The sequence below is a fragment of the Methylobacterium organophilum genome (genome assembly GCF_022179465.1).
Taxonomy (GTDB): Bacteria; Pseudomonadota; Alphaproteobacteria; order Rhizobiales; family Beijerinckiaceae; genus Methylobacterium; species Methylobacterium organophilum.
In genome coordinates this window covers 502,904-557,842 of record NZ_BPQV01000001.1, presented here as the reverse complement: position 1 = coordinate 557,842, position 54,939 = coordinate 502,904, and the positions used below count along the sequence as shown (strand labels likewise).

General features: G+C 69.7%; 54 protein-coding genes and 1 tRNA gene (2 of these 55 only partly in view). 30 read left to right on the top strand and 25 right to left on the bottom strand.

Annotation, left to right across the window (positions count from 1 at the left end; all coding sequences use genetic code 11):
* Together hisG and MFF21_RS02560 are read left to right on the top strand one after the other, a co-directional pair.
* Positions 1 to 303: the 3' portion of an ATP phosphoribosyltransferase gene (hisG, locus tag MFF21_RS02565; protein WP_238309659.1), read on the top strand. It extends 684 nt beyond the left edge of the window; 303 of the gene's 987 nt are visible here — the last part of the coding sequence; its start codon lies beyond the left edge, outside the window; its stop codon occupies positions 301 to 303.
* 179 nt (positions 304 to 482) lie between these two features.
* Complete coding sequence (locus MFF21_RS02560; RefSeq protein ID WP_238309603.1) at positions 483 to 1,229, top strand: sigma-70 family RNA polymerase sigma factor; 747 nt, start codon at positions 483 to 485, stop codon at positions 1,227 to 1,229.
* Positions 1,230 to 1,236: 7 nt separating this feature from the next.
* Here the strand turns inward: MFF21_RS02560 and MFF21_RS02555 are convergent, their stop codons facing one another.
* Complete coding sequence (locus tag MFF21_RS02555; protein ID WP_238309602.1) at positions 1,237 to 1,755, bottom strand: TspO/MBR family protein; 519 nt, start codon at positions 1,753 to 1,755, stop codon at positions 1,237 to 1,239.
* A 98-nt stretch (positions 1,756 to 1,853) separates the two neighbouring features.
* Here MFF21_RS02555 and MFF21_RS02550 point away from each other — a divergent pair, with 98 nt between their 5' ends.
* Both MFF21_RS02550 and MFF21_RS02545 read left to right on the top strand, forming a co-directional pair.
* Entirely contained in the window at positions 1,854 to 3,050 is a 1,197-nt protein-coding gene (locus MFF21_RS02550) for a trans-sulfuration enzyme family protein (RefSeq protein WP_238309600.1), read from the top strand.
* Positions 3,051 to 3,163: 113 nt separating this feature from the next.
* On the top strand, positions 3,164 to 3,655 hold the full coding sequence (locus MFF21_RS02545; protein WP_238309599.1) for a hypothetical protein: 492 nt from the start codon (positions 3,164 to 3,166) through the stop codon (positions 3,653 to 3,655).
* Between the two features lie 100 nt (positions 3,656 to 3,755).
* Here MFF21_RS02545 and mdoH read toward each other — a convergent pair whose 3' ends face one another.
* Positions 3,756 to 5,690: a glucans biosynthesis glucosyltransferase MdoH gene (mdoH, locus tag MFF21_RS02540; RefSeq protein WP_373324889.1), complete on the bottom strand. Its 1,935-nt coding sequence runs from the start codon at positions 5,688 to 5,690 to the stop codon at positions 3,756 to 3,758.
* A 185-nt stretch (positions 5,691 to 5,875) separates the two neighbouring features.
* Here mdoH and MFF21_RS02535 point away from each other — a divergent pair, with 185 nt between their 5' ends.
* The 6 genes from MFF21_RS02535 (at position 5,876) to MFF21_RS02510 (ending at position 11,602) form a co-directional block, all read left to right on the top strand.
* Positions 5,876 to 7,420 carry an OpgD/OpgG family glucan biosynthesis protein gene (locus MFF21_RS02535; protein ID WP_373324888.1) on the top strand — a complete coding sequence of 515 codons (1,545 nt, stop codon included), beginning with the start codon at positions 5,876 to 5,878 and terminating at the stop codon, positions 7,418 to 7,420.
* A 44-nt stretch (positions 7,421 to 7,464) separates the two neighbouring features.
* Entirely contained in the window at positions 7,465 to 7,884 is a 420-nt protein-coding gene (locus tag MFF21_RS02530) for a DUF4864 domain-containing protein (RefSeq protein ID WP_238309596.1), read from the top strand.
* An 82-nt stretch (positions 7,885 to 7,966) separates the two neighbouring features.
* Positions 7,967 to 9,385 carry a threonine synthase gene (gene thrC / locus MFF21_RS02525; RefSeq protein ID WP_238309595.1) on the top strand — a complete coding sequence of 473 codons (1,419 nt, stop codon included), beginning with the start codon at positions 7,967 to 7,969 and terminating at the stop codon, positions 9,383 to 9,385.
* Positions 9,382 to 10,677 carry a M16 family metallopeptidase gene (locus MFF21_RS02520; RefSeq protein ID WP_238309594.1) on the top strand — a complete coding sequence of 432 codons (1,296 nt, stop codon included), beginning with the start codon at positions 9,382 to 9,384 and terminating at the stop codon, positions 10,675 to 10,677. Before thrC ends, MFF21_RS02520 begins: the two co-directional genes overlap by 4 nt.
* A complete protein-coding gene (locus MFF21_RS02515; protein ID WP_238309593.1) occupies positions 10,674 to 11,438 on the top strand; it encodes a 4'-phosphopantetheinyl transferase family protein in 765 nt (254 codons plus the stop codon). The genes MFF21_RS02520 and MFF21_RS02515 overlap by 4 nt, the downstream gene beginning before the upstream one ends.
* Positions 11,439 to 11,525: 87 nt before the next feature.
* Positions 11,526 to 11,602: transfer RNA gene (locus MFF21_RS02510), tRNA-Pro, on the top strand.
* A 419-nt stretch (positions 11,603 to 12,021) separates the two neighbouring features.
* Here MFF21_RS02510 and MFF21_RS02495 read toward each other — a convergent pair.
* Complete coding sequence (locus tag MFF21_RS02495; RefSeq protein ID WP_238309592.1) at positions 12,022 to 12,228, bottom strand: hypothetical protein; 207 nt, start codon at positions 12,226 to 12,228, stop codon at positions 12,022 to 12,024.
* Between the two features lie 237 nt (positions 12,229 to 12,465).
* On the opposite strand from MFF21_RS02495, the gene MFF21_RS02490 reads away from it, so the two are divergent.
* The 3 genes from MFF21_RS02490 (at position 12,466) to hemJ (ending at position 15,483) form a co-directional block, all read left to right on the top strand.
* Complete coding sequence (locus MFF21_RS02490; protein ID WP_238309591.1) at positions 12,466 to 13,254, top strand: FkbM family methyltransferase; 789 nt, start codon at positions 12,466 to 12,468, stop codon at positions 13,252 to 13,254.
* 711 nt (positions 13,255 to 13,965) lie between these two features.
* On the top strand, positions 13,966 to 15,039 hold the full coding sequence (gene hemE / locus MFF21_RS02485) for a uroporphyrinogen decarboxylase (protein WP_238309590.1): 1,074 nt from the start codon (positions 13,966 to 13,968) through the stop codon (positions 15,037 to 15,039).
* Between the two features lie 3 nt (positions 15,040 to 15,042).
* A complete protein-coding gene (gene hemJ, locus MFF21_RS02480; protein WP_238309589.1) occupies positions 15,043 to 15,483 on the top strand; it encodes a protoporphyrinogen oxidase HemJ in 441 nt (146 codons plus the stop codon).
* Positions 15,484 to 15,511: 28 nt separating this feature from the next.
* On the opposite strand, the gene MFF21_RS02475 is transcribed toward hemJ, so the two are convergent.
* The 3 genes from MFF21_RS02475 to MFF21_RS02465 form a co-directional block, all read right to left on the bottom strand.
* Positions 15,512 to 18,757 carry an efflux RND transporter permease subunit gene (locus MFF21_RS02475; protein ID WP_238309588.1) on the bottom strand — a complete coding sequence of 1,082 codons (3,246 nt, stop codon included), beginning with the start codon at positions 18,755 to 18,757 and terminating at the stop codon, positions 15,512 to 15,514.
* Between the two features lie 11 nt (positions 18,758 to 18,768).
* Complete coding sequence (locus MFF21_RS02470; RefSeq protein WP_238309587.1) at positions 18,769 to 20,088, bottom strand: efflux RND transporter periplasmic adaptor subunit; 1,320 nt, start codon at positions 20,086 to 20,088, stop codon at positions 18,769 to 18,771.
* 130 nt (positions 20,089 to 20,218) lie between these two features.
* Entirely contained in the window at positions 20,219 to 20,554 is a 336-nt protein-coding gene (locus tag MFF21_RS02465) for a hypothetical protein (protein WP_238309586.1), read from the bottom strand.
* Positions 20,555 to 20,730: 176 nt separating this feature from the next.
* On the opposite strand from MFF21_RS02465, the gene MFF21_RS02460 reads away from it, so the two are divergent.
* Together MFF21_RS02460 and MFF21_RS02455 are read left to right on the top strand one after the other, a co-directional pair.
* Entirely contained in the window at positions 20,731 to 20,973 is a 243-nt protein-coding gene (locus MFF21_RS02460; protein ID WP_238309585.1) for a hypothetical protein, read from the top strand.
* 119 nt (positions 20,974 to 21,092) lie between these two features.
* Positions 21,093 to 21,437: a hypothetical protein gene (locus MFF21_RS02455; RefSeq protein WP_238309584.1), complete on the top strand. Its 345-nt coding sequence runs from the start codon at positions 21,093 to 21,095 to the stop codon at positions 21,435 to 21,437.
* Between the two features lie 71 nt (positions 21,438 to 21,508).
* Here MFF21_RS02455 and MFF21_RS02450 read toward each other — a convergent pair whose 3' ends face one another.
* The 3 genes from MFF21_RS02450 to MFF21_RS02440 form a co-directional block, all read right to left on the bottom strand.
* Complete coding sequence (locus MFF21_RS02450; RefSeq protein ID WP_238309583.1) at positions 21,509 to 22,171, bottom strand: L,D-transpeptidase; 663 nt, start codon at positions 22,169 to 22,171, stop codon at positions 21,509 to 21,511.
* Between the two features lie 176 nt (positions 22,172 to 22,347).
* Positions 22,348 to 22,857 (bottom strand): response regulator, encoded by a 510-nt coding sequence (locus MFF21_RS02445; protein ID WP_238309657.1) that lies wholly within the window; start codon positions 22,855 to 22,857, stop codon positions 22,348 to 22,350.
* A 205-nt stretch (positions 22,858 to 23,062) separates the two neighbouring features.
* The gene (locus MFF21_RS02440) at positions 23,063 to 24,220 is read right to left on the bottom strand and encodes a transglycosylase SLT domain-containing protein (RefSeq protein WP_238309582.1); all 1,158 of its coding nucleotides are present in this window, start codon (positions 24,218 to 24,220) and stop codon (positions 23,063 to 23,065) included.
* 308 nt (positions 24,221 to 24,528) lie between these two features.
* Here MFF21_RS02440 and MFF21_RS02435 point away from each other — a divergent pair, with 308 nt between their 5' ends.
* The gene (locus MFF21_RS02435) at positions 24,529 to 25,098 is read left to right on the top strand and encodes a hypothetical protein (protein ID WP_238309581.1); all 570 of its coding nucleotides are present in this window, start codon (positions 24,529 to 24,531) and stop codon (positions 25,096 to 25,098) included.
* Between the two features lie 43 nt (positions 25,099 to 25,141).
* Here the strand turns inward: MFF21_RS02435 and coaA are convergent, their stop codons facing one another.
* The 7 genes from coaA to hisB form a co-directional block, all read right to left on the bottom strand.
* The gene (gene coaA / locus MFF21_RS02430) at positions 25,142 to 26,155 is read right to left on the bottom strand and encodes a type I pantothenate kinase (protein ID WP_238309580.1); all 1,014 of its coding nucleotides are present in this window, start codon (positions 26,153 to 26,155) and stop codon (positions 25,142 to 25,144) included.
* Positions 26,152 to 26,475, bottom strand: coding sequence for a phosphoribosyl-ATP diphosphatase (locus tag MFF21_RS02425; RefSeq protein WP_238309579.1), 324 nt, complete (start codon positions 26,473 to 26,475; stop codon positions 26,152 to 26,154). Before MFF21_RS02425 ends, coaA begins: the two co-directional genes overlap by 4 nt.
* A gap of 137 nt (positions 26,476 to 26,612) precedes the next feature.
* The gene (hisF, locus tag MFF21_RS02420) at positions 26,613 to 27,389 is read right to left on the bottom strand and encodes an imidazole glycerol phosphate synthase subunit HisF (protein WP_238309578.1); all 777 of its coding nucleotides are present in this window, start codon (positions 27,387 to 27,389) and stop codon (positions 26,613 to 26,615) included.
* A 24-nt stretch (positions 27,390 to 27,413) separates the two neighbouring features.
* Complete coding sequence (gene hisA / locus MFF21_RS02415) at positions 27,414 to 28,160, bottom strand: 1-(5-phosphoribosyl)-5-[(5-phosphoribosylamino)methylideneamino]imidazole-4-carboxamide isomerase (protein WP_238309577.1); 747 nt, start codon at positions 28,158 to 28,160, stop codon at positions 27,414 to 27,416.
* Positions 28,161 to 28,217: 57 nt separating this feature from the next.
* Positions 28,218 to 28,880 carry an imidazole glycerol phosphate synthase subunit HisH gene (hisH, locus tag MFF21_RS02410; RefSeq protein ID WP_238309576.1) on the bottom strand — a complete coding sequence of 221 codons (663 nt, stop codon included), beginning with the start codon at positions 28,878 to 28,880 and terminating at the stop codon, positions 28,218 to 28,220.
* A complete protein-coding gene (locus MFF21_RS02405; RefSeq protein ID WP_238309656.1) occupies positions 28,877 to 29,356 on the bottom strand; it encodes a DUF2628 domain-containing protein in 480 nt (159 codons plus the stop codon). The genes hisH and MFF21_RS02405 overlap by 4 nt, the downstream gene beginning before the upstream one ends.
* 11 nt (positions 29,357 to 29,367) lie before the next feature.
* Complete coding sequence (gene hisB, locus MFF21_RS02400) at positions 29,368 to 29,955, bottom strand: imidazoleglycerol-phosphate dehydratase HisB (RefSeq protein WP_238309575.1); 588 nt, start codon at positions 29,953 to 29,955, stop codon at positions 29,368 to 29,370.
* 180 nt (positions 29,956 to 30,135) lie between these two features.
* On the opposite strand from hisB, the gene MFF21_RS02395 reads away from it, so the two are divergent.
* Positions 30,136 to 31,053, top strand: a complete 918-nt coding sequence (locus MFF21_RS02395) for a metallophosphoesterase (RefSeq protein ID WP_238309574.1) — start codon at positions 30,136 to 30,138, stop codon at positions 31,051 to 31,053.
* A 16-nt stretch (positions 31,054 to 31,069) separates the two neighbouring features.
* Here MFF21_RS02395 and MFF21_RS02390 read toward each other — a convergent pair whose 3' ends face one another.
* The 6 genes from MFF21_RS02390 to MFF21_RS02365 form a co-directional block, all read right to left on the bottom strand.
* Positions 31,070 to 31,945: an S-methyl-5'-thioadenosine phosphorylase gene (locus MFF21_RS02390; protein ID WP_238309573.1), complete on the bottom strand. Its 876-nt coding sequence runs from the start codon at positions 31,943 to 31,945 to the stop codon at positions 31,070 to 31,072.
* Between the two features lie 214 nt (positions 31,946 to 32,159).
* On the bottom strand, positions 32,160 to 33,065 hold the full coding sequence (locus MFF21_RS02385; protein ID WP_238309655.1) for a cytochrome c1: 906 nt from the start codon (positions 33,063 to 33,065) through the stop codon (positions 32,160 to 32,162).
* 11 nt (positions 33,066 to 33,076) lie between these two features.
* Positions 33,077 to 34,369, bottom strand: coding sequence for a cytochrome b (locus MFF21_RS02380; RefSeq protein WP_238309572.1), 1,293 nt, complete (start codon positions 34,367 to 34,369; stop codon positions 33,077 to 33,079).
* 54 nt (positions 34,370 to 34,423) lie between these two features.
* On the bottom strand, positions 34,424 to 34,993 hold the full coding sequence (gene petA / locus MFF21_RS02375; protein ID WP_238309571.1) for a ubiquinol-cytochrome c reductase iron-sulfur subunit: 570 nt from the start codon (positions 34,991 to 34,993) through the stop codon (positions 34,424 to 34,426).
* A gap of 265 nt (positions 34,994 to 35,258) precedes the next feature.
* The gene (locus MFF21_RS02370; RefSeq protein ID WP_238309570.1) at positions 35,259 to 36,665 is read right to left on the bottom strand and encodes an MATE family efflux transporter; all 1,407 of its coding nucleotides are present in this window, start codon (positions 36,663 to 36,665) and stop codon (positions 35,259 to 35,261) included.
* Between the two features lie 32 nt (positions 36,666 to 36,697).
* A complete protein-coding gene (locus MFF21_RS02365; protein WP_238309654.1) occupies positions 36,698 to 38,581 on the bottom strand; it encodes an ABC transporter ATP-binding protein in 1,884 nt (627 codons plus the stop codon).
* Between the two features lie 391 nt (positions 38,582 to 38,972).
* Between MFF21_RS02365 and MFF21_RS02360 the strand changes: the two genes are divergently transcribed.
* Complete coding sequence (locus MFF21_RS02360; RefSeq protein WP_238309569.1) at positions 38,973 to 39,425, top strand: tRNA (cytidine(34)-2'-O)-methyltransferase; 453 nt, start codon at positions 38,973 to 38,975, stop codon at positions 39,423 to 39,425.
* Between the two features lie 29 nt (positions 39,426 to 39,454).
* Here MFF21_RS02360 and MFF21_RS02355 read toward each other — a convergent pair whose 3' ends face one another.
* Complete coding sequence (locus tag MFF21_RS02355; protein WP_238309568.1) at positions 39,455 to 40,489, bottom strand: ParA family protein; 1,035 nt, start codon at positions 40,487 to 40,489, stop codon at positions 39,455 to 39,457.
* A 220-nt stretch (positions 40,490 to 40,709) separates the two neighbouring features.
* Here MFF21_RS02355 and hemF point away from each other — a divergent pair, with 220 nt between their 5' ends.
* The 3 genes from hemF (at position 40,710) to MFF21_RS02340 (ending at position 43,108) form a co-directional block, all read left to right on the top strand.
* The gene (hemF, locus tag MFF21_RS02350; RefSeq protein ID WP_238309567.1) at positions 40,710 to 41,663 is read left to right on the top strand and encodes an oxygen-dependent coproporphyrinogen oxidase; all 954 of its coding nucleotides are present in this window, start codon (positions 40,710 to 40,712) and stop codon (positions 41,661 to 41,663) included.
* Positions 41,663 to 42,766 carry an ATP-dependent DNA helicase gene (locus tag MFF21_RS02345; protein ID WP_238309566.1) on the top strand — a complete coding sequence of 368 codons (1,104 nt, stop codon included), beginning with the start codon at positions 41,663 to 41,665 and terminating at the stop codon, positions 42,764 to 42,766. The genes hemF and MFF21_RS02345 overlap by 1 nt, the downstream gene beginning before the upstream one ends.
* Positions 42,767 to 42,868: 102 nt before the next feature.
* Positions 42,869 to 43,108 carry a hypothetical protein gene (locus MFF21_RS02340; protein ID WP_238309565.1) on the top strand — a complete coding sequence of 80 codons (240 nt, stop codon included), beginning with the start codon at positions 42,869 to 42,871 and terminating at the stop codon, positions 43,106 to 43,108.
* Between the two features lie 29 nt (positions 43,109 to 43,137).
* Here MFF21_RS02340 and MFF21_RS02335 read toward each other — a convergent pair whose 3' ends face one another.
* On the bottom strand, positions 43,138 to 44,415 hold the full coding sequence (locus tag MFF21_RS02335) for an aspartate aminotransferase type Ic (protein WP_238309564.1): 1,278 nt from the start codon (positions 44,413 to 44,415) through the stop codon (positions 43,138 to 43,140).
* Between the two features lie 293 nt (positions 44,416 to 44,708).
* On the opposite strand from MFF21_RS02335, the gene hslV reads away from it, so the two are divergent.
* From hslV to MFF21_RS02320, 3 genes are all read left to right on the top strand, one after another.
* Positions 44,709 to 45,236, top strand: a complete 528-nt coding sequence (hslV, locus tag MFF21_RS02330) for an ATP-dependent protease subunit HslV (RefSeq protein WP_238309653.1) — start codon at positions 44,709 to 44,711, stop codon at positions 45,234 to 45,236.
* Between the two features lie 182 nt (positions 45,237 to 45,418).
* Positions 45,419 to 47,611: a hybrid sensor histidine kinase/response regulator family protein gene (locus MFF21_RS24090; RefSeq protein ID WP_238309563.1), complete on the top strand. Its 2,193-nt coding sequence runs from the start codon at positions 45,419 to 45,421 to the stop codon at positions 47,609 to 47,611.
* A 242-nt stretch (positions 47,612 to 47,853) separates the two neighbouring features.
* Positions 47,854 to 48,198, top strand: a complete 345-nt coding sequence (locus MFF21_RS02320; RefSeq protein ID WP_238309562.1) for a winged helix-turn-helix domain-containing protein — start codon at positions 47,854 to 47,856, stop codon at positions 48,196 to 48,198.
* An 85-nt stretch (positions 48,199 to 48,283) separates the two neighbouring features.
* Here the strand turns inward: MFF21_RS02320 and MFF21_RS02315 are convergent, their stop codons facing one another.
* Positions 48,284 to 48,514: a hypothetical protein gene (locus tag MFF21_RS02315; RefSeq protein ID WP_238309561.1), complete on the bottom strand. Its 231-nt coding sequence runs from the start codon at positions 48,512 to 48,514 to the stop codon at positions 48,284 to 48,286.
* Positions 48,515 to 48,777: 263 nt separating this feature from the next.
* On the opposite strand from MFF21_RS02315, the gene MFF21_RS02310 reads away from it, so the two are divergent.
* The 6 genes from MFF21_RS02310 to cobM all read left to right on the top strand — a co-directional run.
* Positions 48,778 to 50,376, top strand: coding sequence for a gamma-glutamyltransferase family protein (locus MFF21_RS02310; protein WP_238309560.1), 1,599 nt, complete (start codon positions 48,778 to 48,780; stop codon positions 50,374 to 50,376).
* On the top strand, positions 50,354 to 51,256 hold the full coding sequence (locus MFF21_RS02305; protein WP_238309559.1) for a class I SAM-dependent methyltransferase: 903 nt from the start codon (positions 50,354 to 50,356) through the stop codon (positions 51,254 to 51,256). The genes MFF21_RS02310 and MFF21_RS02305 overlap by 23 nt, the downstream gene beginning before the upstream one ends.
* A gap of 68 nt (positions 51,257 to 51,324) precedes the next feature.
* Positions 51,325 to 52,611: an oxalate/formate MFS antiporter gene (gene oxlT / locus MFF21_RS02300; RefSeq protein ID WP_238309558.1), complete on the top strand. Its 1,287-nt coding sequence runs from the start codon at positions 51,325 to 51,327 to the stop codon at positions 52,609 to 52,611.
* Positions 52,612 to 52,702: 91 nt separating this feature from the next.
* Entirely contained in the window at positions 52,703 to 53,953 is a 1,251-nt protein-coding gene (cbiE, locus tag MFF21_RS02295; RefSeq protein WP_238309557.1) for a precorrin-6y C5,15-methyltransferase (decarboxylating) subunit CbiE, read from the top strand.
* Positions 53,932 to 54,354: a cobalamin biosynthesis protein gene (locus MFF21_RS02290; protein ID WP_238309556.1), complete on the top strand. Its 423-nt coding sequence runs from the start codon at positions 53,932 to 53,934 to the stop codon at positions 54,352 to 54,354. The genes cbiE and MFF21_RS02290 overlap by 22 nt, the downstream gene beginning before the upstream one ends.
* 9 nt (positions 54,355 to 54,363) lie before the next feature.
* Positions 54,364 to 54,939, top strand: the 5' portion of a protein-coding gene (cobM, locus tag MFF21_RS02285; protein ID WP_238309555.1) for a precorrin-4 C(11)-methyltransferase. It continues 213 nt past the right edge of the window; the window shows 576 of its 789 coding nt (coding positions 1-576); its start codon is at positions 54,364 to 54,366; the stop codon falls past the right edge of the window.

The window sequence follows — 54,939 nt, the reverse complement described above, 5'->3', positions numbered from 1 at the left end:
GTCCTCGGCCGCATCGCCGCCGAGGAACGGGCCCGCACCACCCGGGAGATCCGGGCGGGGCTGCCCGAGGGGGAGGCCATCGATCTCTCCGGAATCGCCGCCCGGCACGGGGCCGCGCCGCCCTACGGGGCGCCGGAGGCCGGGGCCCGGGAGCTGATCCTGCACTGCCAGGCCGATGCCGCCTTCGCCCTCTCCGAAGAGCTGGCCCGGGCGGGCGCGCATTCCGTGACCGTGCGCAAGGTCGATTACGTCTTCACCCAGGGCAACGAGCTGGCCGAGGGCCTCCTGGCCAAGCTCGGCTGAGCCGCCCCGCCGGGGCGCGTCCGATCGACGCCCCGGGGCATGGGATTACCCCGGAAATCCCGCAGGCGCCCTGCGGGATTCCGGGTCCCTCTAATCCATGTTGGAGCATCTCCGGTGCCGGGGGTTCACACTTCCCCGTGACTGACGGCCTCTCCGGCCGTCGACACGTTACGGGATACATGTCCGGCAACGCTTCCCTCGTCGAACCCGTCGCCGACGACGACGCGGCTCCCGTCCTTCCCCACGGCGTCCGTCTGCATCTCGGCCAGCTCCTGGCGGAGACCTACCGGCGCGACGCCTCCGCGGAGACCGGCGAGCGTTTCGCCGAGCTGATGGAGCGGCTCGCGAAGGCGCTCGACGCGCAGGGCGCGCATGACGAGGCGGCCTTCCGCGCCGAGTTCCTGGAGATGGTGCCGCGGCTGCACAACTTCGCCATGTCCCTGGCCAAGAACCCGACGCTGGCCGACGACCTCGTCCAGGACACGCTGCTGCGCGCTTGGCGCTCGCGGACGCGCTTCGCGACGGGGACCAATCTCGGCGCCTGGCTGTTCACGATCATGCGGAACGCGTTCTACTCGCATCACCGCAAGGACAACCGGGAGCTCTCCGACAGCGACGGCGACCTCGCCGAGCGCATCGCCACGGTGCCGGAGCAATCCGGCTACGTCGATCTCAAGGATGCCCGGCTCGCCCTGGAGCGCCTGTCGCCCTCGATGCAGCAGGCGCTGATCCTCGTCGCCATCGAGAACCTCAGCTACGAGGAGGCGGCGGAGGTGATGCAGTGCCGGGTCGGCACGGTGAAGAGCCGCGTCTGGCGCGCCCGCGAGCAGCTCGCCCTGATCCTCGGCTACGACGCCGCTGAGATCGGCGCGGACAGCATGACCCTCTCCGCCCTGGGCGGCTCCGACCGGGTGATGGAATCCTGAAGGCGCCTCAGTTCATCCGCCAGATGACGCCGTTCAGCAAGCTCGCGAAGGCGACCCAGGCGGCGTAGGGCACGAGCAGCCCGGCCGCCAGTCGGTCGAAGCGCCAGGACAGGCGGATCGTCCAGAGCGCCATCACCAGCATGGCGAGGGCGACCACCAGCCCCGTCCCGAGGGCGTGGGCGGCGAAGAAGACCGGCGTCCAGGCGGCATTGAGGGCGAGCTGGGCCAGGAAGGCCGCCAGCGCCAGCTGCCAGCCCCGCCGCGCCGGTCCCGTCGCCGGCCGCGCCCCGAGCAGCCGCCAGAGCGCCACGGCGATCATCGCGTAGAGGATCGTCCAGGCCACGGGGAACACCCCGTTCGGCGGGGTGAAGGCGGGCTTGTTCAGGGTGGCGTACCAGCCCTCGATGTTCGAGCCCGTGGCGAGGCTGCCCAGCAGCGCCGTCAGCGCCACGGGCAGGATCGCCGCGAGGAGCCGCGGCCATGGCGGCAGGGCCGGTTTCTCGGGAATCGCCGTCGCGTCGCTCATGCCGCTCGTCATGCACCCTGCCGGGACCAGCTCCGCCTTGCGCGCGCCCGGCGCTTCCCGCAAGGGGCAAGCCGCCCTCAGGCCAGGACGGGACCGCCATGACCTCCAACTCGCCGCCCACCGATCGGGATGCATCGCCGACCCCGCCGGCCTTCTCCGCGCGCTCGCAGGCGGTGCAGGCCCTCGGGCGGATCGATCCGACGACCCGGGGCGTGGTGCCGCCGCTCCACCTCGCCACGACCTTCCTGCGCGACCCCGACAACGCCTATTCCTCCGGCTACACCTATGCCCGGCCCGACAACGCCACGGTGCGCGAGGCGGAGGCCGTGATCGCGATGCTGGAGGGCGCCCGCGCCGGGGCGATGCTGTTCGGCTCCGGCATGGCCGCGGCGACGGCAGTGTTCTCCGCCCTGGAGCCGGGCGACCACGTGATCGCGCCGAAGGTGATGTATTGGGGCCTGCGGCGCTGGCTGCTGCGGGAGGCCCCGCGCCTGACCTTCGACCTCGACCTCGTCGACGCCACCGATCCGGAGGCGATCCGCGCGGCGATCCGGCCGGGCCGGACCAAGCTCGTCTGGATCGAGACACCAGGCAACCCGCTCTGGACGGTGACCGACATCGCCGCGGCCGCGGCGATCGCGCATGCGGCCGGCGCCCGCCTCGCGGTCGATTCGACGGCGGCCTCGCCGGTCCATACCCGGCCCCTGGAGCACGGGGCCGACCTCGTGATGCATTCGGCCACCAAGATCCTGAACGGGCATTCCGACGTGGTGGCCGGCGTGCTCGCCGCCGCCAAGCCCGATGCCTTCTGGGAGCGGCTCGCCAATATCCGCTCGCAATGGGGCGCGATCCTCGGACCGTTCGAGGCCTATCTGCTCACGCGCTCGCTCCGCACCCTGCACCTGCGGGCGCAGGCCCAGGCGCGCAACGCCGCCGATCTTGCCGAACGTTTCAGCCGGCACCCCCATGTCGCCGCCGTGCTCTATCCCGGGCTGCCCGGCCATCCCGGCCATGCGGTCGCCGCGCGCCAGATGGAGGGCGGCTTCGGCTTCATGCTCTCGATCCGCGTCGCGGGGGGCGAGGCGGCGGCCATCGCCACGGCGGCGGGGGTGCGGCTGTGGAAGCGGGCGACCTCGCTGGGCGGCGTCGAGAGCCTGATCGAGCACCGGGCCTCGGTGGAGGGAGCGGGCACGCCCTGCCCGCCGGACCTGCTGCGCCTCTCGGCCGGCATCGAGTCGGTGGACGACCTCCATGCCGATCTGGATGCGGCCCTGCGCCAGGCCCACGGTTCCTGAGACGCCGCGGGGAGCCTCACGGGAAATTTCGGGGCCTCCGGCTCCGGTCGGGCCGTTCCGGCGTTGTCGGGAAGACAGGCCGGGTTTCGATCGCCCGGAGACGGAGCCCGCCGATGACGCCGACCGCCCGACCCCTCGCCCGCCTCACCCTCGCGCTCCCCCTCGCCCTCGGGCTGATCGGGGGCGCCCTGCCGGCCCTCGCCGAGGACGGGCCGCCGAAGCTCGACATCGAGGCGACCTGCAAATCGGCCAGCAAGGCGGAGGTCAGCCTCAGCGACAATGCCAGCGTCGATGGCTGCCTGCGCTCGGAGCGGGCGGCCCATGACGAGCTGAAGAGGCGCTGGAACGACTATACCCCCGCGGCCAAGCTGCAATGCTCGAAGCAGTCCCAGGCCGGCGGCTTCCCCTCCTATGTCGAGACGGTGACCTGCCTGGAGCTCGCCAGCGGCACCGTGCCCACGCAGCCGGCCGGGGATTCCCCCGCCACCGCGGGCGACGCCGCCCGGAAGGGCGCGGCGACCGGCCGGAGCAGCGACAGCAAGCTCACCGCCGAGCCCTCCCCGCGCCAGCGCACCGACCCGCTCAAGGTGCTCGATCAGAAATAGGCCGTCTCCCTCGCGCTGCCTGCGCGGGAGGGTCGCCGCGGCCCGCTCGGGCTGACCGAACCGGCCCTGGACGGGCGGCCGGTTCGAAGGCGCCGCCTCGTCAGCTCGAGCGGCTGCCGGCCTCGATGCCGCCCGGCCTCCAGCCCGCCTGGACCGGGCCCGGGGCGGGCAGCCGGCTGCGGTGGAGGGCGGCGAGCTCGGGGGCCTGGGCCGTGTCGTCCTCGGTGAGGAAGAGCCGCCAGGCCTTGGACAGGCGCCCGAGCTGCGGGCTGCTGGTGAGCACGCTCTGGGCCGGGCTGGTGATCAGCGCGAAGACGATGGGCGCCATCCAGAGGGCGAGGAGGCTGTCCCGCGCGAAGGCGAGGACGAGCGCCAGCACGATGCCGGCGGCGACCGCGTCCGATTGCAGGCGGAAGGCTTCAGCCCAGGGCACCCGGCGGTCGTCCCGGGTCTGGGCATCCCAGCGCACCACCCGGCCGAGGAAGGTCGAGACCACCGCGCCGGCGGCGAACAGCGTCATCACCGGCCAGAGGATCACCCAGGCCGCCTGCTCCAGGGCCGCGCTCGCCAGGAGCGAGCCCGTGCCGCCGAAGGCCTGCCGGCGTTCGGGCGAAGCGAGCACCCAGCCGAGGCTGAGGAGCTTCGGCAGGGCCATCACCGCGATCACCAGGGCGGCAAGCGCGAGCGAGGCCGGCGTGACCCCGGTGAGGCCGTAGCCGAGCAGGCCGAGATCGCCGCTGCGCGCCGCCTGCAGGGTGCCGAGCGCCAGGAAGGCGGCCCAGAGCGGATAGATCAGGTAGCCCAGGATGCCGACGCCGAGATGCCAGCGGCTCGCCGCCCTCAGCCCGCGCAAGGAGAGGACGCGCAGGTGCTGCAGGTTGCCCTGGCACCAGCGCCGCTCGCGCCCGAGCAGGTCGACGAGGTTCGTGGGCATCTCCTCCCAGGTGCCGCCCATCTCCGGCAGCAGGCGCACCTCCCAGCCGGCCCGGCGCAGCAGGGCGCCTTCCACGATGTCGTGGCAGAGGATCTCGCCGCCGAGCGGCGCCTTGCCCGGCAGCACCGGCAATTCGGCGTTCTGCGCGAAGGCGGCGATGCGCAGGATCGCGTTGTGGCCCCAATAGGAGCCGTCCGGCCCCTGCCAGGTCTCCAGGCAGCGCAGCGAGAGCGGCGCGTAGAGCCGCACGGCGAATTGCTGGATGCGGGCGAACAGGGTGTCGCGGCCGGCCGCGTAGGACACGGTCTGGATCAGGCCGACCTTCGGGTTCTCCTCCATCAGCCGGGCGAGGCGGCGCATGGCGGCTCCGGTCATCAGGCTGTCGGCGTCGAGCACGATCATGAAATCGTAGTCGTGCCCGTAGGTCGCGCAGAATTCGGCGACGTTGCCCGCCTTGCGGCCGGTGTTCTGGGCGCGGCGGCGATAGCGGATGCGCGGCAGGCCGTAGCCCTCGCGCTCCGCCCAGGCTTTGGCCCGGGCATATTCGTGCTCCTCGACGGCGCTGATGGCCCCCTCGCGGGTGTCGGACAGGACGAAGAGGTCGATGTCGGAGCCGTCGCCGCCGGCATGCCGCAGGGAGCGGGCCATCACCCGGATCGCGGCGAAGACGGCAACCGGATCCTCGGCATGGATCGCCACCACGGCCGCGGTGCGGCTGTGTCCGCTCGCGGTGGCGGGGACGGTGCGGGCGCGGATCTCCAGGGGGGAGAGCAGGCGCTCGCCCATCAGGGCGGCGATGAGCCCGTAGAGATACTGCCAGGCGGTGAAGGATTGCCACGCCATCAGCAGGGCGAAGAGGCCGAGCACGCTTCGCCCGAGCCAGGTCTCCGGCAGGCCGTAGGCGGCGAGGGCGAGAGCCAGGATGGCGGCGGCCGTCGCCAGGGTCGGCAGGGCCAAAGCGAGCCGGCGCAGGGACAGGCGCGGTGGCGTTCCGGGGGAGGGCATGGGAGAGGCGACGAGGCCGGCCGTGCCCCGAAGGGGGGCCTCGACGGAGGGGGTCTCGTGCGACACTTTCGAAAGAGGCATGTCTGGCAGGGACATGGGGCGGGGCACTCGAACGGGGCCAATCGGGGTCGCCCGGCCCCGCGGCAGGGGGACGGATGGGCAGGCGCGACGAGGGGTTCGAATCGACCGCGCTGACGCGGCGGTCGGTGATGCGGGCAGCGTTCGGCACGTCGGCCGGTGTTATTGTTCCTATTAGCCTAGATCTGAATGCGACCAGAACAATGGCGCAGGCCACCGAATCGGCACCGGATCCGGCCAGGCTGTCACCGCAGGGCCCGGATCAGGCCGTCCTCGACTACCCGGCCCTCGTCGAGCGGGCGAAGGCGCTGGCGGCGCAACCCTACCGGCCGGCGGCCGACGACCTGCCCGCCGAGCTGGGTGCGCTCACCTACGACCAGTATCAGGCGATCGGCTTCCGGCCGGAGAAGACGCTCCTGCTCGGCCGCTTCGGATTGCAGCCGTTCCATCGCGGCTTCCTCCAGAGGAAGCGCGTCGCGCTTCTCCTGCAGAAGCGGGAGGGCGGGGTGCAGGCGCTCGACTACGCGTCCGAGCTGTTCGATCTCGGCCCCTCGCTGAAGGGGCGCTCCTACCCGGCCGCCCTCGGCTATGCCGGCTTCCGCCTGAGCTTCGGCTTCGACGCCGGGGCGCCGCAGGTGCGGGAGGAATTCCTGGTCTTCCTCGGCGCCTCGTATTTCCGCCTGCGCGGCAGGAGGCAGGTCTACGGTCTGTCCTGCCGCGGGGTCGCCGTGAACACGGGCGGGCCGGGCGAGGAGGAGTTTCCGGACTTCACCGAATTCCGCATCCTCGAGCCTGCGGCGGAGGAGACGCGGCTCACGATCCTGGCCCTCCTCGACGGCCCGAGCCTGACCGGCGCCTATCGCTTCACGGTGAGCCCGGGCGAGGAGACGCAGATCACCGTCACTGCCTCGCTTCACCCGCGCCGCAGCATTCCCCGGCTCGGCCTCGCCCCGCTGACCAGCATGTTCCTGCACGGGCAGAATGGTGCGGGCGCCCGGGGCGCCCAGGGTTTCGACGATTTCCGGCCCCAGGTGCACGATTCCGACGGGCTCTGCGTCGCGAGTCCGGGCGATCGCCTCTGGCGGCCCCTCGTCAACGGCCGAGCCGCCCCGCAGATCTCCGCCTTCCGGGCCGCACCCTGCCAGGGCTTCGGCCTGATGCAGCGGGAGCGGCACTTCGCCGCCTATCTCGACGTGCAGGCCCGGCACGAGGACCGGCCGGGAATCTGGATCGCCCCGGAGAAAGAGAGCCTCGGCGCCGGCTCGGTGCAGCTCTACGAGATCCCTTCGCGGGACGAGGCGATCGACAACATCGTGGCCGCCTTCGTCCCCGAGGCGCCGGTGACGGCGGGCCGCCCGATCGACCTCGCCTACACGCTCGCCACCGTCGGCGAGGGGCCGGATGCGGACCTGCCGCGCTCCCTCGCCCGGGTGGTCTCGACGCGGGTCGGCTCCGCCGAGCGCCTGCGCCCGACCAACCCGCCGAGCCCGGAGCGCCGGCTCTACGCGATCGATTTCGAGGGGCCCGATCTGCCGCAGGATCCGATGAGCCCGATCGCGGTTTCGCTCTGGGCGAGCGCCGGCGCCTTCCTCGAGCCCTTCTGCGAGCGGGTGCCCCAGACGGGGGGCTGGCGGCTCTATGCCGAGTACCGTCCGCCCCATCCGTTGCCGCCGGGGGACGTGGTGCTGCGGGCGCGGCTGTCGCACGCGGGAAAGCCGATCACCGAAACGTGGGATGCGGTGGCGTGAGATTTGCCGCGATATCGTCGGCCTTCGGCAGGAGACGGCGGACCATGCGCATCGTCCTCTCGGGCGTCCTCCTGACGCTCCTGATGCCCGCCGCGGGCCTCGCGGCCGACGAGGCCGACCGGCAGGCGGCACGGGGCACCATCACGCGGCAGATCGAGGCCTTCCGCCGGAACGACCCGGCCACCGCCTATGATCAGGCCGCGCCCCAGATCCGCACCCTGTTCCCCTCTCCCGAAACCTTCCTCGCCATGGTCGAGAAGGGCTATCCCGCGGTGCTGCGCCCGCGCAGCTACAGCTTTGCCGGCAGCGAGGACACGGGCGAGGACGAAATCACGCAGGGCCTGAGCCTGCAGGACGAGAACGGCATCGACTGGCTCGCCGTCTATTCCCTGCAGAAGCAGACGGACGGGCAATGGCGCATCACCGGATGCCAGCTGCGCAAGGCGCCCGGCAGCAACACCTGATCTTCGCGCGAACGACATCTTCGGCTCCGCTTCGACACGCGTTTCGTCATCGTGTAGAGGGAGCGCCTTCCCGGAGGCATCCTTGCTGCACGTCTCGACCCGCGGCGCCGCCGCGCCCTTGAGCTTTTCCGACGCCCTTCTCGCCGGCCTCGCCCGTGACGGCGGTCTCTACGTGCCCGAGAGCTGGCCGGTGATGTCGAAAGCGGAGATCGCCGATCTCGCCGGCATCCGCTACGCCGACGCCGCCAAGCGTGTCCTGCGCCCGCTGATCGACGGCGAGATCGCGGATGCGGATCTCGACGGGATGATCGAGGCCGCCTACGGCACCTTCCGGCACCCGGCGATCTGCCCGCTGACGCAGCTCGACGACAATCTCTTCCTGCTCGAGCTCTTCCACGGCCCGACGCTCGCCTTCAAGGACGTGGCGATGCAGCTGCTCGGGCGGCTGATGGACCATGTCCTGCGCCAGCGCGGCGCCCGCGCCACCATCGTCGGCGCCACCTCGGGCGATACCGGCAGCGCCGCGGTGGAGGCCTTCAAGGGCCTCGATCAGGTCGACGTGTTCATCCTGTTCCCGCATGGCCGCGTCTCGGACGTGCAGCGCAAGCAGATGACCACCATCGTCTCGCCGAACGTGCACGCCATCGCCATCGACGGCAATTTCGACGATTGCCAGAACCTCGTGAAGGCGATGTTCCAGCACGCGGATTTCGCCGATTCGGTCCGGCTCTCCGGCGTCAACTCGATCAACTGGGCCCGGGTCGCGGCGCAGGCGGTCTATTACTTCACGAGCGCCGTCAGCCTCGGCGCGCCCCATCGCCCGGTCTCCTTCGCGGTGCCGACGGGCAATTTCGGCGACATCCTCGCCGGCTGGGTCGCCAAGCGCATGGGCCTGCCGGTCGAGCGGCTGATGATCGGCACCAACGCCAACGACATCCTGGCCCGGACGCTGGAGCACGGCGCCTACGAGATCCGCGGCGTGCAGGCGACGACCTCGCCCTCGATGGACATCCAGATCTCCTCGAATTTCGAGCGGCTGCTGTTCGAGGCCCTCGGCCGCGACGCCGCCGCGCTCGGCCGGCTGATGGCGGGCCTGAAGCAGTCGGGCGGCTTCCACCTCGACGCGGCGGTCCTGCGCAGCGTGCGCAGCGAGTTCGACGCCGCCGCCGTGCACGAGCCCGACGTGGTCGACGAGATCGCCGGCACCTACCGGAAGACGGGGGTGGTGCTCGATCCCCACAGCGCCATCGGCGTGCGGGCCGGGCGCAAGCTCCTGCAGAAGGACCCGAAGACCCCCGTGGTGGCTCTGGCCACCGCGCATCCGGCCAAGTTCCCGGACGCGGTCTCGCAGGCCACCGGCGGCGGCCGTCCCGTCCTGCCGCCGCATCTCGCCGACCTGATGGACCGGCCGGAGACGGTCGCGAACCTCGCCAACGACCAGTCGGCGGTGGAGCGGTTCATCCGCGAGCGCGCACGGATCACGCGGGGCAGCCCGGTATGAACCAGCATTTCTCGACCTTCGGCGCCTCGCCGGGCCTGCGCGTCAGCCGCCTCGCCAACGGGCTCACCGTCGCCACCGAGGCGATCCCGGGGGTGGCCACCGCCACCCTCGGCGTCTGGGTCGGCGTCGGTTCGCGCAACGAGCGGCCCGAGGAGCATGGCCTGAGCCATCTCATCGAGCACATGGCCTTCAAGGGCACGCAGACCCGCTCCGCCCGGCGGATCGCGGAGGACATCGAGAATGTGGGCGGCGAGATCAACGCCGCCACGAGCACCGAGAGCACGAGCTACACCGCCCGGGTGCTCGGCGAGGATGTCGAGGTCGCCCTCGACGTGATCGGCGACATCCTGACCCGCTCGACCTTCGATGCCGGCGAGCTCGCCCGCGAGAAGAGCGTGATCCTGCAGGAATACGCCGCGATCGAGGACACCCCCGACGACGTGGTCTACGAGGCCTTCACGGAAGCCGCCTTCCCCGGCCAGGCCGTGGGTCGGCCGATCCTCGGCACGCCGGAGACGATCTCGGGTTTCGACCGGGCCGCGATCGAGGGCTACCTCGCCCGCGAATACGTGCCGGGCCGGATGGTGCTCGCCGCCGCCGGCGCCGTGGAGCACGAGGCCATCGTCGCCGCGGCGGAAAAGTCCTTCGGCCATCTCGCCCCCGCTGCGGCGCCGGAGATGGAGGCCGGCCTCTATCGCGGCGGCGAGCGGCGTCTGCTCCGCAAGCTGGAACAGGCCAACCTCGTCATCGGCCTGCCGGGCCTCTCCTTCCGGGACGAGGGCTATTACGCCCTGCACCTGTTCAGCCAGGTGCTCGGCGGTGGCCTGACCTCGCGGCTCTGGCACGAGGTGCGCGAGACCCGCGGCCTCGCCTACGAGATCCAGGCCTTCCACTGGCCCTTCTCCGATTGCGGCCTGTTCGGCATCGGAGCAGGCACCTCGGCCGAGGACCTGCCGGAGCTCGTCGAGGTCACGATCGCGGCGACCCGTGCGGCGACGGAGCAGCTCGACGCGGAAGAGCTCGCCCGGGCCAAGGCCCAGCTCAAGGTCTCCCTGCTCTCCGCCCTGGAGACGCCGGGCGGCCGGATCGAGCGCAATGCCCGCCATCTCCTCGCCTGGGGCCGCATCATCCCCGCGCAGGAGATCATCGCCAAGGTCGATGCCGCCGGTGTCGAGGCGGTGCGGGAGGCCGGCCGCCAGATGCTGGCGGGCCTGCCGACCCTGTCGGCGATCGGCCCGATCCGCAAGCTGCCGTCCCTCGAGCAAATCACGCACGCCTTCCGCGCAGCGTGATCGCGCCCTCGCCCTGGATCGAGGCGCGTCCCGGCCCCGTTGCCGGACCGGTGGTCTGGCGCGTCCCGATCGATCTCGACGCCGCGGGTCGCGCCGCCTGCCGCGACCTCCTGGACGAGGCGGAGCGCGGGCAGGCGGACCGCTTCCATCGGCGGGAGGACCATGATCGCTCCGTCGGCAGCCGGGCGGCCCTGCGCCTGATCCTCGGCGCCGCCTTGGACTGTCCGCCCCACGTCCTCGCCTTTCCGCGGGACGCGAATGGTAAGCCGGATCTCGCGCCGCCCTGGCAGGGCCGGTTGCAGTTCAACCTCACCCATTCCGGATCCCATGCGCTGATCGCCGTGAGCCCGAGCCATCGGATCGGCGTCGATGTCGAAGGCATCCGCCCGATTCCGGATCTGGCCGAGTTCGCCTGCCGTATCCTGTCGGTAAGCGAACGGGAGATCTTTCGAAGGCTTCCCGAATCCGCGAAGGAAGATGCCTTCTACGGGGCCTGGACGCGCAAGGAAGCCGTGCTGAAGGCCCTCGGAATCGGGATCGGCTTCGGGCTCGAGCGGATCAGCGTGAGCCTCCCGCCCGCCGTGCCGCGTCTCCTGGCCCTGGCGAGCCCGGGAACGGACGCCACCGCCTGGAGCCTGCACGACGCCCATGCGGATGCGCGGCATCCCGGTGCGGTCGCGATCGAGGCCTCCGGTGCCTCCCTGCAGCACCGCACTCTGCCGGCCGGCTGGTTCCGCGCTCTGCCGGAATGCCGTTCCTGAGCAGGCGAAAAGGAATCGCCGGTTTCACTTGCAGCCGGAAGGCCCCCTCGCTATAAGCCGACCCGCTGGCCCCCTGGGGCCCAGCTTCGGAGTGTAGCGCAGTCTGGTAGCGCACCACGTTCGGGACGTGGGGGTCGCAGGTTCAAATCCTGCCACTCCGACCAAGATTCCCGAGATCTTCTCGATACTTGCCGTTTAAGCCAAGCGCCCTTGCTCTAAGCGTGGACCGGGCTTCATCCGATCTTCCGCACGATGTTCGCCGCGGCCTGCTTCTGGTGGTCCGGGTGGTGATGGCCGTAGACATGCTCGAGCGTCTCGTGGTCGTGCCGAGATAACCGGCGGCTCCCCACAGGTCGGTCCCGTTGAGCATGAGCCATGTCGCTGCGGTGTGCCCGCAGGGTGTGCGGGGTGATGGCGGCGCTGGACGTCTGCAACGCACGCTGGGGCCGTGGCACTGTCGTGCCGGCCCGGGCCGAGCTGGAATGCGCCTGCAGGTAGTCGACGAAGTTCGAGATGCGCTCACCCCGCGACACGATGGAGGTCGCCGAGGTGCCGACCGCTTGGGCATAAATCGTTACGGCAGCTACCCGACCGGCTGGTCAATGGTGTGCGCGATCACGCCGAGCATCACGATCGGGATACCGGCGAGCGACAGCCAGTCCCGGGTCGTGAACCGGCACCTGGTGAGGCGGGTGCGGCCCGGATTGCGATAGCGCTCCGGCAATCCGATGTGTGCTTTGGGCGTCTCGTAAGCGGGATGCAATCTTAAATTGATGTCTTGATACGACAACTACCTCTGATTTATTGGTGCCTCGACGCAAGAGCGGGGCATGGGATGCATCTCGATGGGACGCGAGCCGGGTGGCTCAATTCGCTGAACGATGCCTCGTTGGCTGCGAGACCATGGCGGCAGCCGGGCTATCAATATCGACCAGCAAGCCAGCACGATGTCGATGGTCATAGGTTCAGAGCAGAGCGCCCATACTTTGGTTGGGTAGCCTGCTCTGTCGATCACATCGATTTTACGATGCTATCGACCAATGATGATGGCGTGGCCATGGTCTACCATGCCTACGGCCCCGACAGCTATGAGGCCGCGAGCGTGGCGGCTTGGCTCAAGATCGCGCGCACCGCGAAAGCCGTGGCGGATGTCGGCGCCTTCACCGGCCTCTACGGGATCCTAGCCCAGCTCGCCGCTCCGAAAGCCACCGTTCTGGCGGTAGAGCCTAACCCGGCGACGCGGGCGCGGCTGTTCACCAACCTCGTCGCCAATGGCTGTTATCCGAAACTCAAGGTATGCCCTTTCGCAGTGTCGAACGCAGTGGGTACGTTAACGCTGCGGGTCGCCTGGGGACCGGACGTGCTTGATACCGGCGCCTCTCTCGCAGGGTACAGCGAGAACGCCGCCGATGTCGCGGTCAGGACGGAAGTGGTGACGGCGGCCCCTCTCGACGTGATCCTGACACAGCAAGGAATCCTTGATCCGGATTTGCTGAAGATCGACGTGGAGGGCTTGGAGGACATCGTGCTCGCCGGAGCAAGAAATACGCTCCGGGGGCTTCCGACGCTCTTCCTCGAAATCCAAGGTGCCGAAAAATTCGCTGCCTGCCATGCAATCCTTGATGAGTACGGCTACAAGATCTACGCGATCGACGATGAGAGCATCTCGCTGAAGCCGTACGACAGATCTTCGACGCAGGACTGGCTCGCTCAGAACGTCGGAGCGCGCGTTCTCAACTACCTTTGTACGGCAAGAGAAGAACATCTAAATCTGGCGGAGGCAGGCCTTCAAAGAATTAGGTCGAAAATTTCCTAGCCGTTTTTAAGATATCGACGATAAAATTCAGAAGGCCGCTCGACTGAGTGGTCTTTTTCATTTCTGGGCCTTGCCCTTCCCATCGCTTACTCATCTCGCCTACGGCCTGACGACAATGCATTCGGTCAAATGTCGCGGAGATCGGAAGATCACTTGATCGTTCATCACGATCCAACCACCATCGACGGTGACAGCGTATCCGTTTTTTCGCCGATTTTGACATTTGCAACAATCGGCTGCGAGGGATTCATGGCCGCTTTGAAAGGCGGAGACCCGACCGGAATCACGGTCTCGGAAGCATCGGCAGCTTGGGGATGGATTCGGACAGCGGATGCAGACCAGGCTCGGGGCTGTGAATCGGAAACCGATTCGTCCACAACGGCGTCCCGACGGCTTCGTGAGAACGAGCCACTTTGCAAAACGCAGCACGAGACTGCGCCACGGTGGTGTTTGGCCCGCTAAGGACCTGTCACCCCGTCATGAATCGAAAAGTTAGACGGGACCCGTTAAAGCCCGGTTAATCGCGACGCAGTGGGGGCATCCTGTGGACAACGTTGGATCCGCAGGACTCAGCCTCTAGAAAAAGAAAAAAACCTCGATTCTCTCATTTTCTATGTAAGATAGGGGTGTGTTCGAATCCGGTTGGCGAGCACCTTCAAGTTGAACTGAAGAAAACCAAGTAAAGACAGGAAGAAGGGTTTTATTTTCAAGATGACGAGCAACCCTTCATCCGAGAAAGTCGTCTTGGATGTCCTCTCCGGAAAGAGCTTCGTGGCACCTCCGGTCTGGCTCATGCGTCAGGCTGGTCGCTACCTGCCAGAATATCGGCAGACACGTGCCCAGGCCGGGTCGTTTCTCGATCTCTGCTACACTCCGAAGCTTGCCACCGAAGTGACGCTGCAGCCGATCCGCCGTTTCGGCTTCGATGCGTCGATCCTGTTCTCCGACATTCTCGTCGTTCCTCATGCCCTTGGCCAGGCGGTGACCTTCGTCGAAGGGGAAGGACCGAAGCTCGAGCCGATCCGGGACGGTGAAGCCTTCGCACAATTGCGCGATGCGGGGGATCCCGGCGTGCTGGGACATCTCGCACCCGTCTTCGAAGCGGTGAGCCTGATCCGAGCTGCTCTGCCGCGGCAGACCACCCTGTTCGGCTTCTGCGGCGCGCCCTGGACCGTGGCGAGCTACATGATCAATGGCGGCGGCAGCGCCGACCAGCTGCCGGCGCGAACCCTGGCGGCAACGCAACCGGCGCTCGTCAAGGATCTGATCGATCGGCTGGTCACGGTTCAGACCCGCTATCTGCTTCAACAGTTCGAGGCCGGTGCCGACATCGTCCAGATCTTCGAATCCCATGCCGGCATGCTGCCCGACGCCACCGGCATGGCGGGCGATGCCCTGAGCGAATGGTCCTTCACGCCGATCCGGCGGATGATCGAGGGTATCCGGGCCGAACGGCCCGAGGCCAAGATCGTGGTCTTTGCCCGCGGCAGCGGCCTCGACGGCCATGCCCGCGTCCTGGCCGAGACCGGCGCGGATGTCGTCGGCGTCGACTGGTCGATCGCCCTCGACCAGCTTCGCCGGACCCTGCCGGCCGGTGCCGTGACCCAGGGCAACCTCCATCCCGACATCCTCATCGCCGGCGGCGAGGCCCTCGACCGGGCGGTGGACGAAATCCTGGAGGCGGTCGCGGGCAAGCCGCACATCTTCAATCTCGGCCACGGCATCCTGCCGCAGACTCCGGTGGCCCATGTCGAGCGAATGCTCGCCCGGATCCGGCGCGGCTGAGCGATGCCCGATCTCTATCCCTGGATCAAAGCCCTCCACGTCATCGCCGTGATTTCGTGGATGGCCGGCATGCTCTATCTGCCGCGCCTCTTCGTCTATCACGCAGGTCTGAGCGCAACGGACGCCAAACAGTCCGAACTGTTCAAGACGATGGAATATCGTCTCCTGCGCTTCATCATGACGCCGGCCATGATCGTCACGTGGCTGTCGGGACTGACCATCGCGTTCTGGAGCGGATATTATCAGACGGGCTGGCTCCAGGGGAAATTCGCTCTGGTCTTGGTGCTCAGCGGCGTGCATGGCTGGCTTGCCCGGCTGCGCAAGAACTTCGCCCGGGATGCGAACCGGCATGACGGCCGCTTCTTCCGGATCGTCAACGAGGTCCCGACCCTGCTGATGATCCTGATCGTGATCCTCGTGGTGGTGAAGCCCGAATTCCGCTGAGCCGGTCGCAGACCGGGCTTCGTTCGGCCTATTCGGCAGGTTCGAGGGAGCTTGGCATCCGCTCCGCGGAGCCCTCGGTCGGCACCGTCTCCGCCCGGCCGAACCGGACATAGAGGGCGGGCAGCACCACCAAGGTCAGCAGGGTGGCGCTGATCAAGCCGCCGATCACCACGGTGGCGAGCGGCCGCTGAATCTCGGCGCCGGTCTCCGTGGCGAGCGCCATGGGCACGAAGCCGAGGGAGGCGACCAGCGCGGTCATCGCCACCGGTCGCAGCCGGGTCATGGCTCCTTCCACAATCGCCTCCCGCTTCAGTCGGCCCTCCGCGATCAGCTGCTTGATGAAGGTCAGCATCACCAGGCCGTTCAGAACGGCCACGCCCGAGAGCGCGATGAAGCCGACGGCGGCCGGCACCGAGACCGGCATGCCGCGCAGCCACAGGGCGAGGATGCCCCCCGTCAGTGCCAAGGGCACGGCACTGAACACGAGGAGGGCATCCCGGGCCGATCCCAGCGCCGAGATGAGCAGCAGGAAGATCAGGAAGAAGCAGACCGGCACCACGATCATGAGGCGCTGCTTGGCCGAGGCAAGATTCTCGAACTGCCCGCCCCAGGTCACGTAGGAACCGGGGGGCAGTGCGATCTCATTGGCCACCTTGGCTTGCGCCTCCGCCACCAGGGAGCCGATGTCGCGTCCGCGCACATTGGCGGTGACGACCACCCGGCGTTTCCCGTTCTCGCGGCTGATCTGGTTCGGGCCCTCCGTCACCGAGAAGCTTGCCACCTGCTTCAGCAGCACGGAAGCCGCATGCCCGTTCGGCCCGGGGGGAAGCGGGACGGGGATGTTCTCGAGCGCCTCCCGGTCCTCGCGGACCTCGTCGGTCAGTCGCACGACGATAGGGAAACGCCGGTCGCCTTCGAAGACAACACCGGCATTCCGGCCACCGATCGCCGCGCCGATCACCTCCTGGACGGCGCCAATGCTGAGCCCGTAGCGGGCCGCTTCCGCCCGGCCGATCCCGATCTCCAGGAAGGGCAGGCCGGCGATCTGCTCGACCTTCACGTCCTCGGCACCGGGGAGGCCCTTGAGCAGGGCCGCGATCCGGTTGGCCGTCTTCAGCATCGGCGCGAATTCCTCGCCGAACACCTTCACGGCGAGATCACCCCGGGTGCCGGCGAGCAGCTCGTTGAAGCGCAGCTGGATCGGCTGGGAGAACTCGTAAGTGTTGCCCGCGAGCCTCTCGACCGCCGCCTCGATCTGCTCCTGCAACTTGGCCTTGGACAGTCTCGGGTCCGGCCATTCACTCTGCGGCTTCAGGATGACGAAGGTGTCGGAGGAATTGGGCGGCATCGGGTCGGTCGCGACCTCGGCAGTACCGGTCTTCGAGAAGACATAGGCCACCTGCGGGAAGGTCGAGACCACCTTCTCCACCTTGAGCTGCATCGCCTGCGACTGGGTCAGGGAGGTCGAGGGAATCCGGGTTGCGTTGAGGGCGATGCTCTTCTCGTCGAGCTGGGGGATGAACTCCGTACCGAGCCGCGTGAAGAGCAGGTCGGCGCCGAGGAGCAGGAACAGCGCCCCGCCGATGAAGGCGAAGGGCCTCCGCAGGGCCGCTTCCAGCACCGGCCGATAGGCAGCTTTCAGCCCCCGGACGATCGGGTTGTCGGTCTCGGTGACCCGCCCGGTGATGGCGATCGCGATCAAGGCCGGCACGAAGGTCAGGGACAGCACGAAGGCGGCGGCCAGCGCGATGATGACGGTGAGCGCCATCGGCTGGAACATCTTGCCCTCGACCCCGGTGAAGGTGAGGAGCGGCACGTAGACCAGGATGATGATCGCCTGCCCGTAGAGGGAGGGCTTGATCATCTCCTCGGCGGAAGCCCGCACCGTCGCGAGGCGTTCCTCGGTCGCGAGCCTGCGCCCGTATTCCTGTTGCTTCTCCGCGAGATGGCGCAGGGCGTTCTCGGTGATGATGACGGCGCCGTCGACGATGAGCCCGAAATCGAGGGCGCCGAGCGACATCAGGTTGGCTGAGATCCTCGCCTCGACCATGCCGGTCAGCGTCATCAGCATGGCCACGGGGATGACCAGAGCGGTGATGAGAGCCGCGCGGACATTGCCGAGCAGCAGGAACAGGATGACGATGACGAGGGCTGCGCCCTCGGACAGGTTCTTCACCACCGTGCGGATGGTCGCCTCGACGAGGCGGGTCCGGTCGAGCACGGTCTGGACCTCGATGCCGGGCGGCAGGCTTTTGCGGATCTGCTCCATGCGCGCATCGACCGCGGCGGCGACAATGCGGCTGTTCTCGCCGATCAGCATCAGGGCCGTGCCGATCACGACCTCCTGGCCGTCCTCGCTGCCCGAGCCCGTGCGCAGGTCGCGCCCGATCCGGACCTCGGCGATGTCGCGGATGCGCACCGGCACGCCGCCGCGAGTCGCCACGACCACGTCGGCGATCGCCGCCATGCTCTCCAGGCGGCCGGCGGCGCGCACGACATAGCCCTCGCCGTTATCCTCCAGGTAGCGCGCGCCCTGGTTGGCGTTGTTGGCTTCGAGCGCCCGGGCGACGTCGCTGAAGGACAGGTCGAGGGAAGCGAGCTTATTGGGGTCGGGCTGGACGTGGTACTGCTTCTCGAAGCCGCCGATGCCGTCGACCCCGGCCACGCCGGGCACGGTCCTGATCTGCGGCCGGATGATCCAGTCCTGCACCGTGCGCAGATAGGCGGTCTGTTCCAGCGCCGTCCTCAAGCGCTGTCCCTCCGGCGTCAGGTAGCTGCCGTTGGCCTGCCAGCCGGGCTGGCCCTCGGACGAGACCCGGCGCTCGGCGGGCTTCGCATAGTGGATCGACCACATGTAGATCTCGCCGAGGCCCGTCGAGATCGGGCCCATGCTGGGCTCGGCGCCGGGGGGCAGATCCTGCTTCACCTGGGCGAGGCGCTCGGCGACCTGCTGGCGGGCGAAATAGATGTCGAGCTTCTCCGCGAAGACGGCGGTGACCTGCGAGAAGCCGTTGCGCGAGAGCGAGCGGGTGTATTCGAGCCCCTTGATGCCGGCCAAAGCGGTTTCGACCGGGTAGGTCACCTGCTTCTCGATATCGACCGGCGAGAGCGAGGGCGCGACCGTGTTGATCTGCACCTGGTTGTTGGTGATGTCCGGCACCGCGTCGATGGGGAGCTTCGTCACCGCGTAGCCGCCAAAGGCCGCGGCGAGCAGGGAGAGCAGCAGCACCAGCCAGCGCTGGTGGACCGAGACGTCGAGGATGCGGCCGATCATGGCGCCTCTCCTCAATGGGCGTGGCCGGCTTCGCTCTTTCCGAGCTCGGCCTTGAGGAGGAAGGTGTTGGCCACGGCGATGTCCTCGCCCGGCTTCAATCCGGCGGCGACCTCGAAAGCGTCGTCGTCCGAGCGTCCGAGTTCGATCGTGCGCATCTCGAAGCCCTCCTGCGTGCGCACGAAGACGACCCGCTTCCCCTCGATGCTCTGCAGGGCGGATTTCGGCACCCGCACCGGTACCCTGTCCTGCGCGATCTCGACCTCGGCGGTGACGTAGGTGCCGGGGCGCCAGGCCATGTCGCCGTTGGGCAGGGCGACCACGACCCGGGCGGCCCGGGTCTCGGCGTTAAGCAGGGGGCTCACGAAGATCACCTTTCCCTGCTCGTGGCGGCCCGATCCCTCCTGGCGCGGGGTCACGGTGACGTTCGCCCCCTCCTTCACGTGGACGAGGTCGGCGGTCGGCACCGAGAGCTCGATCCAGACGGTGGAGAGATCGGCCACGGTGTAGAGATCGGCCGGGTCGCCCTCCTTGCCGACCGCGGTGCCGACATCGACCTTGCGCTCGACGATCCGGCCGGTGAGCGGCGCGCGCAGCTCGTACTGGCGCAGGGTCGAGCTGTTCGGCGTGGTCTCGTCCTGTTTGGCGAGCTTGGCCACCTCCGCCGCATTCAGGCCGAGGGCGGAGAGCTTCTGCCGGGCGAGGTCCTGGCGCAGGGTCGCTTCCGAAAAGACGGCCTTGGCGTTGAGGAAGACGGATTCGGCCGAGATGCGCTTGTCCCAGAGCGCCTGCTGCCGCTCGAAATTCGTCTTCTCCAGCTCGGCCTTCACGGAGGCGGTCAGGTATTCGCTCTTGGCATCGGCCACCTCGCGGCTGTCGAGGACGGCGACGACCTCGTTCTTGGTCACGGCGTCGCCCAGGCGCTTGCGCATCTCGGCGACGGTGCCCACGACCCGGGCCGGCACCCGGGCGATCCGGTCGGCATCCGGCGTGATCGTGCCGGGCACGAGGATGTGCCGGGCGAGCACCCCGCCCTCGGCCCTCGCCACCCGGATATCCTGGGCCTCGACCTGCTCGGGCGTCATCCTGACATGCCCCTCCTCGCCCTCGGTTTCGGAGTGGGCGTGCCCGGCCTGGCTGTGGCCGTCCGCGGAAACCTCGTGCCGCGCGGCATCTGGGTTCGGGCCGGACGCGGCGGGCATCGGCGGCGTCCTGCCTGTCTCGAAGCCGAGGCTGGCGCGGACGCGTTCGGACACGGCCGGGACCGTGCTCCCGAGGGCAAGGCCGGCGGCGAGGAGGGACAAGGAGAGGATCAGGGTGTTGACGATGCGCATGAGCCGCACTCGCGACGGGGCCGGCCGCGGCGGAACGGAGGATGCCGGGCGGCCCCTGGGATCGGGAGGGATGGGCGGATCCGCCGCCGGGACGGCCTGCGGACCGGATGCGCGCCGAAGCGCGCCGGCGTCAGGCGCGGGGTGGCCGGGCGGGCAAGACCGGATCGGCCGAGGCCGGCTCCAGGGCCGCCGCGGTCGCGTAGCGGCGGGTGGCCGCGGGCATCGGGACCGTGCCGCCGGAATCGAGGGTCGCGACGAGATGGCAGCCGCAATGGGCGTGGGAGGCGATGCCGGGATCGACGGAAGGACTCTCGGCCGGGCCGGCTTCCGTCGTCACCAGGCCCTGCCCGTGGGCATGGCCCTCATGAAAGGCGAGGTCCTGGTGAAAGGCGATGTCTTGGGCGAGCCCCGTCATCGGCGCGGCGATGGCCAGGGCGAGGACGAGCGCGAGGGCACGGAGGGCCATGGCCCTCCATCCCGTTCCGGCTCCGAAGGCCCGCTGGCGTCGCGCCCTGCTCATCGCGCCTCTTATGGGCACTCGGGCGGTGCCTCACAAGCCGCGGGATCGCTGAACGGCGCCTTCAGGGCGGGTTCACGGCCGCCGACCCAGCCTTCCCCGATCCGATCCCGGGGAGAATCCGCATGAAAAGGTCTCTCGTCGCCCTCGCCGCCGCGGCCTGCCTGCTGAGCCCGCTGGCGGCCGCGGCCCAGGACTTCGAATTCGGCCCGCGCCGTCACCATCACGAGGAGATCCGGCGCGATCACCACGGCGACCACGACCACGTGATGGTCCGCCGTCACCACCATCACGACGACGACCGCCCGGCCTACTTCGAGCGGCGGCACCGTCACCACCACCCTCACCACGACGATTTCGACGACTGATGATCCGGTGCCGCCGGCACCGATCCGGCGTCGCGCACGGGATCGGGATCGACCCGGCCTAGCCGTTCACCCCTGTCCGCGCTACGAGGCGCGGCTCGACACGAAGGAGATGGATCCCGATGCGATCAGCCTCTCGCTTCGGCCTGGCGATCGCGGCCCTGTCCGCCGTCTTCGCTTCCCAGGCCGCGCAAGCCCAGTACTACGACGACCCGCCGCCCCCGCGCGGCTATTACCGCGAGTATCGCGATCCCTACGACGCGCCGCCGCCCCGCCGCTACGCGCCCCCGCCGCGCTACCGCGCGACCGGGCTCAATTGCGACGCGGTGCAGAACGGCCTGACCGGGCTGCAGCCCTTCTCCTGCCCCCTCCCCGGCCCGCGCCCCCTCGGTGCCCGCTGCTATTGCGAGACGCCGGTCGCGCCGCTGAGCGGCCCGCAGACCGCGGTCGGGCGCGTGGTGCCCTGAGCCGGCCCGTGACAGAGCCGCGCCGGGCAATACGCCCGGCGCGGCTCTTTTTCTAAAGGAATCTCAGGGCCTCAGTTCAGCACGACGACCTTGGCGCCGATCCTCACGCGCTCGTAGAGATCGGTCACGTCGTCGTTGGTCATGCGGATGCAGCCCGAGGAGACGGCCTGGCCGATCGTGTCCGGCTCGTTGGAGCCGTGGATCCGGTATTCGGAATTGCCGATATACATGGCGCGGGCGCCGAGCGGGTTCTCGATGCCCCCGGCCATGTAGCGCGGCAGGTCGGGGCGGCGGGCGAGCATGGCCTTGGGCGGCGTCCAGGACGGCCATTCCTTCTTGGCGGTGATCTTGTTCACCCCCGACCAGGTGAAGCCCGGCCGGCCGACGCCGACGCCGTAGCGCATCGCCCGACCGCCCGGCATCACGAAATACAGGCGCCGCTCGGCGGTGGAGACCACGATGGTGCCCGGGGCGTAGTTGCCGTCGAAGGCGACGACCTCCCGCGGGATCGGCGCGACCTGGGCCTGGGGCGAGGCCTGCTGGCCCTGCCCGTAATAGCCGGACTGGCCGCCATAGGGGCCCTGGACGGGCCAGCCGCCCTGGCCGCCATCCTCTGCGTAGTAATCGTCGGCGTCGTTGCCGGCGAAGGGGTCGTAGGGGACGGCCTGAGCCGCAGTGGTCGCAAGAAGACACGCGCCGATCGCGCCGGCGAGAACAGAGGCCAGGGACTTCATGGTCTGCCTACCTGTGCAATAATCTTTGCTATACAAGCGTGACCGTCGGCACGCGGTTCCACGCCTATCGCCTGTTTCGTCACCGCGTCGTCGTGTGAGGCCGCACGGAGCCGTGACGATGCCCGCCGCGAACGCTCGCAGCGAGTCTGATCGCGGCGGGAATACGATCGTCCGCGTCAGGCGATGAGGGGCGCGGGCTTCCGGGCGGCGCGCTGGGCCTCGCCGAGGAGGTCGGCCGCCCGCCAGGGCTTCGGGATGAACACGGCCTGGTCCGGGATCTCGTCGCGGCGCTCGGGGGCCGCGCCCGAGGTGACCACCAGACGCGCCTGCGGCCACAGGGTCGCCACCGCCCGGGCGAGCTGGATCCCGTCCATGGCGCCGGCGAGGCGGATATCGGCGAAGACGAGGGCGACATGGGCGCCGCGCTCCTGCAGCACGGCCAGGGCCTTCTCGGCGGTGTCGCAGCCGATCACCCCGAGCTCGGTCTCCGCCAGCAGGCCCTCGGCCAGCGCACGGACCTCCGGCTCATCCTCCACGACGATGGCGAGCCGCGTCTCCTGCCCCGGCACCCGCGCGCCCGCCTGCTTGACCTGACGCACCAGCACCGCGAGGTGCTCGGGCACGCCCTCGGCGACGAGATCGTCGTAGAAGGAGGCCAGCGCCTGGCCGATCTGGTCGAGGCGCAGGCCCGGCAGCAGCGGGTCGCCGCCGGCGGCCTGGACGGGGTGATCGGGTGGCGTGCCGTTGGCTTTCAGCACCGGGTTCCTCCGACATGCGAGGCTCCGCAGGACGCGGGATGCCTCTTAAAAAGTCGGCAGGGCGCCGTCAGTTGCGGGACGGCGGCCGTTTCACGGCTTGTTCACCGGCCAAGTCGGGCGTTCGAGGCCCGGCTCACTCCGCCCGCACGGCGGCGGCATCGGCATAGGCGAGCACGTCCTTCGGGGTGATGCCGGCCACCGTGGTGACGTCGCGGTAGCGGTCGCCGCGGGCGCTCATCATCGCCTCGAATTTCTCGTGGACCTGGGCGACGGAGAGGCTGACCGGCTTGCGGTGGCGGCCGCGGCCGACGGCGGCCCCGAAGAAGATCGAGCGGTTGGCCTTGGCCGGCCCCGGCAGCAGGGCCGCGGCGGCGGATTTCGGCTTGTCGACCACGGTGGCGAGGAACTGCTCGGCATCGTCCGGGCCGAGGAAGTGGGCGAGGTAGATCTCGCCGAGCGTCAGCTCGCGGCCGATGGTGAGCGCGATGCGGGCGGCGTCGCGCTTGAGCATCTCGCCGGCCATCACGGCGGAGAGATAGGGATCGCGGCGCAGCTCCAGCACCCGGGCGCGCTCCGCCGGATCCGCGATCACCGGCTTGTCGTTGGCGTCGCTGGTGACGAGGGCGGCCTCGGCGGCGAGCCCGTGCTGGGCGCCGAAATCCCGCACCACGCTCAGCCAGGTCCGCTCGATGAACTGGTAGAGGCCCGTGGCCGAGGAGGTCTTGGCCTGGACCGCGGTGATGAAGCTCGATTCCTTGTCGGCCACCGCCATCAGCAGCACCGGATCGGTCTGCACCGCCTGCGCCGCCCGAACGATCTTCTGGACGAGGTGGCGGCGGATCTTCATCGGCCCGAATTCGAGGATGTCGTTCGGATCGCCGGTGGAGGTCTGCGACAGGAGGAAGTCGTAGGAGACCCGGTCGACGGTGCCCGCGCCGAGCTCGGTGTCGAGGTCGTGCACGGCGGCGAAGCTCGCCGAGGCCTTCAGGACCACGGGCTTGGGCGCCTCCGGCGCGAGCGCCTGGAGGCGGGGCCTGGGCATCGAGATCTCGGCCAGATGGGTCGTCGAGGCCTCGGCCCGGCCGAGATCGGTGCCCGCATTGAGAAGGACCGCGCTCAGGCCGCCGGCCAGGAGCGTCATCGACAGGATCGAGCGCAGGAGCGCGGCGCGGTTGCCGTGGAGCCTGCCGATGCCGCTACCCAGCGCGATCACGTCGCGCCGCGCCTGCGGCCTGGTGCGTCCGCTCATGGCGGAGGCGGTCTGCGTCGATCCGATCGCGCGGCCCTGCATCGTCTCCCGACTCACCCTGTTGTGACCGTTGCCCCCGGTCTTCACAGGGCGAAAGCTCGTTGACAGATGTGGCGCAAACACGGCTGCGCTTGTGGCATCCCCAGGGCAGGCCGCGGCGATTTGCGGGCAAGCCGAGCCGTTCGAGAGAAACGTCTGCTATGGCGCGGCCGGCGTGCCCGCGGCGGCAGAAGATGGTTTCGGTCGGAGGGCGCGCGCCTGACACAGCAATCTGCGCAGGGGCATGAAACACTGGCTGCAGGAGGGGATGCCCCCGTAAGGATCCCGCTCCCCTCCCATCGAGAGTCGTGATGGCGCTGATCGACACCTACCTGCCCCATCCGCAATTTCGCGAACGGCACAGTCTCGAGATCGAAGCCCCTCCCCGGACCATCCTTCTGGCCGCGCGCTCCTATCGCACTGAGACCGATCCGTTCTTCAAAGCCATGATGAGCCTGCGAGAATTGCCCCTGCGGATCGGTCGGCGTGTCTCGCCGCGGCCCCTGGCGGATCGACGCGCCTTCGGGCTCGACACCTTTACCCTGCTGGACAGCAACGACGAGGAGATCGTCTACGGACTGGCCGGGCGTTTCTGGCGGTCCGATTTCGACCTCACGCCCATCGCAAGTGGAAGCGCGTTCCGGGCGCTCGATCAGCCGGGGATTGCCAAGCTCGTGCTCAATTTCGCCGTGGAGCCGAAAGGGCAAGGCCTCTGCCGGCTCTCGACCGAGACACGGGTCGTCTGTGTCGATGCCGGTGCCCGGGCTCGTTTCACGCCCTACTGGTATCTCATCCGTCCGGTCAGCGGCCTGATCCGGCGACGAACCCTGACATCCATTCGCCGATCCAGCGAGAAGGCCGTGCCGATGGAAACCCCGTAGGGCGATGCGACGGTCGCGATGACGATGGCCTGGCGGCCCCTCCTTACAACCGCCGCAGGGCCACGCTCTCGATGCGGTGGCTCGCGCCCTTGGCGAGGATCAGGCTGGCCCGCTGGCGGGTCGGCAGGATGTTGTCGCGCAGGTTGGGCAGGTTGATCGTGGTCCAGAGGTGGTCGGCGGTGTCCAGGGCCTCCTCCTCGCCGATCTCCGCGTATTTGCGGAAATAGGAGAGCGGGTCGCGGAAGGCGGTCTGGCGCAGCTTCAGGAAGCGCGTGACGTACCAGCGGTGCAGGTCGTCCTCGTGCCCATCGAGATAGATCGAGAAATCGAAGAAGTCGGAGACGAAGGGGATCGCCGTGCCGTCCCGGGGCAGGCGGGCGGGCTGCAGCACGTTCAGCCCCTCGACGATCAGGATGTCGGGCGATTCGATCACCTGCTCCTCGCCCGGCACCACGTCGTAGACGAGGTGGGAATAGACCGGCGCCGAGACCCGGCGATGGCCGGCCTTGATATCGGAGAGGAAGCGCAGGAGCGCCGTGCTGTCGTAGCTCTCGGGGAAGCCCTTGCGCTCCATCGCGCCCATGCGCTGGAGCTCGGCATTGGGGTAGAGGAAACCGTCGGTGGTGATGAGGTCGACCTTCGGCGTGTTCGGCCAGCGGGCGAGCAGGGCCTTGAGCACGCGGGCGGTGGTCGATTTGCCCACCGCGACCGAGCCGGCCAGACCGATGATGTAGGGGACCTTGGCCTCGCGCTCGGCCAGGAGGAAGCGCTGGGTCGCCTTGAACAGGCCCTGCGTCGCCGCGACGTAGAGGGAGAGCAGGCGCGAGAGCGGCAGGTAGATCGCCACGACCTCCTCGATGGAGATCGGGTCGTTGATCGATTGCAGCCGGGTGATGTCGTCGACGGTGAGGGTCAGGGGCGTGTCGGCGCGCAGCTGCGCCCATTCCTCCCGGGCGAAGATGCGGTAGGGCGAGAGGCCGCTCGGGCCTTCCCCCGTCACCGGATTCTGGGCATCGCCCGGCGCGACGCCCGTCTCCGGGATCGGGGCCCCGATCATGTGCCCCTCCGCGCGGCTTTCTCGGCGAGACCGCTCTGGGCCGTGCGCCGCTCCAGCTCCGCCATCACCTCATCGAGGGTGACGCCGCCCGCCTTGAGCACCACGAGGAGGTGGTAGAGCACGTCCGCCGCCTCCAGAACGAGGTTCTTGCGGTCGCCCTGCACCGCGGCGATGGCAGCCTCCACCGCCTCCTCGCCGAGCTTCTTGGCGGGCTTAACCGGGGCGGCGGCGAGGAGCTTGGCCGTATAGGATTCGTCCGCCGGTGACTGGGCCCGGCGATCGATCAGGGCGGCGAGGTCGTTCAGGGTGTAGCGAGTCATGCCATCCGCGCAGATGGGCACGCGGAGGCGTGCTGCCGGCTCAGGACCCTGATGAGGCCCGTGGCCCGGGTCAAGGGGCCGAATTGACGACGACGGTCCATCCTATCGCCTCGGGCCTGAGCGTTGCGGTCCGTGGGTTACGGGTCGAGCCGCATGGCCAGCCCGGCCGCGGCCATGTGGGCCTTGGCCTCGCCGATGCTGTGCTGCCCGAAATGGAAGATCGAGGCGGCGAGCACGGCGCTGGCCCCCCCGTCGCGCACCCCGGCCACGAGGTCGTCGAGGCCGCCGACGCCGCCGGAGGCGATCACCGGCACCCGCACCGCGTCGGCGATCGCCCGGGTGAGCGCGATGTCGTAGCCCGAGCGCGTGCCGTCCTTGTCCATGGAGGTCACGAGCAGTTCGCCCGCCCCGCGCTCGGTGATCATCCGGGCGAAGGCGACCGCGTCGATCCCCGTCGGCTTGCGGCCGCCATGGGTGAAGATCTCCCAGCGCGGCGTCTCGCCCGGCCCCGAGACGCGCTTGGCGTCGATGGCGACGACGATGCACTGGTCGCCGAACTTTTCCGCCGCCGCCGCGACCACGTCCGGGTTGTTCACCGCGGCGGTGTTGATGCCGACCTTGTCGGCGCCCGCGAGCAGGAGCGTGCGCACGTCGGCGACGGTGCGCACCCCGCCCCCGACCGTGAGCGGCATGAAGCAGGCCTCCGCCGTGCGGCTCACCACGTCGAGCAGGGTGCCGCGGTCCTCGTGGCTCGCGGTGATGTCGAGGAAGCAGAGCTCGTCGGCCCCGGCCGCGTCATAGGCCTTGGCCGATTCCACCGGATCGCCGGCGTCGCGCAGTTCCAGGAACTGCACGCCCTTGACCACGCGGCCGTCCTTGACGTCGAGGCAGGGGATGATGCGGGTCTTGAGCAACGGAGGTCCCTCGGGCGTCGGCGATCACGAAGCGAGGCGCTTGGCCGCCTGAGCGATGGCATCGAGGGCCTCCTTCGGGTCGATGCGCCCGTCATAGAGGGCGCGGCCCGTGATGGCGCCGGCGAGCTTGGCGCAATCGGGTTCGAGCAGCCGGTGCACGTCGTCGATCGAGGCGAGGCCCCCCGAGGCGATCACGGGGATCGAGACCGCCTCGGCGAGGGCCAGGGTCATCTCGATGTTGAGCCCCTTCAGGATGCCGTCCCGGGCGATGTCGGTGTAGATGATGGCGGCCACGCCCGCATCCTCGAAGCGGCGGCCGAGATCCTCCGCCGTCATGCTGGAGGTCTGGGCCCAGCCCTCCACCGCTACGAGCCCGTCCTTGGCGTCGATGCCGACCGCGATGCGGCCGGGATGGCGCCGGGCCGCCTCGTGCACGAAGGCGGGGTCGCGCACGGCGGCGGTGCCGATGATGACGCGGCTCACGCCCTTCTCCAGCCAGGCTTCCAGCGTGCGCATCTCGCGGATGCCGCCGCCGAGCTGCACCGGCAGGCGCACCCGGGCGAGGATCGCGTCTACCGCGGCGGCGTTGCGCGGGGCGCCGGCGAAGGCGCCGTCGAGATCCACCACGTGCAGCCAGGAAAACCCCTGCCGCTCGAACGCCTCGCCTTGCGCGGCCGGATCGTCGTTGAACACCTTGGCCTGGGCCATGTCGCCCTGGACGAGGCGGACGCAGCGCCCCTCCTTGAGGTCGATCGCCGGAAACAGGATCACGGGTCGAGATACCTTCAGGTTGCGGACCGAATCGGAGCCAGTGTCGGCTCCCTCGCCTCAGGGCCGCCAGCGCAAAAAGTTGGCGATGAGCGCAAGGCCGAGGCGCTGGCTCTTCTCCGGGTGGAACTGCATGCCCGCCAGGTTGTCGCGGGCCACCGCCGCCGTGACGGGGCCGCCGTAATCGGCATGGGCCACCACGTCCTGCGGGTTCTGCGGCACGAGGGCGAAGCTGTGCACGAAATAGGCATGCAGGCCGTCCTCGCCGGTCGGGATCCCCTCGAACAGGGCCTGCTCCCGGTCGAGGCGCAGGGTGTTCCAGCCCATATGCGGGATCTTGAGGGCGGGGTCGGCGGGGGTGATCGGGGCCACGTCGCCGGGGATCCAGCCGAGGCCCTCCGTGGTCTCGTATTCGAGGCCGCGGCTCGCCATCAGCTGCATGCCGACGCAGATGCCGAGGAAGGGGCGGCCGCGGCGCTGCACGGCCTCCGTCATCGCCTCGACCATGCCGGAGACCGCGTCGAGGCCGCGCCGGCAATCGGCATAGGCGCCGACGCCGGGCAGGACGATGCGGTCGGCCGCGGCCACGACCTCGGGCTCGTCGGTGACGCGGATGCGGGTGCCGTCGAGCCCCGCCTCCCGGGCCGCCCGCTCGAAGGCCTTGGTGGCCGAATGCAGGTTGCCCGAGCCGTAATCGATGATCGCGACGGTCTGCGTGCTCACCGCGAACCCTCGCTGGCGGGAAACAGGCCGATCACCTCCTCGTCGCGCCGCCGGGCGGCGGGGCGCACGGTGACCGGGATGCCGGTGCCGGCGGGATCGAGCCAGCGGGCGACGGCCTTGGCTTCGGCCTCCTCGGACGAGGCCGCGATCACCGCGTCCCGGGCCGGGCGGCCGTTCCGGGCATAGGTCCAGCGGCGCAGGCTCGCGGCCTCGAGCCCGATCAGGATCGCGGCGAGCAGGCTGACCAGGATACCCGCCCAGGGGGTGAGGCCGAGCAGGCGCCCGCCGACCGCCAGGGCCACCAGGAAGGCGAGGACGAGGGCGCCGGCGAGCCAGAGCCGGTGGAAGAAGAACCACAGGGCCGTGAAGGCGAAGGCCGGCCAGGAGAAGCCGTCCGGCACCATGTGGGCGCGGTCCAGGGCCCGGGCATCGCCGCGCAAGGCCCCCTCGGGCAGGTGCAGGGTGTAGGTGCGCATCCGGAGGCCCATCAGAGCGATCCCTTGGTCGAGGGCACGCGGCCTTCCTCGCGGGGGTCGACGGCCACCGCCGCGCGCAGGGCCCGGGCGAGGCCCTTGAAGCAGCTCTCGGCGATGTGGTGGGCGTTCTCGCCGTAGAGCGTCTCCACGTGGAGGGTGATGCCGGCATTCATGGCGAAGGCCTGGAACCACTCGCGCACGAGCTCGGTGTCGAACTGGCCGATCTTCTCGACGCGGAACTGGGTGCGGAACACCAGGAAGGGCCGGCCCGAGATGTCGATGGCGACGCGGGAGAGCGTCTCGTCCATGGGCAGGTGGAGGTCGGCGTAGCGGGCGATGCCGCGCTTGTCCCCGAGCGCCTTGGCGAAGGCCTGGCCCAGGGCGATGCCCGCATCCTCCGTGGTGTGGTGCTGGTCGACATGCAGGTCGCCCTCGACCTTCACGTCGAGATCGAACAGGGCGTGCCGGGCGAGCAGCTCCAGCATGTGGTCGAGGAAGCCGACGCCCGTGTCGATGCTGGCCTTGCCCGTGCCGTCGAGGGCGATCGAGACGGCGACGTCGGTTTCCGCCGTCTTGCGGCTGATGCTGGCGGCACGCATCGGATGAACTCGGAGCCTTCGGGACCAACGGGCGGCCTTTTCGGCCGGGTCCGCCTTTTAGAGCGCTTTCCCGGGCGGGGGGAAGGGTGTCCGCGCCGGGATCGTCACAGGGCGGTCACGGCGGGCGGCGAGTGTCGCCCGTTCCGGGCGCGGCGCGCCGCGGAAAACCGGAGGAGCGGAATGGTGTCGCGCAGGTCCATCCTGTCCGCGGGCGCGGCGATGCTGGCGGCGCCCTATCCCGGCCGGGCCGCGGCGGCGGAGGGGCCGGTGCGCTTCGGCCTCGTCGCCGATCCGCAATACGCCCCCGCGCCGCCCAACCTGCCCCTGAACCGCTACTATTCCGAGAGCCTGTGGAAGCTGCGCGAGGCGGTCGACGCCTTCAACGGGCAGGACCTGCGCTTCGTGGCGACCCTCGGCGACGTGATCGACCGCGACCGGGCGAGCTTCGATCCGATCCTGCAGGTCTATGGCCGCCTGCGCCACGACAAGGTCTTCCTCCTCGGCAACCACGATTTCTCCGTCGCCGCCGAGGAGCTGAACGCGGCGATGACCCTGCTCGGGCTCGAACGCAGCTACTACGACTTCGCGGTCGGCGGCCTCCGCTTCGTCGTCCTCGACGGCAACGAGGTCTCGCTCTTCGCCCCGCCCCCGGGCGATCCGCGCCGGGAGCTCGCCGCCGAGCGCCTGCGCAAGCTCGCCGAGGCGGGGGCGGAGAACGCCAAGCCCTGGAACGGCTCCTTGAGCGACCGGCAATTCGCCTGGCTCGGCGAGACGCTCGCGGCCGCGGCCAGACGCGGCGAGCGGGTGATCGTGATGGGCCATTACCCGGTCTATCCGGCCAATCCCCACAATCTGTGGGATTCGGAGCGGGTCGTGAGCCTGTTGACCGCCCAGCCCCACGTGCTGGCCTATTTCTGCGGGCACAACCATGCCGGCAATTACGGCGAGGCCGGCGGCGTCCATTTCGTGAATCTGCACGGCATGGTCGATACGCCGACCACCTCCGCCTATGCCTTCGTCACGGTGGAGGGGGCACGCATGGCGATCCGGGGCTTCGGCCGGGAGCCCGACCGGACGCTGGCGCTGAAGGCCGGGTAGCGCCCGGCGGGCCGGCTCAGGCCTTCAGCACCCGCCCGGCCACCGCGTCGAGCTTGGCGAGCAGCTCCGGGTCGCGGGCGCCGGCGGCGGTCATGATCGCGCCGTCGAGGGCCCGGTGGGAGCCGGCGGGGCAGTCCTCGCGCTCGGCGGGGAAGTCGCGGGCGACGCGGGCGACGAGGCGGGCGGCCTTGTCCGCATTGGCGCGGGCCACCGCGATCACCGCGGCCACGTCGACCACGTCGTGGTTCGGGTGCCAGCAATCGTAGTCCGTCACCATGGCGATGGTGGCGTAGGTGATCTCCGCCTCGCGGGCGAGCTTGGCCTCGGGCATGTTGGTCATGCCGATCACGTCGAAGCCCTGCGCCTTGTAGGCCTTCGACTCGGCGACCGTGGAGAATTGCGGCCCCTCCATGCAGACATAGGTGCCGCCCTTGTGGACCGGGATCTCCTCGGCCTCGGCGGCGGCCAGGATGCGCCGCTGCAGCCCCGGCCCGACCGGATGCGCGAAGGAGACATGGGCGACGCAGCCATTCCCGAAGAAGGAGGAAGGGCGCCCCACCGTGCGGTCGACGAACTGGTCGACGAGGACGAACAGGCCGGGATGCAGCTCGTTGCGGAAGGAGCCGCAGGCGGAGAGCGCGACGAGGTCGGTGACCCCGGCCCGCTTCAGGACGTCGATATTGGCCCGGTAGTTGATGCCCGAGGGCGAGAGGCGGTGGCCGCGGCCGTGGCGGGCCAGGAACACCACCTTGGTCGCGCCGATCCGGCCGATGCGCAGGGCGTCGGAGGGCTCGCCCCAGGGGGACTCAATGCGCGCCTCGCGCACGTCCTCGAGACCGGGCAGCTCGTAGACGCCGGAGCCGCCCATCACGCCGAGAACCGCTGCCGTCATGCCTGATCCTTCCGCGTCATCGGGGACCTCTCGGTCCCGCATCTGCCCGGCCCGCGCGGCGCCGGAGCGAAGCCCGGATCCGCCCTCCCGAGGGGAAGGCCCGGATCGGGTGGGGACCTTCTGGCGCCGGACGCGCCGCCGCGCAAGCGAACGGGCCCGCGCGGGGCCCGTTGCCGATCGATCGTCGATGTTCGGGGGCGGGGCGGCGCGGGCCTCAATAGGCCTTGTGCAGCTCCGGCTGGAGCCCGTGCACCTCGCCGCCGACCTTCTTCCAGATCTGCTTCTTCACGTAATAGAGCAGGCCCGCCAGGAGGATCAGGAACAGGATCACCCGGAAGCCGAGGGCCTTGCGGGCCATCATGTGCGGCTCGGCCGCCCAGGCCATGAAGGCGGCGACGTCGTGCGAGTACTGCTCGACGGTCTCCGGCACCACCGGCTGGCCCTTGTCGTTCTTCGGGTATTCCACCTGCCCGTCCGAGATCGGCGGGGGCATGGCGATGATGTGGCCCGGGTACCACTTGTTGTAGTGGCCGCTGGCCGGCATCTCGAAGCCCTTCGGGGGCTCCTCGTAGCCGGTGAGCAGGGCGTGGATGTAGTCGACCCCCTGCTCCGAATAGCCGACGAAGGGCAGCACATCGACCAGGAACCAGGGGAAGCCGCGCTCGAAGGTGCGGGCCTTGGCCAGCACCGAGAAGTCCGGCGGGGTCTTGCCGCCATTGGCGGCGGCCGCCGCCTTGTCGTTCGGGAAGGGCGGCGGGAAGCGGTCCGCCGGACGGGCCGGGCGCTCGACCTCCTCGCCGTTGTCGTTCAGCTCCTTGAGCTTGTAGGTCTCGGCCAGCGCCTTGACCTGGCCCTCGGAGAAGCCCGGGCCTCCCTCCTCCGCGAGGTTGCGGAAGGCGACGAGCTTCATCGCGTGGCAGTTGGAGCAGACTTCCTTGTAGATCTGGAAGCCGCGCTGGAGCTGGGCCTGGTCGAAGCGGCCGAACACGCCGGCGAAGCTCCAGTGCTCCCGGGGCGGGTTGGCGCCGTGGCCCTCCTCGGCCCGCGCCGGGGCGAGGCCGAAGGAGAGACCGAGGCCTGCGGCGAGCAGGGCGGCGGCGGCGAGATGTCCGATACGCATCATCCTCACCCTCAGCCCTTCTTTGCCGGCTCGGCGGCCGCGCCCGCTGGAAGGCCCGACCCGCTCACCTGCTTGCCCGGTCCGGTCACGCTCTCGAGGATCGAGCCCGGCACCGGATCCGGCGTCTCGAACAGGCCGACCAGCGGCATCACGATCAGGAAGTGGGCGAAGTAGTAGACGGTGCAGATGCGCGAGACGAGCACGTAGGCGCCCTCCGGCGGCTTGGCGCCGAGCCAGCCGAGCAGGATGGCGTTGAAGACGAACACCCAGAAGAACACCTTGTAGACCGGGCGGTAATTCGTCGAGCGCACCCGCGAGGTGTCGAGCCAGGGGGCGAAGGCGAGGATGATCACCGCGCCGAACATCAGCACCACGCCGCCGAGCTTGTCCGGCACCGCGCGCAGGATCGCGTAGAAGGGCAGGAAGTACCATTCCGGCACGATATGGGCGGGGGTGACGGCCGGGTTGGCCGGGACGTAGTTGTCGGCGTGACCGAGATAGTTCGGCTGGAAGAAGATGAACCAGGCGAACAGGATGAAGAACGCCACCGTCGCGAACACGTCCTTGATGGTCGCGTAGGGGGTGAAGGGCACCGCGTCCTTGCTCGACTTGATCGGGATGCCCGCCGGGTTGTTCTGGCCGGTGACGTGCAGCGCCCAGATGTGGAGCACGACGACGCCGGCGATCATCCAGGGCAGCAGGTAGTGCAGCGAGAAGAAGCGGTTGATGGTCGGGTTGCCGACCGAATAGCCGCCCCAGAGCAGGCTCTGGATGGTGTCGCCCACCACCGGGATCGCCGCCAGGATGTTGGTGATGACGGTGGCGCCCCAGAAGCTCATCTGGCCCCAGGGCAGGGTGTAGCCGAGGAAGGCGGTGGCCATCATCAGCAGGTAGATGATGACGCCGAGCAGATAGAGCACCTCGCGCGGGGCCTTGTAGGACCCGTAATAGAGCGCCCGGAAGATGTGCACGTAGACGGCGACGAAGAACATCGACGCGCCGTTGGCGTGGGCGTAGCGCAGCAGCCAGCCGTAATTCACGTCGCGCATGATGTGCTCGACGCTCTCGAAGGCGTTGGCGGCGCTCGGATCGTAATGCATCGCCAGCCAGACGCCGGTGACGATCTGGATCCCGAGGAAGGCCGAGAGGATGGCGCCGAAGGTCCAGAAATAGTTGAGGTTGCGCGGCACCGGGTAGGCGATGAAGGACGAGTGCACCAGCCCGACCAGGGGCAGGCGCGACTCGAACCATTTCGCGAGACGGCTCTTCGGGATGTAGGTCGAGGTCGCGTGTGCGCTGCTCATGGGGTGCGCTGCTCCTGGGCTACCCGCCTCTGTCTGTCGCGTCGTTCGGGGTCCTCAGGCGGCCGCCTTGCCGCCCTCTTCGCCGATCTTCAGCTTGGTGTCGGTTTCGAAGGCATAGGGCGGGATCGGCAGGTTGATCGGTGCCGGGCCGCGGCGCACGCGGCCGACCGCATCAAACTGCGAGCCGTGGCAGGGGCAGGCCCAGCCCTCGTAATTGCCGGAATGGCCGATCGGCACGCAGCCGAGATGGGTGCAGTTGCCGTAGGCCACGAGCCACTGGTCGTGGCCGGCCTTCACCCGCTTGTCGAAGGGGGCGGGGTCGATCATCTCGGAGAGGGGCACGGCCTTCATGTCCGTGATCTCCTTCTCCGTCAGCTTGCGCACGAAGATCAGCTTGCCGCGCCAGAACACGTTGACGATCTGGCCGTCGCTGATCGGCGCGAGATCGACCTCGATCGGGGCGCCGGCCGCGATGGTCGCGGCATCGGGGGACATGGAGGCGACGAGCGGCCAGGCGACGGCGCCCGCGCCCACGGCGAGGCCGGCGCCGGTCGCCAGGAACAGGAAGTCGCGTTTGCCGCCGTCGACGGCTTCGGGCGTGGCGGTGGCCGAGCTGTTCGCCAAGTTTCGACTCCCCAGTCGCTTCGGACCGCCCGGACGCACCTGCATTGTCCTGCCGAATCGAACGGGCAGGATCGTGCGCGTCACGTCCGTGACGATCGGCCTTTCACGACGGCGGATGCCGCCGAGCACCCTTTCGCACTGCGAAGCGGGGGGTGAACCCGCCTGCTTGTCTGTTTGTGTGGCGTGTCTGCCATGCCAGATACGAATATGTCCAGACTGAGAGGGTGCGGTGCGACAGCAAAACCGGCAGGATTGTTCCGGGTTGTCAGGCGTCCGCGCGTAGCCCCGCTTCCGACCGGCTGAGCCGCCGCCAGCGGGCGACGAGCAGCACCGAGACCACGAGGAGGCCGGCGCAGAAGCCCATCCAGATGCCCCGGCCCTCGAAGCCCGCGCCCCAGGCCAGGAGGGCGCCGGCGGGCACGCCGACGCCCCAGTAGCCGGCCAGCGCGATCAGCATCGGCACCCGGGTGTCCTGCAGGCCGCGCAGCGCCCCGAGCGCCACGGTCTGGGTGCCGTCGGCCATGGCGAACACCGCGGAGATCGCCAGGAAGGAGACCGCGACCGGCAGCACCGCCGCCGCGCCCGGCGCGTCCGCATCGAGGAACAGGCCGATCAGCCTCTCGGGGATCGTCACCTGCGCCAGGGCGCACAGGGCCATGAAGGCGAGCCCGAGGGCCAGCGCCACGGCGCCGGCCCGGCGCAGGGCGGCGCGGTCGCCGGCCCCCAGGGCGCGGCCGACCCGGACGGAGGCGGCCTGCCCCACCCCGTTCGGCACCATGAAGCAGCAGGCGGCGATCTGGATGGTGACGGCATGGGCGGCGAGCTGCGTCGCGCCGAACACGCCGACCATGATCGCCGCCGATTCGAACAGGCCCGCCTCGGCGAGCCCCGTGGCCGCCATGGGCAGGCCGAGCCCGAGGAGGTGGCGCAGGCGCGCGCGATCCGGCCGCCACAGGCCGGCGAACAGGCGGTAGCGGGCGAGCTGCGGATCGAGGGAGACCACGAGGGCCAGGGCCGCGAAGGAGCCGCATTCCGTGAGCGTGGTGGCGAGCCCGACGCCGACGATGCCGAGCTGCGGCGGCCCGAAGGCCAGGAACAGCCCGAGGCCGAGATTGACCGGCAGGGCGGCGAAGCTCACCGCCATCGGCCAGGCCGGCCGCTGCAGGGCGGAGAGGAAGCCGCGCAGCACCATGAACAGCAGGGCCGGCGCCATCCACCATTGCAGGACGCGCAAGTAAGCGCCCGCATCCCGCGCCACGGCCGGGTCCTGGCCGAGCCGCAGGAGGATCGGCTCGGCCTGCCACAGCACCGGCATCAGCGGGGCCGTGAACAGGGCCGCCGCCCAGAAGCCGGCCCGGACCGTCCGCCGGATCCCGGCCGCGTCGCCGTCACCGCCCGCGGCCTCCGCGACCAAAGGCAGCACCGCGGAGGTGAGCCCGATCCCGCCGATCAGGAGCAGGGTGAACAGGCCCGTGGCGAGCGCCCCCGCGGCCAGGGGCTCGGCGCCGAGCCGCCCGAGCAGCACCGTGTTGGAGGCGGTGAGCCCGAGCTGGGCCAGGTTGGTCAGCACCAGCGGCGCGGCGAGGGCCAGGGTCGCGCGCAACTCGGCGCGCCAGGGTGTCCGGCGGCCGGGGCGCAGGCCGGCCGGCTCCGCGAGGCACGGGGTCGTCATGGGAAGGTTCCTGGTTGCCGGCCGCTCCGAGGCTACGAGGGGGCGGCCTCGGAGCCGGCCTCGAAGCCTTCGCCCGGGGTTTCGGAGCCGAGAAAGCCCCCCGATTGCCGGTGCCACAGGGCGGCGTAAAGCCCGCCCCGGCGGATCAGCTCGGCATGGCTGCCCTCCTCCACGATCCGCCCACGGTCGATCACGATCAGCCGGTCGAGGGCCGCGATGGTCGAGAGGCGGTGGGCGATGGCGAGCACGGTCTTGCCCTGCATCAGCGTGTCGAGGCTGTCCTGGATCGCCGCCTCCACCTGGCTGTCGAGGGCGGAGGTGGCCTCGTCCAGGATCAGGATCGGCGCGTCCTTGAGGATCACGCGGGCGATGGCGATGCGCTGACGCTGGCCGCCGGAGAGCTTCACCCCGCGCTCGCCGACATGCGCCTCGTAGCCCCGCCGCCCCTGGTGGTCGACGAGGCTGCGGATGAAGCCGTCGGCCTCGGCGAGCCGGGCCGCGCGCTCGATCTCGGCATCGGTCGCGTCGGGGCGGCCATAGGCGATGTTGTCGCGGATCGAGCGGTGCAGCAGCGAGGTGTCCTGCGTGACCATGGCGATGGCGCCGCGCAGGGATTCCTGACTGACGCCGGCGATGTCCTGCCCGTCGATGGTGATGCGCCCGCCCTCGAGGTCGTGCAGGCGCAGGAGCAGGGCGGTGATCGTGGTCTTGCCGGCGCCGCTGACGCCCACGAGCCCGACCTTCTCGCCGGCCCGGATGCGGAACGAGAGGTTCTCGATGATGCTGGCGTCGCCTCGGCCGTAATGGAAATCGACCTTGTCGAAGCGGATCTCGCCGCCGCTCACCCGGAGCGTGGCGGCCCCTTCCGCATCGACCAGGGCGTGCGGCCGGGCAATGGTCTGCATGCTCTCCTGGATCACGCCGACATTCTCGAACACGCCGCGGATCGTCTGCATCACCCAGCCCGACATCGCCATCAGGCGCAGGATCAGGGCGAGGCCGGCCGCCGCCTCCCCCGTGGTCATGGCTTCCCGCTGCCAGAGCGTCAGGCAGGCCGCGGCGGTGGAGAGGATCAGCAGGCTGTTGAGCAGGCCGAGCAGGCTCGTGGTCAGCGTCACCAGCCGGAACTGGTGGAGATAGGCCCGGTTGTGCGTCTCCAGGGCGTCGCGCAGGGCGGCGCGCTCCTCGCGGTCGCGGGCGAAGAGCTTCACGGTGAGGATGTTGGTGTAGGTGTCGACCACCCGGCCGATCAGGGTCGAGCGGGTCTCGGCGGTCTTGTGCGAGCGCGTGCGGGCGCGGGGCACGAACCAGGCCGTGAGCGCCGCATAGGCCCCGACCCAGACCAGCACCGGCAGGGCGAGCCAGCCCGAGATCAAGGAGAACAGCCCGATCGCGGTGACGGCGTAGATCGCCACATAGAGCAGCGTGTCGATGAACACGACCGCGAGTTCGCGCACCGCCGGGCCCACCTGCACCACGCGGTTGGCGAGCCGCCCGGCGAAATCCGCCTGGAAATACGAGAGGGCGTGGCCGAGCGTGTAGAGATGGGTGCGCCAGCGGATCTGGTTGGTGGATTGCGGCACCACGAGCTGGTTCGAGGCGACCTCGTGCAGCCAGATCGTGAGGGGGCGCACCACGATCAGCAGGCCGGCGGCGAGCGCCAGGGCCGTGCCGTGCTCGGCGAGCAGGCGCGTCCGGTCGGTGGTGTTCATCAGGTCGATGAACCAGCGCATCAGCAGGTAGAGCGAGGCCTCCACTGAACCCGCGGCCACCGCGACCAGGAACAGGAACAGCAGGGCGCCGCGGATCGGCCGCAGGTAGAAGGCGGCGAAGCCCAGCACCGTCCGGGGTGGCATCGCCCGGTCGTCGAAGGGCGCGAACGGGTCGATGCGGCGCTCGAGCCAGTCGAGGAACATGGGGACCACACGTGTCTCGGGGGGAGCGACTCAGGGGGCGACCCGCCTTCACATAAGTCGATCCGCGCCCCGACCAACCGGGGACGATGCCGCGGAGCCTCCCGCCCGGCGCATGGGGACGAGAGGCGCTTTGGTCCCGCTGCCCGCTCCCGATGGACCTGGCCGCCAGAGCAAGGCCTCCCGGGGACCCGCCCTGTCAAACAGTCACGATCGCTGTTCGGTACTTAGGGTGACCGACGACGCCTTCGCGCGCATCCGGGCGGCGCTGGGCATGAGCCACGAACACAAGCCGCGTGAAGGTTGCGCCGCGCCGTGGAGCGGGGACGGATCGGGCGGAGGCCGATGGAGGAAGCCCTCCTCCGGCGCCGCCGATCGCGCTATTCCCCAGGCGATGCTGCGCCTCGCCCTCTACCAGCCCGACATTCCCCAGAACACCGGCACCATGCTGCGCATGGCCGCCTGCCTAGGCATCGCCGTCGAGATCATCGAGCCCGCGGGCTTCGATGTGTCCGACCGGCACCTGCGCCGCTCGGGGCTCGATTATCTCGACCATGTCGCCATCACCCGGCACCGCTCCTGGGCGGCCTTCGAGGAGTGGCGGCGCGGGGCCGGGCTCCGCCTGGTGCTCGCCACGACCAAGGGTTCGTCGTCCTATACGGGCTTCGGCTTCCGGGACGGGGATTGCCTGATGGTCGGGCGCGAATCGGCCGGGGTGCCCGAGGCGGTGCATGCGGCGGCCGACGCGCGCGTGGTCGTGCCGATCCGCGAAGGGATGCGCTCGCTCAACGTCGCGGTCTGCGCGGCGATGATCCTGGGCGAGGCCCTGCGGCAGCAGCAGAGATAGGCATAAAGGAAATTGCCCATCAAAAATATTTATAGATTATTTATTATGTTAACTGCAAGTGAATTTGTTTGTTTTCTGATCTTTTTAATGAGGGTTATTTGTGCTTCGGACCATTTTTGCTTATCACCACTTAAATTCTTTACTTGTAAATGTTGATCTAGTTTTGATGCTGGTACATTTAGCCAGAGACTGTTCTGTATTAATACATTCATATCTTCAACTTTGCCCATATTAAGATCATTATTGTCTGTTTTTAGCACTGGATTATATTCTTTGATATTTTCAGTGAGGTCCTTGGCCAAGCGCTCATTTGCAGCTTTAATGTGCTCATAGTGCGCTTGATCTGCGCGGAGCATTTTTTCAGATCTTGTATCATACCCATTGAATATCCATCCCGCATATTTCAGCTTTCCAAATTTATCATACTCTTTAGATCCATAATTATTTTGTCTGAATCGAGACAGGCCATTATTCCAATCTGAGATGAATTGCGGAAGCATTTGAGATATTAATCCGATGCAATACTCACTGAAAGTGTCAGAGGTGCAAGGTATTAATAAGTAGTCGGAGGAATATAGCGAAGATCTAACCAAGCCGCCAAACGATGGCGGAAGGTCAATCATAACGTAATCAAATTTCTCGCCTTTTTCAGAGAGTTTAGACTCCAATGTTCTTAGGGCGGTGAATTTTGCAATTCCATTTCCTGTTAAGAGGTCATTACCAACACTTAGTGCATCTGAATAAACATTTAGCCAAAAATCTCCGGCTATAAGTTTAACATTTGAATTTGTATGGGGGCCGGTATGTGCTGTAATCGGACCTGGTCCAGTATTTTGGAGATATCCTTGTAGAAATGATCTAATAGTTTTTGTGGATGCTGTAACAGAAACTAGATTCTTGAATGCTTCACTGCCGAGCATCGCAATCGATAGATTGCATTGCGGATCGAAGTCTACTAAAAGAACTCTCTTTCCTTTTTCAGCAAGTGTATCTGCTATATTCCAAGTAAGTGTAGTCTTTCCAACTCCGCCTTTATTATTGAATATGCTGATAAATTTTGCCATTATTTTCCTCCTTTGGTGAATGAATAAGATATGTTTGCAGATGCTGTGTTTTTGAGAAAATGTGTCATTACATAATTTTAGGGCAATATCTTAGGGCGGAAGGAATATATCTCAAGCCAAAATTGTTAAAATAGGACTATTATCATATAGCACCTAGACCGATCTCGTTCGAGGCAATCTCGAATTGACGGCCTCCCCCCTTGATGGGAAAGCCTGGGCCATGACGCAGCCTTCCAAGACGCATCCCAACGCGACCCGCTTCGGCGACGTCGCGCCGCTCGCCGCGGATGATCTCGCGGCCCTGAAGAGCGAGGCTGCCTCCTGGTTCGCGACCCTGCGCGACCGGATCGTGACCGCCCTGGAGACCCTGGAGGACCAGGCTGCCGGGCCGTTCCACCCGGACGCGCCGAAGGAGGCGGGCAGCTTCGTGAGGACGCCCTGGGAGCGCACCGACCATAGCGGCGCACCCGGGGGCGGCGGCGTCATGTCCATGCTGAAGGGCCGGGTCTTCGAGAAGGCGGGGGTGCACATCTCCACCGTGCACGGCGAGTTCGCCCCCGAATTCCGGGCGCAGATGCCGGGCGCGGCGGAGGATCCGCGCTTCTTCGCCACCGGCATCTCGCTGATCGTCCACCCCTGGAACCCGCATGTGCCCACCGTGCACATGAACACCCGCTTCGTCGTCACCACCAAGACCTGGTTCGGCGGCGGGGCAGACCTCACCCCCGTGCTCGACCGCCGGCGCAACCAGGAGGATGCGGACACGCAGATCTTCCACGCGGCGATGCGTGCGGCCTGCGAGGCCCATGCCCCGGCTGCCGATTACGGGCTCTACAAGGCTTGGTGCGACGAGTACTTCTACCTGCCGCACCGCAAGGAGCCCCGGGGAATCGGCGGCATCTTCTACGACTATCACTGGACCGGCGACCCGAATGCCGACCTCGCCTTCACCCGCGACGTGGGCGAGGCCTTCCTCAAGGCCTATCCCGAGATCGTCTGGCGCAACCTCGCCACCGCCTGGACGGAGGCCGACCGGCTGGAGCAGCAGGTGCGGCGCGGGCGCTACGTGGAGTTCAATCTGCTCTACGACCGCGGCACCATCTTCGGCCTGAAGACCGGCGGCAACGTCGCCTCGATCCTGTCCTCCCTGCCCCCGACCGTCCGCTGGCCGTGATGGACGGCTTCGCCCCCCAGCAGGAGGCGGCGCTGAAGGCCATCGCCGCCTGGATGAAGGGCGGCGGCGAGCAGGTCTTCCGCCTGTTCGGCTATGCCGGCACCGGCAAGACCACGTTGGCCCGCCGCATCGCCGAGGATTTCGAGGGCGCGACGGTGTTCGGCGCCTTCACCGGCAAGGCCGCCTCGGTGATGCGCGCCCGCGGCTGCCCGGACGCGGCCACGATCCACAGCCTGATCTACCGCACGCGGGAGGCGGACGAGGGCGGCCCGACCTTCACCCTCAACCGCTCCGGCCCGGCGGCCAAGGCCGACCTCATCGTCATCGACGAATGCTCGATGGTCGATGCCGATCTCGGCAACGACCTTCTCTCCTTCGAGAAGCCGGTGCTGGTGCTCGGCGACCCGGCCCAGCTGCCCCCCGTGCGCGGCGGGGGCTTCTTCACCGAGGCCGAGCCGGACGTGATGCTCACCGACGTGCACCGGCAGGCCAAGGACGATCCGATCGTGCGCATGGCCATGACCATCCGCGAGGGCGGCCGGCTGGAGGTGGGCGCGTACGGCGAGAGCCGGGTGATCCGCCGCCGGGACATCGACCCGGCCCAGGTGCTCGATTGCGACCAGGTGCTGGTGGGCCTCAACCGCACCCGCCGGCTCTACAACAACCGCCTGCGGGAGCTCGCCGGCCATACTGACCCGATGCCCTCCATCGGCGAGAAGCTGGTCTGCCTGAGGAACGACCGCACCAAGGGCCTGCTCAACGGCTCGACCTGGACGGTGCAGGCCCTGCGCGCGCCGCCGCGGCCCGACACGATCCGCCTCGACGTGGTGCCGGACGACGACCCGGCCCTGCGCAAGCGCGCCGTCGACATCAAGGTCCTGCGCCAGGTGATCGAGGGCTCGGAGGAGGAGATCCCGCTCTACCTGCGCCGGGAGACCGACGAGTTCACCTACGGCTACGCGCTCACCGTGCACAAGGCCCAGGGCTCGCAATGGGACAAGGTCGTCCTCTTCGACGAATCCTACGCCTTCCGCGAGCACCGCGCCCGCTGGCTCTATACGGGCCTGACCCGGGCCGCGCGGGCGATCACGGTCGTGATCTAGACCGGCCCCGCCGGCCGAGAGCGGGGCGAACGGTTTCGGCGCCTTGGGCGTTTCCCGGACGGGGGGCGCGGACGCCCCAGGGTGGGATCGTCGCGAGGGGCGATGCGAAGCTGGATACCGATCGGTGCGGCACCCCATGACGGCCGCTGGATCATCGCGATCAACCGCTACGAGCCCGACCGGCGCGCCGTGGTCCGCTGGGATCCGGCCCGGCACGGCGACGACACGCCCTGGCACGTCGCCTCCTGCGACCACGGCTATGCGGAGGATGCCTTCACCGACTGGCAGCCCTTCCCGCACTGGCCGGAGGTCGAGGCGGCGTCCCGGCCTCCGGAGGCTTAGGCGACCCGCCCACGCCCCGGCGGCGGGTCTCAGGCGTCGAGCTTCGCCTCGACGGCGGCGAGCAAGGTGCAGAGGGCGACCGCCTCGGCCGCCTTGCGCACCGCTTCGAGCTTGGGGAAGGTCGGGGCGATGCGCAGCGTCCGGTCGTCGGGATCCTTGCCGTAGGGATGGGTCGCCCCCGCCGGCGTCAGCGCGATGCCCGCCTCGGCGGCGAGCGCCACCACCTTCGTCGCCGTGCCGTCCGCCACGTCGAGGGTGATGAAGTAGCCGCCGAGCGGCCGGCTCCAGCGGGCGACCTCGTAGCCTTCGAGGCGGGCGGCGAAGGCCGTCTCGACCGCGTCGAATTTCGGGCCGATCAGCGCCCGGTGCTTCTCCATATGGGCGGCGATGCCAGCGGCGTCCTTGAGGAAGCGGACGTGGCGGAGCTGGTTGAGCTTGTCCGGCCCGATGCTGCGGCGGCCGGCCTGGGCGAGGTACCAGCGGATATTGGCCGCGGAAGAGGCGAGCATGGCGAGGCCCGCGCCGGCGATCGTCACCTTCGAGGTCGAGGCGAACACGATCGGCCGGTCCGGATTGCCGGCCTCGGCACAGGCCTCGATGACGTTGGCCAGCGACGGCCGCTCGTCGCTCAGGTGATGCACCGCGTAGGCGTTGTCCCACAGGATGCGGAAATCCGGCGCCGCGGCCTTCATCGCGGCCAGGCGCCGCACGGTCTCGTCGGAATAGGTCTCGCCGCTCGGGTTGGAATATTGCGGCACGCACCAGATGCCCTTCACCGCCGGGTCGGCCACCGCCTTCTCGACGACGTCCATGTCCGGGCCGGCGCCGGTCATCGGCACCGGGATCATGCGGATGCCGTAGCCCTCGCACAGGGCGAAGTGCCGGTCGTAGCCGGGCACGGGGCAGAGGATCGCGATCGGCTCCTGCTTGCTCCAGGGCTTGTCGCCCCCGGGCACGCCCTTGAGCAGGGCGTAGACGAGCACGTCGTGCATCAGGGCGAGGCTCGAATTGTTGGCGACCACGATCTGCTCGGGCGGCGCGCCCAGGACCGGCGCGAACAGCGCCCGCGTCTCGGTCAGGCCCTGGAGGTTGCCGTAGTTGCGCGCGTCGGTGCCGTCATCGGCGGTGGTGTCGCGGTTGCCGGGCAGGGCCAGCATCTCCGTGGCGAGGTCGAGCTGCTCGGGCGCGGGCTTGCCCCGGGTCATGTCGAGCTTGAGGCCCTGGCCTTTGAGCGCCTCGTATTCCTGGCGCAGGCCGGCGCGCAGCTCGGACAGCGCCTCGGGCGAAAGCTGGGACAGGGCGGGCATCACGGATCCTCGTTGATTCTCGGGCCGCCTTCGAACCCGCAAGGCGGGCGCCGTCAAGCGGGCAATTCGCGCGGTTGAGGTGCTGTGGTTGCAATTCGGTCGACAGCCGACCAGCGCTCGTGGAGTGGGGAAAAGACGCCTGCCGAAGCCTGGTCATACCCCCGCACCATCCCGAACGAAGCGCCCTGAACCTTGGACGGGGCGGGCGAAGCGCTTACCTGTGCCGCCGAGCCCTCTGACCCGACCGACTGGAGCCCCCCTTGTCCGATCCTGCCGCCAGCGGCCCGCCGCAGATGCACGCCACCACGATCCTGATGGTCCGCAAGGGCGGCCGGGTGGTGATCGGGGGCGACGGGCAGGTCAGCCTCGGGCAGACCATCGTGAAGGGCAATGCCCGCAAGGTGCGCCGCCTCGCCAAGGGCAGCGTGATCGGCGGCTTCGCCGGCGCCACGGCCGATGCCTTCACCCTGTTCGAGCGGCTGGAGGGCAAGCTCGAACAATATCCCGGCCAGCTCACCCGCGCCTGCGTGGAACTGACCAAAGACTGGCGCACCGACCGCTACCTGCGCCGCCTGGAGGCGATGATGCTGGTGGCCGACAAGGACGTCAGCCTGCTCCTTTCCGGCTCGGGCGACGTGCTCGAACCCGAGAGCGGGGTGATGGCGATCGGCTCGGGCGGGAACTACGCGCTCGCCGCCGCCCGCGCCTTGGAGGACCAGGACCTCGACGCCGAGGCGATCGTGCGCCGGGCCATGAAGATCGCCGCCGATATCTGCGTCTACACCAACGGCAATCTCGTCTTGGAGACGCTGGAGGGCTGAGCCCGGCGCCGGCCGCCGCCTGTGCTCCCGGATCCACACGCGCGCCCAATGAGATAGGGGCGCTTTCCGCCGGCTTGCGACGCGGCGCGTCCGAGGGCAGTCAGGCGGGCGGGAGTCGTGTTCGCGCGCCGAAGCCGGCCTTCGGTCGACGGCCTCCCGAAGCGCAGGAGGCGCGGCGGTTCGTGCCTGCCGATCGGATCATCCGGCAGACCGGCCTCGGCGGCATCTCGCTGCCGAGGGTGCTCCTGAGCGCGGCGCTGCTCTTCGTCGCCGTGATCCTCGCCGCCTCGGGCCTGATCGTGGCCGAGCTGCGGCGCAAGGAACTGGCTGACGCGCAGCGCGAACTGACCGTCCTCAACACGGTGCTCGCCGAGGAGGCGGCCCGCACGCTCCAGAGCGTCGACCTCGTCCTGCGCAGCGTGAGCGACGGGCTGGTGGCGGAGGGTGTGACCACCGGCGAGGCCTATGCCCGCAAGGGGGACCGGGAGACCCACGAACTGCTGAAGGCCAAGGTTGCAGGCGTGCCGCAGCTCGACGCCGTGACCATGGTCGGCGCGGATGGGCGGCTCATCAACTTCTCGCGCCGCTACCCCGTCCCCGCGATCGACATCTCGGACCGGGACTATTTCGCGGAGCTGCGCGACAACCCGATCACCGAGCCTTACGTCACCGGCCCCGTGCAGAACCGCGGCTCCGGGACCTGGACGGTCTTCCTGGCCCGCCGGCTCGCCGGGCCGGATGGGCGCTTCGTCGGCCTCGTCCTCGGCACGATCGACCTCGGCTATTTCGACAATTTCTACCGCTCGCTGAATCTCGGCGGCCACGCGGCGGTGAGCCTCTGGCGGCGGGACGGTACGCTGCTGACCCGGGAGCCGCCCCTGCCCGGCGTCGGGCGCCAGTTCAAGCTCAAGGCCTTCACCGAGGAGCGGCTCAGGGCCGGCGCCGGCTTCTACGAGATCGAGGATTCCGTCGATGGCATGCACCGGCTCGTCTCGACCCGGGCGACCCGCGGCTACCCGCTCATCCTCAACGTCACCCGCACCCGCGACGAGGTGCTGGGTGACTGGTACCGCGAGGCCTTCGTCACCGGCGGGGCCGCCGCGGCCAGCGCCACCGCGATCCTGCTGATCCTGTGGACGCTCTCGCGCCAGCGCCGGGCGGATTCCGCCGCCGCGGACGCCCTGCGGGAGCGCGAGCAGGCGATCGAGGCCCGGGAGGCGGTCGAGGAACAGCTCCGGCAGGCTCAGAAGATGGAAGCCGTGGGCCAGCTCACCGGCGGCATCGCCCACGACTTCAACAACCTGCTCACCGGCATCATCGGCAGCCTGGAGCTCCTGCAGACCCGGCTCGCGCAGGGACGCACGGACACGATCGACCGCTATGTCGGCGCGGCCATCGCCTCCGCCGAGCGGGCCGGCGCCCTCACCCACCGCCTCCTTGCCTTCGCCCGGCGCCAGCCTCTCTCCACCCAGATCGTCGACGCCAACGCGCTGCTGCAGGGCATGGCGGACCTGCTCGCCCGCACCCTGGGCAAGCAGATCACCTTCGAGATCGCGCCGGGACAGGGTCTCTGGCCGACCCTCTGCGACCCGCACCAGCTCGAGAGCGCCGTGCTCAACCTCGCGATCAACGCCCGGGACGCCATGCCCGGCGGCGGCCGGCTCGTCCTCGCCACCCGCAACGTCCATCTCGATGCGGTGCGGCTGCGGCGGCACCCGGACGTCGCGCCGGGGGATTATGTCTGCGTGAGCGTGCGCGACACCGGCACCGGCATGACGCCGGAGGTGGCGGCGAAGGCCTTCGAGCCGTTCTTCACCACGAAGCCTCTGGGCCAGGGAACGGGCCTCGGCCTCTCCATGATCTACGGCTTCGCCCGCCAATCCGAGGGGCATGCCGAGATCGAGACGGCGCCCGGCAAGGGCACCACGGTGCGCATCTACCTGCCCCGCCATGGGGATGCGGTGCCGGTCGAGGCAGCGGTCGCGCCGAAGCGAGCCGCCCGGGCCCACCGGGGCGAGACCGTGCTCCTCGTCGAGGATGAACCCGTCGTGCGCGCCCTCGTCCACGAGGTGCTGGACGATCTCGGCTATACGGTGCTCGAAGCCTCCGACGGCCCGGCCGGCCTCGCCCTGGCGCGGGGGGATGCGCGCATCGATCTCCTCGTCACCGATGTCGGCCTGCCCGGCCTCGACGGCCGTTCGCTCGCCGAACAGGCCCGGGCCGAGCGGCCCGGGCTGAAGGTGCTGTTCATGACGGGCTACGCCGACAACGCCCTGTTCGAGGACGGGGCCGCCGCCCCGGCCACGCAGCTCGTCACCAAGCCCTTCGCCGTGGACGCCCTGGCCGAGCGGGTGCGCAGCCTGCTCGGAGCGTGAGGGCCGGCGTCGAGGCGGTCAGGCGGCCTTCGGCGGCAAGGCCATGATGACGCCGTGCCCGCCGCGGGTCGCACCAGGATCTCCCCGGCGCCGTTATGTGCGTCCAGACATGGCGATGGCTCGAGGCGAGGGGGGAAGCGGAGCCGGGCTTTTCGCCTCCGGCCCTGCGGCGGGCGGCCCGGATCGTGTAGAGTCAGCGGCGAGCGGGAGCGGGCCGGGACCCGCGAGGGGAGGACGGACGGTTGGCGCATCTGAGCATCCGCATCGATCTCGCGCCGGGCCTTCGCCTGGGGCCGGGCAAGGTGCAGCTCCTCGAGGCGGTGGCCGAGCACGGCTCGATCTCGGCGGCCGGCCGGGCCCTCGGCATGTCCTATCGCCGGGCCTGGCTGCTGATCGAGGAGATGAATAAGGGCTTCGCCGAGCCGGTGGTCGAAGCGCAGATCGGCGGCAAGGCCGGGGGCGGGGCGCGGCTCTCCCCCTTCGGGGCCGATGTCGTCGCCCATTACCGGGCGATCGAGCGTGCCGCTGGGAAGGCCGCCTCCCCCTTCTTGGCCCGGTTGGCGCCGGGCGGGGCGTCGGGAGGCTGAACGAGCGCTTCTCGCGCCCCAACCGCCACGGGAACATCGGCTCCCGAACCGGATCGCGCTCTTGGAAACGAGGGAACGCTGCGGCCTAGCCGCCGGCGAGCCCGTCCGCGAAATCGTCGGGCACGTCGCCGAAGGCACCGAGGATCGCGGCGATGCTGCCGTCCTCCGGCGCGACTTCGAGGGCGACCGCGCCGGATAGCCGACCGGCCAGGGCCTCCGCCTGGCGCAGGGCATCGGCCTGGCTCGTCGCGTCGCGCCGCAGCGTGGCGACGAGACGCCCCGATACATGCTCGAACGCCTGGACCACGAAGCTCATCCGAAGCTCATCCCCTGCCCGCTCCTCCCGCCGGGGGCCGTCGCCGGACCCCTACGCCAAGCGCGTGTGCCAAGCCCATGGAACCTAGCCCATGCAACCGACGCGTGGGCGCATCCCGTCGCGGCAGGATATAGGGCGTTGCCGCGGACTCCGCCGTGGGGAAAGAGCCGGCCTTGCCGCCTCGCGCCCCGCATGGTCCTGATCCTGCCTGCGAGATCGGCCCGGCGGACCCAGCCCGGCGCGATGAGAGAAGCGAAAGGCGCATGCCCGAGATCCCCGTCTATGCCGCCGCGGCCGTCGCCGCGCCCCACCGCCTCGCCGCCCAGACCGGCCAGAGCGTCCTCGCCCAGGGCGGCAACGCCATCGAGGCGATGATCGCCATGGCCGCCGCCATCGCGGTGGTCTACCCGCACATGAACGGCATCGGCGGCGACGGCTTCTGGCTGATCCGCGCCCCGAACGGCCGGGTCCGGGGCATCGAGGCTTGCGGGCCGGCGGGGTCCGAAGCCAGCATCGCCCGCTACCGGGAGAAGGGTTACGACGCGATCCCCTCCCGCGGGCCGGATGCGGCGCTCACCGTGGCGGGCACCGTCGGGGGCTGGCAGCTGGCCCTGGACCTCGCCCGGGCTTTGGGCGGCCGGCTGCCCCGCGACCTGCTGCTGGCGGATGCGGTGCGGTTTGCGCGGGAGGGCTGCGCCGTGTCGCCCTCCGAGGCGCGCTATGTGCCCCAGGCACTTGATGCCCTCCACGACGCGCCGAACTTCGGCGCCACCTATCTCCGGGACGGGAAGCCCTGCCCCGAGGGGACGCTCCGGCGCCAGCCGCTCCTCGCCGCGACCCTGGAGCAGCTCGCCCATGCCGGCTTCGAGGATTTCTACCGCGGCGATCTCGGCCGCGAGATCGCCGCCGACCTTCAGCGCCTCGGCGCGCCGGTCACCCGGGCCGATCTCGAGGCCTACCGTCCGCGGGAGCGGGCGCCCCTGTCCCTGAGGCGGCGCGACGCCACCCTCTACAACTTCCCGCCCCCGACCCAGGGGCTCGCCGCGCTCCTGATCCTCGGCCTGTTCGACCGGCTGAACGTGGCCCGGGCCGAGAGCGCCGCGCATTACCACGGCCTGATCGAGGCGACGAAGCGCGCCTTCGCCATCCGCGACCGGGTCGTGACCGATTTCGACCGGCTGCGCGTGGACCCCGCGAGCTTCCTCACCCCGGACCGCCTCGCCCGCGAGGCGGCGGCGATCCGCATGGACCGGGCCGCCCCGGTGCCCCTGCGCGATCCCGGCCACGGCGACACCGTCTGGATGGGCGCCATCGACAAGGACGGCCTCGCCGTCTCCTTCATCCAGTCGGTCTATTGGGAATACGGCTCGGGCACGGTGCTGCCGCAGACCGGCATCTGCTGGCAGAACCGGGGCATGTCCTTCTCCCTGGACCCGAACGCGGTGAACCCGCTGGAGCCGGGGCGCCGGCCGTTCCACACCCTGATCCCGGCGCTCGCCGCCTTCGACGACGGGCGGATCATGGCCTACGGCTCCATGGGCGGGGACGGGCAGCCGCAATTCCAGGCGCAGATCTTTTCCCGCTACGCCGATTACGGGATGTCCGTGGCCGATGCGGTCGATGCGCCGCGCCTGCTCTACGGCCGGACCTGGGGCGCGGAATCGCTCACGGTGAAGGTCGAGGACCGCTTCGATCCGGCCTGCATCGCGGCCCTGCGCGGCATGGGCCACGCGATCGAGGAGCTCGGCGGGGCCTATATCGACAGCCTCGGCCATGCCGGCATGCTGGTGCGGCACGCGCAGAACGGCCGCATCGAGGCGGTGCACGATCCGCGCTCGGATGGCGGCTCGGAAGGGCTCTGAGGCGGGGATGGGCGTGGCGAGCGACCAGGCGGCCTACTGGAACGGCGAGGCCGGGGCGCGCTGGGCGCGCCACCAGGCCATCCTCGACGCCGCCTTCGCCCCGCTCACCGCGGCCCTGATCGAGGCCGCGTCTCCCCGGCCGGGGGAACGCGTCCTCGATATCGGCTGCGGGGCCGGCGAGAGCGCCCTGCAGGCCGCGGCCCGCATCGGCGTGTCGGGGCGGGTCACGGCGGTCGACGTGTCGGCGCCGCTGCTCGCGGTGGCGGCCGCGCGGGCGCGGCCCGCCGGCGGCGCGCCCATCGCCTGGATCGAGGCGGATGCCGCGCGCCATCCCTTCGGCGCGGGGGCCTTCGACTGCGCCCTGTCGCGCTTCGGCGTGATGTTCTTCGAGGAATCCCGGCCCGCCTTCGCCCATCTGCGCGGCGCCCTGGCGGAGAAGGGGCGTCTCGCCTTCCTGTGCTGGCGCGGCCTGCCGGAGAATCCCTGGGTCTCCGTGCCCTGGGCGGCGGTGCGCGCCCTGCTGCCGCCGGAGGCACGGACCCTGTCCTCCGGAGGGGACGAGCCGGGACCCTTCCGCTTCGCGGCGAGCGGGACCCTGCCCGCGCTCCTGGCGGAGGCCGGCTTCCGGGACATCGCCGAGCGGCCCCTCGACCGGCGCCTGCCCCTCGGGCGGGCCGCGGACGGCGACACGGCGGTGGCCGTCGCCGCGGCGACGGACTTCCTCCTCGAACTCGGCCCGGTGGCCGGACATCTGCGCGCGCATGTGCCTGAAATGCGGGCAGAGGCCCGGGCGGCCATCGCCGAGGCCCTGCATCCGCATGCGGTGGGGGGCGAGGCCGGCCTCGGTGCCGGGTGCTGGTTGGTGACGGCGACGCGCTGACGATCATTGCGTGCATTCCCCCGGTGGCACCACCTTTGCGTATGCGAAGGGGCCACGAGGAGTGCATCATGTATTCAGGTTCCGCGCGCACCCGCTGGGTGCAGCTCCTGCTCGGATTGATCGTCATGATGACGATCTCCAGCCCGCAATATGTCTGGACGCTGTTCGTGAAGCCGCTCCAGGGCAGCACCGGCGGTACGCTCGCCCAGGTGCAGGTCACCTTCACGATCCTGATCGTGCTCCAGACCTTCTTCTCCCCGGTCCAGGGCTGGCTGATCGAGCGCTTCAGCGCCAAGGGCATGATCGCGCTGGGCGCCGCCCTGAGCGGGCTCGGCTGGGTCGCGGCCTCGCAGGTCACCAGCCTCACCGGCCTCTATGCGAGCTACGGCCTGCTCTGCGGCCTCGGCACCGGCATCGTCTATGTCGGCATCGTCGGCCTGATGGTGCGCTGGTTCCCCGACCGCCGGGGCTTCGCCGCGGGCATCGTCGCCGCCGGCTACGGCATGGGCGCCATCGCCACCACCTTCCCGATCTCCGACATGATCGCCGCCTCGGGCTACCGGGACACGCTGCTCGTGTTCGGCCTGATCCTCGGCGCCATCGGCGTGGTCGCCGCCCTCGGCCTGCGCGCCCCGAAGCCGGGCGAGACCCCGGAGATCCCGGCGGACAAGGTGGCGAGCGCTGCCCGCGACGTGGCCCCCGGCCCGATGCTGCGCACGCCGCTGTTCTGGCTGATGTTCGCGATGATGGCGATGATGTCGACCGGCGGCTTGATGGTCGTGGCCCAGTTCGCCGCCTTCGCCAAGGAATTCGGCGTGGCCGATGCCCTGGTCTTCGGCTTCGCGGCGCTGCCCTTCGCCCTGACCTTCGACCGGATCACCAACGGCCTGACCCGGCCCTTCTTCGGCTGGGTCTCCGACCATGTCGGCCGCGAGACCACCATGGCGGTGGCCTTCGCCCTGGAGGCGGGCGCGATCTGCCTGCTGCTCGCCTTCCGCGAGAACGCCTACGCCTTCGCCCTGCTCTCCGGCGTGGTGTTCTTCGCCTGGGGCGAGATCTTCTCCCTGTTCCCCTCGACGCTCACCGACACCTTCGGCACGAAGCACGCCACCACCAATTACGGCTTCCTCTACATGGCCCAGGGCGTGGGCTCGCTCCTCGGTGGCCCGGTGGCGGCTCTGATCCACGATGCGGCCGGCAGCTGGATCCCGGTCTTCTCCATCGCCATCGGCCTCGACCTGGTGACGGCGGCGCTCGCCTGGTTCGTGCTGCGCCCGGCCCGCCGCGCCTATCTCGGCCGCTCCGGCCCGGCGGTGCCCGCCGGCCTGAATGCCCTCGCGACCAAGGCCGCCTGAGGCACGTCCCGACCGGGATTGCCGCTGGCCAAGCGGGGATCCTGCGCGTAGCTGGAACGCATCCCGATGCGTTCCAGCACCTTTTTTCGCGATGCCTCATGACACGGGCGAGGCCCGGACCTTCGCCACGCCGAACGCGCCCTGGCTCACCATCGTCGGCATCGGCGAGGACGGCCGGGCCGGTCTGTCGCCGGCGGCCGCCGCCGCCCTCGACGCGGCGGAGATCGTCTGGGGCGGGCGGCGCCATCTCGCCCTCGCCGCGCCCTTTTCCGCCGAGGCGCGGGCCTGGCCGAGCCCGATCGCCCAGGCCTATCCCGAGATCCTGGCCCGGCGCGGCCGGCCGACCTGCCTGCTCGCCACCGGCGACCCCTTCCATTACGGCATCGGCGCCGAGATCGCCCGGCTGGTGCCGGCGGCCGAGATCCGGGCCTTTCCGCAGCCCTCCGCCTTCAGCCTCGCCGCCGCCCGCCTCGGCTGGCCGCTCGCCGAGACCGCCTGCCTGACCCTGCACGGCCGGGCGCTGAGGCGGATCGTGCCCCATCTCCAGCCGGGCGCCCGCCTGCTGGTGCTCTCCTGGGACGGGAGCACGCCGGCCGCCGTCGCCGCCCTCCTCGTCGCCCGGGGATTGGGCGCCTCGCGCCTCACCGTGCTCGAAGCCATGAACGGGCCGGCCGAGCGCGTGTTGTCCGCCCCTGCCGAGGGCTTCGGACAGCCGGAGGTGGCCGCCCTCAACACCCTCGCCGTCGAGGTGGTGGCGGGGGCCGGGGCCCGGATCCTGAGCCTGAGCCCCGGCCTCGACGACGACTGGTTCGAGAATGACGGCCAGCTCACCAAGGCCGAGATCCGCGCCGTGACCCTGGCCGCCCTGCGCCCCCGTGCCGGGCAGCGGCTCTGGGACGTGGGCGCGGGGGCGGGCTCGGTCTCGATCGAATGGTGCCTGCGCCATCCCGCCAACACGGCCCTCGCCATCGAGGCGCGGCCGGAGCGTGCCGCGCGGATCGCGCGCAACGCCGACGCCCTCGGCGTGGGCGAACGGGTGCGGATTGTCGAAGGCCCGGCGCCGGACGCGCTCATCGGTCTGCCCGCGCCGGAGGCCGTCTTCGTCGGCGGCGGCGTCTCGGTGCCCGGATTGCTCGACGCCTGCGCCGCGGCGCTCCCGATGGGGGGCCGCTTCGTGGCCAATGCCGTGACCCTAGAGGGCGAGGCCGCCCTGCTCGCCGCTTTCGCCGAGAGGGGCGGCGACCTGCGCCGCCTCTCCGTCGCCCGCGCCGCCCCGGTCGGCGGGCTGCAGGCCTGGCGCGCGGCGATGCCGGTGACGCAATGGGCCTGGACGAAGCCGTGACCGCGGGGCCGGGCCGCCTCGTCGCCGGGTTCGGCTTCCGCCACGCGGCGGAGCCGGACGAGATCCTGGCCCTGGTCCAGGCGGCCCTCGACGCGGTCGGGCACCCGGTCGCGGCGCTCGCCGCCCTCGCCACCGCCGTGGACCGGGCCGGCGAGAGCCCCATCCGCGAGGCCGCCGCCCGGCTCGCCCTGCCCCTGCGGGGAATCGCCCCCGAGGCCCTGCGGGCGGCCGATGCGCGGGTGGTCACCCGCTCGGCCCGGATGGCGGCGGAGCGCGGCATCGGCTCCCTGGCGGAGGCGGCGGCGCTCGCCGCCTGCGGCCCGACGAGCCGCCTGCTGCTGCCGCGGATCGCGGGGCCGCGGGTCACCTGCGCCCTCGCGGTTTCCCGTGAAACACCGTAAGCGACGGCCATGACCGTTCATTTCGTCGGCGCCGGCCCCGGCGCCGCGGACCTCGTCACCGTGCGGGGCCGCGACCTCATCGCCCGCTGTCCCGTCTGCCTGCATGCGGGCTCCCTGGTCGCGCCGGAGATCCTGTCCTGGTGCCCGGCGGGCGCGCGCATCGTCGACACGGCGCCCCTCGACCTCGACGCGATCGTCGCGGAGATGGTCGCCGCGCACGAGGCCGGGCTCGACGTGGTGCGCCTGCATTCCGGCGACCTCTCGGTCTGGAGCGCGCTCGCCGAGCAGACCCGGCGGCTCGACGCCCTCGGCATCCCCTATACGGTGACGCCGGGCGTGCCCTCCTTCGCCGCGGCGGCGGCCGTGCTCGGGCGGGAACTGACCGTGCCGGGCCTCGCCCAATCCGTCGTCCTCACCCGCACCTCCGGCCGGGCGAGCCCGATGCCGGAGCGCGAGACCCTCGCCGCCTTCGCCGCGAGCGGGGCGACCCTGGCGATCCATCTCTCGATCCACGTGATCGAGCGGGTGGCCGAGGAGCTGACACCCTTCTACGGCGCCGATTGTCCCGTCGCCGTGGTGTTCCGC

What these genes read in the sequence shown, in the direction of transcription:
- MFF21_RS02560 (WP_238309603.1), top strand. Translation starts at nt 483, where the DNA reads ATGTCCGGCAACGCTTCCCTCGTCGAACCCGTCGCCGACGACGACGCG.
- MFF21_RS02555 (WP_238309602.1), bottom strand. Translation starts at nt 1,755, where the DNA reads ATGAGCGACGCGACGGCGATTCCCGAGAAACCGGCCCTGCCGCCATGG.
- MFF21_RS02550 (WP_238309600.1), top strand. Translation starts at nt 1,854, where the DNA reads ATGACCTCCAACTCGCCGCCCACCGATCGGGATGCATCGCCGACCCCG.
- MFF21_RS02545 (WP_238309599.1), top strand. Translation starts at nt 3,164, where the DNA reads ATGACGCCGACCGCCCGACCCCTCGCCCGCCTCACCCTCGCGCTCCCC.
- mdoH (WP_373324889.1), bottom strand. Translation starts at nt 5,690, where the DNA reads ATGTCCCTGCCAGACATGCCTCTTTCGAAAGTGTCGCACGAGACCCCC.
- MFF21_RS02535 (WP_373324888.1), top strand. Translation starts at nt 5,876, where the DNA reads ATGGCGCAGGCCACCGAATCGGCACCGGATCCGGCCAGGCTGTCACCG.
- MFF21_RS02530 (WP_238309596.1), top strand. Translation starts at nt 7,465, where the DNA reads ATGCGCATCGTCCTCTCGGGCGTCCTCCTGACGCTCCTGATGCCCGCC.
- MFF21_RS02520 (WP_238309594.1), top strand. Translation starts at nt 9,382, where the DNA reads ATGAACCAGCATTTCTCGACCTTCGGCGCCTCGCCGGGCCTGCGCGTC.
- MFF21_RS02490 (WP_238309591.1), top strand. Translation starts at nt 12,466, where the DNA reads ATGCTATCGACCAATGATGATGGCGTGGCCATGGTCTACCATGCCTAC.
- hemE (WP_238309590.1), top strand. Translation starts at nt 13,966, where the DNA reads ATGACGAGCAACCCTTCATCCGAGAAAGTCGTCTTGGATGTCCTCTCC.
- hemJ (WP_238309589.1), top strand. Translation starts at nt 15,043, where the DNA reads ATGCCCGATCTCTATCCCTGGATCAAAGCCCTCCACGTCATCGCCGTG.
- MFF21_RS02475 (WP_238309588.1), bottom strand. Translation starts at nt 18,757, where the DNA reads ATGATCGGCCGCATCCTCGACGTCTCGGTCCACCAGCGCTGGCTGGTG.
- MFF21_RS02470 (WP_238309587.1), bottom strand. Translation starts at nt 20,088, where the DNA reads ATGCGCATCGTCAACACCCTGATCCTCTCCTTGTCCCTCCTCGCCGCC.
- MFF21_RS02465 (WP_238309586.1), bottom strand. Translation starts at nt 20,554, where the DNA reads ATGGCCCTCCGTGCCCTCGCGCTCGTCCTCGCCCTGGCCATCGCCGCG.
- MFF21_RS02460 (WP_238309585.1), top strand. Translation starts at nt 20,731, where the DNA reads ATGAAAAGGTCTCTCGTCGCCCTCGCCGCCGCGGCCTGCCTGCTGAGC.
- MFF21_RS02455 (WP_238309584.1), top strand. Translation starts at nt 21,093, where the DNA reads ATGCGATCAGCCTCTCGCTTCGGCCTGGCGATCGCGGCCCTGTCCGCC.
- MFF21_RS02450 (WP_238309583.1), bottom strand. Translation starts at nt 22,171, where the DNA reads ATGAAGTCCCTGGCCTCTGTTCTCGCCGGCGCGATCGGCGCGTGTCTT.
- MFF21_RS02440 (WP_238309582.1), bottom strand. Translation starts at nt 24,220, where the DNA reads ATGCAGGGCCGCGCGATCGGATCGACGCAGACCGCCTCCGCCATGAGC.
- MFF21_RS02435 (WP_238309581.1), top strand. Translation starts at nt 24,529, where the DNA reads ATGGCGCTGATCGACACCTACCTGCCCCATCCGCAATTTCGCGAACGG.
- coaA (WP_238309580.1), bottom strand. Translation starts at nt 26,155, where the DNA reads ATGATCGGGGCCCCGATCCCGGAGACGGGCGTCGCGCCGGGCGATGCC.
- MFF21_RS02425 (WP_238309579.1), bottom strand. Translation starts at nt 26,475, where the DNA reads ATGACTCGCTACACCCTGAACGACCTCGCCGCCCTGATCGATCGCCGG.
- MFF21_RS02405 (WP_238309656.1), bottom strand. Translation starts at nt 29,356, where the DNA reads ATGCGCACCTACACCCTGCACCTGCCCGAGGGGGCCTTGCGCGGCGAT.
- hisB (WP_238309575.1), bottom strand. Translation starts at nt 29,955, where the DNA reads ATGCGTGCCGCCAGCATCAGCCGCAAGACGGCGGAAACCGACGTCGCC.
- MFF21_RS02395 (WP_238309574.1), top strand. Translation starts at nt 30,136, where the DNA reads ATGGTGTCGCGCAGGTCCATCCTGTCCGCGGGCGCGGCGATGCTGGCG.
- MFF21_RS02390 (WP_238309573.1), bottom strand. Translation starts at nt 31,945, where the DNA reads ATGACGGCAGCGGTTCTCGGCGTGATGGGCGGCTCCGGCGTCTACGAG.
- MFF21_RS02385 (WP_238309655.1), bottom strand. Translation starts at nt 33,065, where the DNA reads ATGCGTATCGGACATCTCGCCGCCGCCGCCCTGCTCGCCGCAGGCCTC.
- MFF21_RS02380 (WP_238309572.1), bottom strand. Translation starts at nt 34,369, where the DNA reads ATGAGCAGCGCACACGCGACCTCGACCTACATCCCGAAGAGCCGTCTC.
- MFF21_RS02370 (WP_238309570.1), bottom strand. Translation starts at nt 36,665, where the DNA reads ATGACGACCCCGTGCCTCGCGGAGCCGGCCGGCCTGCGCCCCGGCCGC.
- MFF21_RS02365 (WP_238309654.1), bottom strand. Translation starts at nt 38,581, where the DNA reads ATGTTCCTCGACTGGCTCGAGCGCCGCATCGACCCGTTCGCGCCCTTC.
- MFF21_RS02360 (WP_238309569.1), top strand. Translation starts at nt 38,973, where the DNA reads ATGCTGCGCCTCGCCCTCTACCAGCCCGACATTCCCCAGAACACCGGC.
- MFF21_RS02355 (WP_238309568.1), bottom strand. Translation starts at nt 40,489, where the DNA reads ATGGCAAAATTTATCAGCATATTCAATAATAAAGGCGGAGTTGGAAAG.
- hemF (WP_238309567.1), top strand. Translation starts at nt 40,710, where the DNA reads ATGACGCAGCCTTCCAAGACGCATCCCAACGCGACCCGCTTCGGCGAC.
- MFF21_RS02345 (WP_238309566.1), top strand. Translation starts at nt 41,663, where the DNA reads ATGGACGGCTTCGCCCCCCAGCAGGAGGCGGCGCTGAAGGCCATCGCC.
- MFF21_RS02340 (WP_238309565.1), top strand. Translation starts at nt 42,869, where the DNA reads ATGCGAAGCTGGATACCGATCGGTGCGGCACCCCATGACGGCCGCTGG.
- MFF21_RS02335 (WP_238309564.1), bottom strand. Translation starts at nt 44,415, where the DNA reads ATGCCCGCCCTGTCCCAGCTTTCGCCCGAGGCGCTGTCCGAGCTGCGC.
- hslV (WP_238309653.1), top strand. Translation starts at nt 44,709, where the DNA reads ATGCACGCCACCACGATCCTGATGGTCCGCAAGGGCGGCCGGGTGGTG.
- MFF21_RS02315 (WP_238309561.1), bottom strand. Translation starts at nt 48,514, where the DNA reads ATGAGCTTCGTGGTCCAGGCGTTCGAGCATGTATCGGGGCGTCTCGTC.
- MFF21_RS02310 (WP_238309560.1), top strand. Translation starts at nt 48,778, where the DNA reads ATGCCCGAGATCCCCGTCTATGCCGCCGCGGCCGTCGCCGCGCCCCAC.
- MFF21_RS02305 (WP_238309559.1), top strand. Translation starts at nt 50,354, where the DNA reads ATGGCGGCTCGGAAGGGCTCTGAGGCGGGGATGGGCGTGGCGAGCGAC.
- oxlT (WP_238309558.1), top strand. Translation starts at nt 51,325, where the DNA reads ATGTATTCAGGTTCCGCGCGCACCCGCTGGGTGCAGCTCCTGCTCGGA.
- cbiE (WP_238309557.1), top strand. Translation starts at nt 52,703, where the DNA reads ATGCCTCATGACACGGGCGAGGCCCGGACCTTCGCCACGCCGAACGCG.
- MFF21_RS02290 (WP_238309556.1), top strand. Translation starts at nt 53,932, where the DNA reads ATGGGCCTGGACGAAGCCGTGACCGCGGGGCCGGGCCGCCTCGTCGCC.